This is a genomic window from Methylocaldum szegediense, assembly GCF_949769195.1.
GTDB lineage: Bacteria > Pseudomonadota > Gammaproteobacteria > Methylococcales > Methylococcaceae > Methylocaldum > Methylocaldum szegediense.
In genome coordinates, this window is sequence record NZ_OX458333.1 from 4,489,741 (window position 1) to 4,543,384 (window position 53,644).

At 59.3% G+C, this 53,644-nt stretch carries 61 protein-coding genes and 1 pseudogene (2 of these 62 running past the window's edge); 43 read left to right on the forward strand and 19 right to left on the reverse strand.

Annotated features, from left to right (window positions below; genetic code table 11):
- On the reverse strand, window positions 1–869 hold the beginning of the coding sequence (locus QEN43_RS19680; protein ID WP_026609945.1) for a serine/threonine protein kinase. The gene continues 1,093 nt to the left of window position 1, outside the view; only the first 869 of its 1,962 coding nucleotides appear in the window; the start codon lies at window positions 867–869; the stop codon falls past the left edge of the window.
- A 311-nt stretch (window positions 870–1,180) separates the two neighbouring features.
- Here QEN43_RS19680 and QEN43_RS19685 point away from each other — a divergent pair, with 311 nt between their 5' ends.
- On the forward strand, window positions 1,181–1,795 hold the full coding sequence (locus tag QEN43_RS19685) for a DUF4124 domain-containing protein (RefSeq protein ID WP_026609946.1): 615 nt from the start codon (window positions 1,181–1,183) through the stop codon (window positions 1,793–1,795).
- Between the two features lie 195 nt (window positions 1,796–1,990).
- On the opposite strand, the gene QEN43_RS19690 is transcribed toward QEN43_RS19685, so the two are convergent.
- Both QEN43_RS19690 and QEN43_RS19695 read right to left on the reverse strand, forming a co-directional pair.
- Window positions 1,991–2,317, reverse strand: coding sequence for a BON domain-containing protein (locus tag QEN43_RS19690; RefSeq protein ID WP_026609947.1), 327 nt, complete (start codon window positions 2,315–2,317; stop codon window positions 1,991–1,993).
- A gap of 205 nt (window positions 2,318–2,522) precedes the next feature.
- Window positions 2,523–2,849: a hypothetical protein gene (locus QEN43_RS19695; RefSeq protein WP_026609948.1), complete on the reverse strand. Its 327-nt coding sequence runs from the start codon at window positions 2,847–2,849 to the stop codon at window positions 2,523–2,525.
- Window positions 2,850–3,345: 496 nt separating this feature from the next.
- Here QEN43_RS19695 and QEN43_RS19700 point away from each other — a divergent pair, with 496 nt between their 5' ends.
- The gene (locus QEN43_RS19700; protein WP_026609949.1) at window positions 3,346–4,353 is read left to right on the forward strand and encodes a sodium:calcium antiporter; all 1,008 of its coding nucleotides are present in this window, start codon (window positions 3,346–3,348) and stop codon (window positions 4,351–4,353) included.
- A 34-nt stretch (window positions 4,354–4,387) separates the two neighbouring features.
- Here QEN43_RS19700 and QEN43_RS19705 read toward each other — a convergent pair whose 3' ends face one another.
- Both QEN43_RS19705 and QEN43_RS19710 read right to left on the reverse strand, forming a co-directional pair.
- Entirely contained in the window at window positions 4,388–5,752 is a 1,365-nt protein-coding gene (locus QEN43_RS19705) for a sensor histidine kinase (protein ID WP_026609950.1), read from the reverse strand.
- Window positions 5,745–6,416 carry a response regulator gene (locus QEN43_RS19710; protein ID WP_317963532.1) on the reverse strand — a complete coding sequence of 224 codons (672 nt, stop codon included), beginning with the start codon at window positions 6,414–6,416 and terminating at the stop codon, window positions 5,745–5,747. The genes QEN43_RS19705 and QEN43_RS19710 overlap by 8 nt, the downstream gene beginning before the upstream one ends.
- Window positions 6,417–6,561: 145 nt before the next feature.
- Between QEN43_RS19710 and QEN43_RS19715 the strand changes: the two genes are divergently transcribed.
- From QEN43_RS19715 to QEN43_RS19735, 5 genes are all read left to right on the forward strand, one after another.
- Window positions 6,562–7,926 (forward strand): OpgC family protein, encoded by a 1,365-nt coding sequence (locus tag QEN43_RS19715; protein ID WP_317963533.1) that lies wholly within the window; start codon window positions 6,562–6,564, stop codon window positions 7,924–7,926.
- 120 nt (window positions 7,927–8,046) lie between these two features.
- Window positions 8,047–8,694: a carbonic anhydrase gene (locus tag QEN43_RS19720; protein ID WP_026609952.1), complete on the forward strand. Its 648-nt coding sequence runs from the start codon at window positions 8,047–8,049 to the stop codon at window positions 8,692–8,694.
- A 448-nt stretch (window positions 8,695–9,142) separates the two neighbouring features.
- The gene (locus QEN43_RS19725; protein WP_026609953.1) at window positions 9,143–10,534 is read left to right on the forward strand and encodes an NfeD family protein; all 1,392 of its coding nucleotides are present in this window, start codon (window positions 9,143–9,145) and stop codon (window positions 10,532–10,534) included.
- Window positions 10,531–11,292, forward strand: a complete 762-nt coding sequence (locus QEN43_RS19730; protein ID WP_026609954.1) for a slipin family protein — start codon at window positions 10,531–10,533, stop codon at window positions 11,290–11,292. Before QEN43_RS19725 ends, QEN43_RS19730 begins: the two co-directional genes overlap by 4 nt.
- A 176-nt stretch (window positions 11,293–11,468) precedes the next feature.
- Window positions 11,469–11,783, forward strand: coding sequence for a hypothetical protein (locus QEN43_RS19735; protein ID WP_036268112.1), 315 nt, complete (start codon window positions 11,469–11,471; stop codon window positions 11,781–11,783).
- An 89-nt stretch (window positions 11,784–11,872) separates the two neighbouring features.
- On the opposite strand, the gene QEN43_RS19740 is transcribed toward QEN43_RS19735, so the two are convergent.
- From QEN43_RS19740 to QEN43_RS19780, 9 genes are all read right to left on the reverse strand, one after another.
- A complete protein-coding gene (locus tag QEN43_RS19740) occupies window positions 11,873–12,313 on the reverse strand; it encodes a urate hydroxylase PuuD (RefSeq protein WP_084161822.1) in 441 nt (146 codons plus the stop codon).
- Between the two features lie 48 nt (window positions 12,314–12,361).
- Window positions 12,362–12,496, reverse strand: coding sequence for a hypothetical protein (locus QEN43_RS19745; protein ID WP_268870464.1), 135 nt, complete (start codon window positions 12,494–12,496; stop codon window positions 12,362–12,364).
- A 443-nt stretch (window positions 12,497–12,939) separates the two neighbouring features.
- Entirely contained in the window at window positions 12,940–13,284 is a 345-nt protein-coding gene (locus QEN43_RS19750; RefSeq protein WP_026609956.1) for a hypothetical protein, read from the reverse strand.
- A 219-nt stretch (window positions 13,285–13,503) separates the two neighbouring features.
- Entirely contained in the window at window positions 13,504–13,914 is a 411-nt protein-coding gene (locus QEN43_RS19755; protein WP_026609957.1) for a type II toxin-antitoxin system VapC family toxin, read from the reverse strand.
- A complete protein-coding gene (locus QEN43_RS19760) occupies window positions 13,901–14,059 on the reverse strand; it encodes a hypothetical protein (protein ID WP_156912694.1) in 159 nt (52 codons plus the stop codon). Before QEN43_RS19760 ends, QEN43_RS19755 begins: the two co-directional genes overlap by 14 nt.
- 62 nt (window positions 14,060–14,121) lie before the next feature.
- The gene (locus QEN43_RS19765) at window positions 14,122–14,808 is read right to left on the reverse strand and encodes a TonB-dependent siderophore receptor (protein ID WP_026609958.1); all 687 of its coding nucleotides are present in this window, start codon (window positions 14,806–14,808) and stop codon (window positions 14,122–14,124) included.
- 177 nt (window positions 14,809–14,985) lie between these two features.
- Window positions 14,986–16,242: a DUF3526 domain-containing protein gene (locus QEN43_RS19770; RefSeq protein ID WP_396662819.1), complete on the reverse strand. Its 1,257-nt coding sequence runs from the start codon at window positions 16,240–16,242 to the stop codon at window positions 14,986–14,988.
- A gap of 148 nt (window positions 16,243–16,390) precedes the next feature.
- Window positions 16,391–17,839: an ABC transporter permease gene (locus tag QEN43_RS19775; protein ID WP_051331560.1), complete on the reverse strand. Its 1,449-nt coding sequence runs from the start codon at window positions 17,837–17,839 to the stop codon at window positions 16,391–16,393.
- Window positions 17,836–18,534: an ABC transporter ATP-binding protein gene (locus QEN43_RS19780; protein ID WP_026609960.1), complete on the reverse strand. Its 699-nt coding sequence runs from the start codon at window positions 18,532–18,534 to the stop codon at window positions 17,836–17,838. Before QEN43_RS19780 ends, QEN43_RS19775 begins: the two co-directional genes overlap by 4 nt.
- Before the next feature lie 613 nt (window positions 18,535–19,147).
- Between QEN43_RS19780 and QEN43_RS19785 the strand changes: the two are divergent.
- Window positions 19,148–19,680: pseudogene (locus tag QEN43_RS19785) on the forward strand (REP-associated tyrosine transposase).
- A gap of 342 nt (window positions 19,681–20,022) precedes the next feature.
- On the opposite strand, the gene QEN43_RS19790 reads toward QEN43_RS19785, so the two are convergent.
- The 3 genes from QEN43_RS19790 to QEN43_RS19800 all read right to left on the reverse strand — a co-directional run bounded on the left by QEN43_RS19790 (window position 20,023) and on the right by QEN43_RS19800 (window position 24,471).
- On the reverse strand, window positions 20,023–22,614 hold the full coding sequence (locus tag QEN43_RS19790) for a TonB-dependent siderophore receptor (RefSeq protein ID WP_317963536.1): 2,592 nt from the start codon (window positions 22,612–22,614) through the stop codon (window positions 20,023–20,025).
- Window positions 22,615–22,793: 179 nt separating this feature from the next.
- A complete protein-coding gene (locus QEN43_RS19795) occupies window positions 22,794–23,876 on the reverse strand; it encodes a FecR family protein (protein ID WP_317963537.1) in 1,083 nt (360 codons plus the stop codon).
- A gap of 76 nt (window positions 23,877–23,952) precedes the next feature.
- Window positions 23,953–24,471, reverse strand: coding sequence for an RNA polymerase sigma factor (locus QEN43_RS19800; RefSeq protein WP_317963538.1), 519 nt, complete (start codon window positions 24,469–24,471; stop codon window positions 23,953–23,955).
- Window positions 24,472–24,930: 459 nt separating this feature from the next.
- On the opposite strand from QEN43_RS19800, the gene QEN43_RS19805 reads away from it, so the two are divergent.
- From QEN43_RS19805 to cysE, 3 genes are all read left to right on the forward strand, one after another.
- Window positions 24,931–25,623, forward strand: coding sequence for a hypothetical protein (locus QEN43_RS19805; protein ID WP_317963539.1), 693 nt, complete (start codon window positions 24,931–24,933; stop codon window positions 25,621–25,623).
- Between the two features lie 107 nt (window positions 25,624–25,730).
- Window positions 25,731–26,846 (forward strand): patatin-like phospholipase family protein, encoded by a 1,116-nt coding sequence (locus QEN43_RS19810; protein ID WP_317963540.1) that lies wholly within the window; start codon window positions 25,731–25,733, stop codon window positions 26,844–26,846.
- A gap of 995 nt (window positions 26,847–27,841) precedes the next feature.
- Window positions 27,842–28,570, forward strand: a complete 729-nt coding sequence (gene cysE / locus QEN43_RS19815; RefSeq protein WP_396662821.1) for a serine O-acetyltransferase — start codon at window positions 27,842–27,844, stop codon at window positions 28,568–28,570.
- Window positions 28,571–28,696: 126 nt separating this feature from the next.
- Here cysE and QEN43_RS19820 read toward each other — a convergent pair whose 3' ends face one another.
- Window positions 28,697–29,263 carry a hypothetical protein gene (locus QEN43_RS19820; protein WP_026609967.1) on the reverse strand — a complete coding sequence of 189 codons (567 nt, stop codon included), beginning with the start codon at window positions 29,261–29,263 and terminating at the stop codon, window positions 28,697–28,699.
- An 896-nt stretch (window positions 29,264–30,159) separates the two neighbouring features.
- Here QEN43_RS19820 and QEN43_RS19825 point away from each other — a divergent pair.
- The 29 genes from QEN43_RS19825 (at window position 30,160) to QEN43_RS19965 (ending at window position 50,427) form a co-directional block, all read left to right on the forward strand.
- The gene (locus QEN43_RS19825) at window positions 30,160–31,503 is read left to right on the forward strand and encodes a (Fe-S)-binding protein (RefSeq protein WP_026609968.1); all 1,344 of its coding nucleotides are present in this window, start codon (window positions 30,160–30,162) and stop codon (window positions 31,501–31,503) included.
- Window positions 31,504–31,521: 18 nt separating this feature from the next.
- Window positions 31,522–31,746 (forward strand): hypothetical protein, encoded by a 225-nt coding sequence (locus QEN43_RS19830; RefSeq protein ID WP_026609969.1) that lies wholly within the window; start codon window positions 31,522–31,524, stop codon window positions 31,744–31,746.
- Between the two features lie 9 nt (window positions 31,747–31,755).
- The gene (locus QEN43_RS19835) at window positions 31,756–32,079 is read left to right on the forward strand and encodes a Rieske 2Fe-2S domain-containing protein (RefSeq protein WP_026609970.1); all 324 of its coding nucleotides are present in this window, start codon (window positions 31,756–31,758) and stop codon (window positions 32,077–32,079) included.
- A gap of 61 nt (window positions 32,080–32,140) precedes the next feature.
- Window positions 32,141–32,422, forward strand: a complete 282-nt coding sequence (locus QEN43_RS19840) for a hypothetical protein (protein ID WP_051331563.1) — start codon at window positions 32,141–32,143, stop codon at window positions 32,420–32,422.
- 31 nt (window positions 32,423–32,453) lie between these two features.
- The gene (gene rsxA / locus QEN43_RS19845) at window positions 32,454–33,035 is read left to right on the forward strand and encodes an electron transport complex subunit RsxA (protein ID WP_026609971.1); all 582 of its coding nucleotides are present in this window, start codon (window positions 32,454–32,456) and stop codon (window positions 33,033–33,035) included.
- An 8-nt stretch (window positions 33,036–33,043) separates the two neighbouring features.
- Window positions 33,044–33,589 (forward strand): electron transport complex subunit RsxB, encoded by a 546-nt coding sequence (gene rsxB, locus QEN43_RS19850; RefSeq protein WP_026609972.1) that lies wholly within the window; start codon window positions 33,044–33,046, stop codon window positions 33,587–33,589.
- A 2-nt stretch (window positions 33,590–33,591) separates the two neighbouring features.
- The gene (gene rsxC / locus QEN43_RS19855) at window positions 33,592–35,064 is read left to right on the forward strand and encodes an electron transport complex subunit RsxC (RefSeq protein ID WP_317963541.1); all 1,473 of its coding nucleotides are present in this window, start codon (window positions 33,592–33,594) and stop codon (window positions 35,062–35,064) included.
- Window positions 35,061–36,140: an RnfABCDGE type electron transport complex subunit D gene (locus QEN43_RS19860; protein WP_026609974.1), complete on the forward strand. Its 1,080-nt coding sequence runs from the start codon at window positions 35,061–35,063 to the stop codon at window positions 36,138–36,140. The genes rsxC and QEN43_RS19860 overlap by 4 nt, the downstream gene beginning before the upstream one ends.
- Complete coding sequence (gene rsxG, locus QEN43_RS19865; protein ID WP_026609975.1) at window positions 36,137–36,841, forward strand: electron transport complex subunit RsxG; 705 nt, start codon at window positions 36,137–36,139, stop codon at window positions 36,839–36,841. The genes QEN43_RS19860 and rsxG overlap by 4 nt, the downstream gene beginning before the upstream one ends.
- A gap of 15 nt (window positions 36,842–36,856) precedes the next feature.
- Entirely contained in the window at window positions 36,857–37,546 is a 690-nt protein-coding gene (locus QEN43_RS19870) for an electron transport complex subunit E (RefSeq protein WP_026609976.1), read from the forward strand.
- A gap of 14 nt (window positions 37,547–37,560) precedes the next feature.
- A complete protein-coding gene (locus QEN43_RS19875) occupies window positions 37,561–37,836 on the forward strand; it encodes an RnfH family protein (RefSeq protein ID WP_026609977.1) in 276 nt (91 codons plus the stop codon).
- Between the two features lie 48 nt (window positions 37,837–37,884).
- The gene (gene bfr / locus QEN43_RS19880; protein WP_026609978.1) at window positions 37,885–38,349 is read left to right on the forward strand and encodes a bacterioferritin; all 465 of its coding nucleotides are present in this window, start codon (window positions 37,885–37,887) and stop codon (window positions 38,347–38,349) included.
- Window positions 38,350–38,648: 299 nt separating this feature from the next.
- The gene (gene nifB / locus QEN43_RS19885) at window positions 38,649–40,226 is read left to right on the forward strand and encodes a nitrogenase cofactor biosynthesis protein NifB (RefSeq protein WP_026609979.1); all 1,578 of its coding nucleotides are present in this window, start codon (window positions 38,649–38,651) and stop codon (window positions 40,224–40,226) included.
- An 89-nt stretch (window positions 40,227–40,315) separates the two neighbouring features.
- Window positions 40,316–40,540 (forward strand): 4Fe-4S binding protein, encoded by a 225-nt coding sequence (locus QEN43_RS19890; protein ID WP_026609980.1) that lies wholly within the window; start codon window positions 40,316–40,318, stop codon window positions 40,538–40,540.
- Between the two features lie 9 nt (window positions 40,541–40,549).
- Window positions 40,550–40,924, forward strand: coding sequence for a HesB/IscA family protein (locus tag QEN43_RS19895; protein WP_026609981.1), 375 nt, complete (start codon window positions 40,550–40,552; stop codon window positions 40,922–40,924).
- Window positions 40,855–41,514, forward strand: a complete 660-nt coding sequence (locus QEN43_RS19900; RefSeq protein WP_317963542.1) for a tetratricopeptide repeat protein — start codon at window positions 40,855–40,857, stop codon at window positions 41,512–41,514. Before QEN43_RS19895 ends, QEN43_RS19900 begins: the two co-directional genes overlap by 70 nt.
- Window positions 41,498–42,286 (forward strand): 4Fe4S-binding leucine-rich repeat protein, encoded by a 789-nt coding sequence (locus QEN43_RS19905; RefSeq protein WP_026609983.1) that lies wholly within the window; start codon window positions 41,498–41,500, stop codon window positions 42,284–42,286. The genes QEN43_RS19900 and QEN43_RS19905 overlap by 17 nt, the downstream gene beginning before the upstream one ends.
- 28 nt (window positions 42,287–42,314) lie before the next feature.
- Entirely contained in the window at window positions 42,315–42,644 is a 330-nt protein-coding gene (locus QEN43_RS19910) for a nitrogen fixation protein NifZ (protein WP_036268118.1), read from the forward strand.
- Window positions 42,641–42,910 (forward strand): nitrogen fixation protein NifZ, encoded by a 270-nt coding sequence (locus QEN43_RS19915; protein WP_026609984.1) that lies wholly within the window; start codon window positions 42,641–42,643, stop codon window positions 42,908–42,910. Before QEN43_RS19910 ends, QEN43_RS19915 begins: the two co-directional genes overlap by 4 nt.
- Before the next feature lie 254 nt (window positions 42,911–43,164).
- Window positions 43,165–43,524 carry a DUF3024 domain-containing protein gene (locus QEN43_RS19920; protein ID WP_036268120.1) on the forward strand — a complete coding sequence of 120 codons (360 nt, stop codon included), beginning with the start codon at window positions 43,165–43,167 and terminating at the stop codon, window positions 43,522–43,524.
- Window positions 43,521–44,669, forward strand: coding sequence for a cysteine desulfurase family protein (locus QEN43_RS19925; protein WP_026609987.1), 1,149 nt, complete (start codon window positions 43,521–43,523; stop codon window positions 44,667–44,669). Before QEN43_RS19920 ends, QEN43_RS19925 begins: the two co-directional genes overlap by 4 nt.
- A gap of 241 nt (window positions 44,670–44,910) precedes the next feature.
- Window positions 44,911–45,123, forward strand: coding sequence for a putative nitrogen fixation protein NifT (gene nifT, locus QEN43_RS19930; protein WP_026609989.1), 213 nt, complete (start codon window positions 44,911–44,913; stop codon window positions 45,121–45,123).
- A 2-nt stretch (window positions 45,124–45,125) separates the two neighbouring features.
- Complete coding sequence (locus QEN43_RS19935; protein WP_026609990.1) at window positions 45,126–45,389, forward strand: hypothetical protein; 264 nt, start codon at window positions 45,126–45,128, stop codon at window positions 45,387–45,389.
- A gap of 9 nt (window positions 45,390–45,398) precedes the next feature.
- Entirely contained in the window at window positions 45,399–46,553 is a 1,155-nt protein-coding gene (locus QEN43_RS19940) for a DegT/DnrJ/EryC1/StrS family aminotransferase (protein WP_026609991.1), read from the forward strand.
- Window positions 46,554–46,616: 63 nt separating this feature from the next.
- Window positions 46,617–46,904, forward strand: a complete 288-nt coding sequence (locus QEN43_RS19945) for a 2Fe-2S iron-sulfur cluster-binding protein (protein WP_026609992.1) — start codon at window positions 46,617–46,619, stop codon at window positions 46,902–46,904.
- Between the two features lie 16 nt (window positions 46,905–46,920).
- Window positions 46,921–47,214, forward strand: coding sequence for a hypothetical protein (locus QEN43_RS19950; protein ID WP_235726557.1), 294 nt, complete (start codon window positions 46,921–46,923; stop codon window positions 47,212–47,214).
- Window positions 47,211–48,065: an SIR2 family NAD-dependent protein deacylase gene (locus tag QEN43_RS19955; protein WP_026609994.1), complete on the forward strand. Its 855-nt coding sequence runs from the start codon at window positions 47,211–47,213 to the stop codon at window positions 48,063–48,065. The genes QEN43_RS19950 and QEN43_RS19955 overlap by 4 nt, the downstream gene beginning before the upstream one ends.
- Window positions 48,066–48,415: 350 nt before the next feature.
- A complete protein-coding gene (locus tag QEN43_RS19960; protein ID WP_026609995.1) occupies window positions 48,416–48,691 on the forward strand; it encodes a BolA family protein in 276 nt (91 codons plus the stop codon).
- A 38-nt stretch (window positions 48,692–48,729) separates the two neighbouring features.
- Window positions 48,730–50,427, forward strand: a complete 1,698-nt coding sequence (locus QEN43_RS19965) for an AAA family ATPase (RefSeq protein WP_026609996.1) — start codon at window positions 48,730–48,732, stop codon at window positions 50,425–50,427.
- A gap of 83 nt (window positions 50,428–50,510) precedes the next feature.
- Here the strand turns inward: QEN43_RS19965 and QEN43_RS19970 are convergent, their stop codons facing one another.
- Window positions 50,511–50,723 (reverse strand): hypothetical protein, encoded by a 213-nt coding sequence (locus QEN43_RS19970; protein WP_317963543.1) that lies wholly within the window; start codon window positions 50,721–50,723, stop codon window positions 50,511–50,513.
- A gap of 104 nt (window positions 50,724–50,827) precedes the next feature.
- On the opposite strand from QEN43_RS19970, the gene QEN43_RS19975 reads away from it, so the two are divergent.
- The 3 genes in view from QEN43_RS19975 to QEN43_RS19985 are tightly spaced (each overlapping or abutting the next) and all read left to right on the forward strand, a layout consistent with a single transcriptional unit that may run on beyond the window.
- Window positions 50,828–51,721 carry an NRDE family protein gene (locus tag QEN43_RS19975; RefSeq protein ID WP_051331566.1) on the forward strand — a complete coding sequence of 298 codons (894 nt, stop codon included), beginning with the start codon at window positions 50,828–50,830 and terminating at the stop codon, window positions 51,719–51,721.
- The gene (locus QEN43_RS19980; RefSeq protein WP_317963544.1) at window positions 51,714–53,321 is read left to right on the forward strand and encodes a protein adenylyltransferase SelO; all 1,608 of its coding nucleotides are present in this window, start codon (window positions 51,714–51,716) and stop codon (window positions 53,319–53,321) included. Before QEN43_RS19975 ends, QEN43_RS19980 begins: the two co-directional genes overlap by 8 nt.
- On the forward strand, window positions 53,318–53,644 hold the beginning of the coding sequence (locus QEN43_RS19985; RefSeq protein WP_026609998.1) for a tRNA nucleotidyltransferase. 525 nt of this gene lie beyond the right edge of the window; 327 of the gene's 852 nt are visible here — the first part of the coding sequence; the start codon lies at window positions 53,318–53,320; its stop codon lies off the right edge, out of view. The genes QEN43_RS19980 and QEN43_RS19985 overlap by 4 nt, the downstream gene beginning before the upstream one ends.

The following is a 53,644-nucleotide window of genomic DNA, read 5'->3' on the forward strand; positions in this document are numbered from 1 at the left end:
CCTTTGCGTGCCGAAGGTAGAGGCGTTTTGGATTTGAGTTGTTCGACGATGGACGAAAGGCTGCCTCTTAGCGGCGGTCTTCCGACCAAAATGTGGTAGAGAATGCAGCCTAGCGCAAAGACGTCAGTCCGCGCATCCACTTCGCCGAAATGATGATCCACTTGCTCGGGCGCCATGTAGGCGGGTGTTCCGAGAATTTCTCCCACTTGAGTGAGCTCCTCCTCACTGGCGTCCAGCGTTGCGGTCGGCGCGGCTCGACGGATGACGTCGGCTTCGATGCCGATCTTGGCGAGACCCCAGTCCAGGATAATGGTCTCTCCGAATTGCCCCAGTACGATATTGCTCGGCTTGAGGTCTCGGTGCACCACGCCCTTGGAATGAGCGTAGGCCATGGCCTCGCAGACGTCGATGAGACGATCGAGCAATTGCAGACGTTTGGCGAGCGCCTGCTCCGGCTGTTCCGAATGGCATGCGGCGAGTGCTTCGGCCAAGGTCTGCCCGCGCACTAGGCGCATGACGTAATATGGCGTGCCCTGTGAAGTGGTCCCCATTTCGTAGACCGGCACGATGCCGGGGTGCTCCAATCGTCCCGTGATCTGAGCCTCGCGAAGAAACCGGCGCCGGATTTCGGGATCGGCGGTTTCGTCCGATGTGAGCATTTCCTTGATGGCTACTTGGCGTCCGATGCGTTCGTCGAAGCCAAGCAGAACCCGGCCAACTCCGCCCTGGCCCACTGTGCCGCACAGCGAGTAATAGTCGGTGAATCTGTAATCGGCTTCGGATCGCTGTGCGTTTTTACTTTTTCCGGCGGCGAAACGGGGGGACAGCACCGTGTAGTCGTCGAGGTCGGCGTTATCGATCGCGCTCATTTTCCAGTCGTATTGAGTTCTGAAACCCTAAAGGAGGCTCTCTGAGTGGATTGATTTCGCTCATGCAAGTCGGCAGGCTCGGGACATGCCGGTCGAAGGGTTCACGGCGAGCAGCCTACTGAGATAGATCTTGATCCGAGCTTCCTAAAATGTAGTCGGTCATCGGCTATGGGACAAACCGGCCTCGAGAGGATGGGGCGGGCACAGCGGTCGTGCCGAGTCGTCGAGGGCGGGCGCGGAAGAATCGAACGGAACAGGGGCGACTTGGGTCTAAGGTCGGGTATTTTGCCGAATCGAATGGAAGTCGCGATATGGATACCAAACATGTTTCCGGCAGCTCAACGGCCTGGCTGGAGAAAAAAGAGATGGGGAAGGACGTTGTGGTAGGCCCAGCGAAAGGGTCGAGCCTGACCGGCCGTATTTTGTTCTGCCTACTTGTGGGCGCTGCCGTGTCGTGGGATGGGTCGCTGCAGGCGGCAGAAGTTTACAAGTGCCGAACCGACACCGGGCTGGTCTATACCGACGAGCCGACGTCTGATAGTTGTCGCCGGCTCCGGCTCAAGGTCGGCAAACCGAATCCCGAAGCCATCGCGCGACTGGAGAAATGGAAGGAGCAGCGGGCTGCGGAGATCGCCCGGAAAGCCTCAGAAACACGTGAAGAACGCTTAGTGCGTGTCCGCGAGCTGGAAGCCTTGGCGGCATGGCAGTCGGCGCGGGCTGCGGTAATGGAGGCTCAAGCCGCTCGATACTGCCAGTACCCGCAACCGATCTATTTTCCGGCGTGGACCTTTCCGGTCACGGGTCCCTTCTTCCATGATTATTCGAGTTTCAACGCATATCCGTACTGGTATGGGCGTGACGAAAGCCACCACTTGCGACACGGTATGCCGCCCGTTCGACTGCATTTCTCCCGAAAGTGGCGGTGAAGGGAACCTCTCGGGTCTTCCGAATTCGGCGGCGTGTTTTGGACTTCAAGGTAGCTCTGAACAAGCCGATTCGGTTCATGCCCTTCGACGAGCCTGTCTTGAGCGAAGTCGAAGGGCCTGTCCTGAGCTGAGTCGAAGGATTCAGGCCAGTCCTGTCGAAAGACCTAATCAGATCCTTTTCAAGGAAAGCTTTCCCTAAAACGGCAACTCTTCGCGTTTTTCCCTTACGCGAATGTTGTTTTCGACCGATTTGACGCCACGCACGCCGCGTGCGATCGCTTCGGCGTGGCGGCGCTGATCCTTGTCGGGCACGAAACCGTCGAGCTGTACACGCCCACCATGGCTTTGTACCTCGATGCCGAGACCGCCGACGTAAATGTCCTGCAAGAGCGCTGCTTTGACCCGGCTTGCGATGGTGATGTCGTCCGCATCAGCGCCGAACGCCGAAGTTTTGTTGGCAGAGTCCGCGCAGCCGGTCAGGAAAAGCGCCGTGAGAGCCAGCAAAAAATATCGCCGCTTCATTTTTTCGCTCTTGGTTCGGATGGGAAGCCGTCACCAAGCCCAAATGCCCTTCTGACTAACCAACGGACGGATCGGACGCTCATGTCCGGCCGTGTTTCAAGCCTCGCACCCGGTTACCTGAATGCTCGATTCTCAGACCAGGCCCGCCGTATCGCAAGATACCGTACCAGCGCCGGAGCAAGGCCGCAAATTCGGAGGTGGAAATCTACGGGTTTTCGTTGCCTTCCATGCCGGAATTTCCCCCCGTCCCTTGCTCGCCCTCAGGTTGTTGCGGCTCCTCTGTCTTCGGCGGCTCTGGCTCAGGCTGGCGTTCGCCTTCGGGCGGCTGGCTTATAGTCGGCTTCGCTTCGCCTTCCTTCGGCTTTCCCTGGTACGGTTGAAAGCCCTCCCAGCCAGGATAGGACTTATCACGTTCGGCTTCCGCGACGATGGTCCGCTCGGTCACGGAACTCCGAGCCGCCCAGGCCGGATAGTAAACCAATAACATGCTGGACACCGTTAGCCCGAGCGCGATAGAGAATGGGATGCGCATCGCTTTTCTCCTATTTCTTTTGCGGGAACCGGCTGAAACATTTGCCTGCGGTACTTACAAGGAACGCACAAATTCGCTCCTGCACGCGCCACGTGAGACTCCGGCCCGGAAAATGTTCGACGGCATTGAACAAATTTGAGTAATAACACGGACGTCGAAGTCGGTCTCTATGGAATATTACTTATGTGGGGAACGCCGGCCACTAGATAGAAGCAGAGAAGAGACGGATTGCGATGCTGTGGGGCAACCCGCTGTTTTCTGTCCGGCCGTGCGCCGCCAAGATTCGGAAGCTTCAGTATTGTGGCCGCTTTGGGTTGCGGCTCGAGTACAATCGATCGGAGCCTTCTCAAAAGACGCTATACTCGGGCGTCTATGGCAAGGACTTTGCCCCGTGGCTTCGAAGATGGCTTTGTGCGGCGTAAGCGTTGGGGCTTTCCGGAATGGCTCTCGTAAACTCGCGCGAAACATCAATCGGCGAAACATCAATCGATAGCCCATGATTCTCAATGTTTGGACGGAGTTCGCCGTCTGCTTTGTCTTGATCGCCTATGCCGGAACGAAGCTTTCGTTGTACGGCGATGTCATCGCGGACAAGACTGGACTTTCGGGGAACTGGATCGGACTGATCATGCTCGCCACGGCGACGTCCTTGCCCGAGTTGATCACTGGGTTAAGCTCGGTCGCTCTGGCGGAGGTTCCGAACGTCGCCGTGGGCAATATCCTTGGCGCTTGCGTGTTCAATCTGACGTTTCTGGTCATAATCGATTTTCTTCACCGCAAGGAATCGATTTATCGTCGCGCCAGCCAGGGTCATGTTCTTTCCGCGGGTTTCTGCGTGATCATGATCGGCCTGGTCGGCTTCAATGTTCTCCTGGGCCAGAGAAACGGTTGGGCAATTGGGCATGTCGGGATTTATTCGCCGGTCATTGTGTTGCTGTATGTGATCGCCATGCGTTCCATTTTTCTTTACGAGAAGCAGCAGATGATCGAATACGCTGAAGACGTAACCGATCGCTATGCTGACCTGTCGCTGCGCCGCGCCATCGTGGGTTATGGATTGGCGGTGGTGGTTGTCGTTATTGCCGGGGTTCGGATGCCGTTCATAGCGACCGAACTGTCGTCGACCATGGGATGGCACACATCCTTTGTCGGCACGCTGCTGGTCCCCGTCGTGACTTCGATGCCCGAACTCTCGGTCACTTTGGGGGCTTTGCGGATCGGGGCGCTCGATATGGCGATCGCCAATCTGTTGGGCAGCAATCTTTTCAATATCGTGATCGTCGCGATAGACGATCTGCTTTACCAACCAGGGCCCTTGTTATCTTATGTTTCGGTGATACATGGTGCGTCGGCCATGTCGGCAGTGATCATGACCGGTCTCACCATCGTGGGTATCCTGTATCGTCCGCAAACCCGCGTGCTCAAGACCGTGGGGTGGATCAGCCTGGGATTGTTCACGATCTATCTGCTCAACTCGACGGTGCTCTATTTGTATGAGGAGTGACCGGCCCGAGGCTGGCTCCGATATTCGAGCGGCATCAAAAAAGAATTTCGATCCGTGCTCCGCCCAGTTCGGAACGCGACAAGCGCACACGCGCGCCGTGCTGCTCGGCAATCTCTTTGACGATCGCGAGTCCTAGCCCGCAGCCGTCGCCGGGGCTGCCGGGAGGGCGGTAGAACCTTTCGAAAATCCGATCCGCCTCCGACTCCGGAATGCCCGGTCCGTCGTCTTCCACAACCAGAGTCGGCTTGGGACTGGCAGCGACTCGTACCACGATTTGCCCGTTATCGCGTCCGTAGCGGATGGCGTTGTCGAGAAGATTGTTGAGCGCCTCGCGAAGCAAGGTCTCGTCGCCCTGAACCAACACCGGCCGAGGACTACCTTCGAAACTCAGATCCATATTGCGTTGCAGCGCTTTGGGGGCCCAATCCATGCATGTGTCTCTCGCCACGGCGTGGAGGTCCACGCGCGAAGCGGGGTGCGAGCCGCCCAAGGCGGTTTCCGAGCGTGCCAACGCCAAGAGCTGAGTGCTCAATCGCGACGCTCGGTCGGCGCCGTTCCGGATCTGGGCGAGGGCAGGGCGCATGCTCGCGAGGTCGGTTTCCCGCAACGCGCGCTCCGCCTGGACTTTCAGTCCCGCCAGTGGGGTTCGGAGTTGATGCGCGGCGTTGGCGATGAAGCGCTGTTGGGCGGCCATGGCCGTGGACAGCCTCGCGAGCAAATCGTTGATGGTACGGGTCAGTGTAAGCACTTCCTGGGGCACGCGCGTGTCCGGGATGGGTGTGAGATCGCGCGGCGAACGTTGGGCGATTTCGCGAGCCAGGGTGTTCAAAGGCCGCAGTCCGCGGTTGATGCCCAGCCAGATGTACGATCCCGCTATGCAGACCAGCAGGAGTTGTGGTACCAGTTCGGCCAGGAGAATATCCGTCATCATGCTTCGCCTTTTCCTGACGGTCTCGGCCACTTGGACCAAAACCTCCTCGGAACTGTCCTTCGGCGCGGTGAGCATGGAAACCACGCGGACCCTCTGTCCCCGGATCGCGCTGTCGAAATACAGGGGCTGTTCGCGAACGGAGGCGAGGTCCGGCGGCGGCGGGATGCGATGGTCCCCGGCCAGGAATCCACGGTGGGGCGATTCTATTTTAAAAAACGTTTGATCCACCTCGTCCCATTGGAAAATCTCCAGTGCGGAGGGGGGCAGCTCGAAGGTCAGCTTCCCGTGCTGGGCTTTGACCTCCTGCGCCAGCGAGCGCGCCGAGTCGAGCAGCCAGCGATCATAAGCAGCGTTGGCGTAGTGTAGCGCGATGTAGTAGGAAGCCATGGCGTCGAGCACCACGAAGAGCGCGAGAGGCACCGCTAAGCGCAACAGAAACTGGGTCCGGAGACTTTGGACTCTAGCCATCGATGTCTTTTTCCAACAAGTAGCCGAGGCCGCGAACGGTCCGGATTTTCACGCCGAATGTTTCCATACGCTTGCGCAGCCTGTGGATGTAGACTTCGATCGCATTGTCGCCCAGTTCTTCGTTTCCTGCCGATAGGCGCTGGGCGATACGATCCTTGCTAACGACCCGTCCGGCGTGAATCAAGAGCGCTTCGAGCACGCCATATTCCCGGGCGGACAGGATGATCGGTTCGCCGTCCACCATCAATTGGCGATTCTGGGTGTCCAGAACCAATCTCCCAACCTTGAGTTCGCCGAATCCTCCGTAGCGGCGTCGGAGCAGGGCGTGGATGCGTGCTTCCAACTCACGGAGATCAAAAGGTTTGACCATGTAATCGTCCGCGCCCCATTCGAGGCCTTTGATGCGGTCCTCGAGGGCATCGCGCGCAGTTAAGACCAGTACAGGTATGGAATTTTTCCGGGCCCGCAATCGTCTCAATAGTTCACAGCCCTCCATGTCTGGAAGGCCCAGGTCGAGAATGGCCAAATCGAAATTTTGAGTAAGCAGCGCGGATTCGGCATAGGCGCCTGACGGCGCCGTGGTGACCGTGTAGCCGGATTGGCCGAGCACATGGGTCAGCCCATCGGCCAGAACGGTGTCATCTTCTACGAGCAGGATTCTCATATATTGAACAGGCGTGAAAGGTTTGTGAAAGGTTCGCACTATATAATGGTTGGTTATCGCGGCCGCGCCGAAGGAGCGCTAAGCGTTGAGTGTCGAGGTCAGCGTGGAGCCCGCGCATATATTTTGTTGACAGATTGAGGTTCCGATGGCCGGACAAAACCAACAACAACGAAACCTGACGCTCGATTTTTTTCGCGGTCTCGCCCTGCTGATCATTTTTATCAACCACATTCCCGCCAACGAACTTCTTTTCTTCACGCCTTCCCGTTACGGTCTGAGTGACGCTGCCGAGATCTTCGTGTTTCTTTCAGGTTATGCCGCGGCTATTGCCTACGGCCGCAGTTTCCGCACCGCCGGATTATGGCTTGGCAGCGTTCGGGTGTTTCACCGCTGTGCCCAAATCTACGGCGCCCACCTCTTCTTATTCATGCTTCTTGCGGTCATTTGCGTGTTGGGCAATACCGTTTTCGGGGAGCCAGATTATATCCACCGCCTGAATATCCGATATTTTTTCGATGACACCCAGGAGGCACTCCTCGGACTCGTTTCCTTACGTTATGTTCCGAATTATTTCGATATTCTGCCGATGTACCTGGTGGTTATGTTGTGGATACCGGTGGTGTGGGGCTTGTCCCGCATCCACCTCGCGCTCGCCCTGGCTTTCCCTGTCGGCGTTTATACCGCGATGTGGCAGTACGGGTTGGAACTCTCGGCGGATTTGCACAGCGATCGGCCTTGGTTTTTCAATCCTTTCGGATGGCAGCTGATGTTTTTTACCGGGTTCGCTTTCGGCTCCGGCTGGCTGAAACCGCCCCAGCACGGACCATGGCTGGCGGCGATGTGCGTTTCCTTCGTGATTCTGGTTTTGCCGCTAGGGCCCGAGCCGGCGTTGCGCCCCACCGAATTCCTGATTCAGCTTCATGCAACTTTACAGCCGTTGCTGGACAAGACTCATTTCGGACCATTACGGTTGGTCCATTTCCTCGCTTTGGCCTATCTGGTCACGATGTTCCTCCGGAATCGGGAGCATTGGCTGCAGTCTAGACTCGCGAAGGCCATTATCCAAATGGGGCAGCAGTCACTGCCGATTTTCATTGTGACCATGGCTCTTTCTTATGTTGGCGGCATGATGCTGGATCAATTCGGTCACGGGGTCGCAGTACTCGCGGCCGTGAATCTGGGCGGCTGTGTGTTTCTGCTGCTAACCGGGAGCGGAATGGCGTGGCTGAAGTCTGCCCCGTGGGAACGGTACGGCGCGCACGAAGCTTTATCGGCCACTTCGTCCGATCGGGAGAGCGGCTCATTTTCTTCGGCTCTTGCTGCATGGCCCGGACGCTTGAAGCATGCTCCCGCAATGGTCCTTGCGAATGTCGTCGCCGCCGTACCTTTATTGATGTCGGAAAAGACGGCAAGCGCCCATCATTCCTTGGTGGCCATGCGTGGGACGAACGGAATATCCGCGCAAGATCGGGTAGTCGACTCGAAGAATGAGCACCCGAACATCAAATGACGGTCTCAGGCGGTGAGACCATGACCTCTCGGCCGCGAACGCAATCGAAAACGCAGCATCGACGTTTCGACGGGTCGATTGCCCTGAAACGGCGAACAACAACCGTTTGAGGAGGAAAACATGAGACCTTTCGAGAAGTTATTGCTGGAAAACAAAGCTTGGGCCGAAGAACAGAGGATTCGGGACCCAGGGTATTTTTCACGTCTCGCTAAGGCCCAGACACCGGATATCCTCTGGATCGGCTGTTCCGACAGCCGGGTTCCGGCGGAGATCATCGTCAATGCCCAGCCCGGCGAGATTTTCGTGCATCGAAATATCGCTAATCAGATCATCACCACTGATTTCAATAGCCTGAGCGTGATTCAATACGCCGTCGACGTGCTCAAGGTCAGCCACGTGATCGTGTGCGGACATTACAATTGCGGCGGCGTCAAGGCAGCCTTGAGCCCGCAACGTTCGGAACTCTTGATCGTCAACAAATGGCTGATGCATATCAAGGACGTCTATCGGCTGCATCAAGGCGAAATCAACGCGCTTCAGAGCGACCAGGAGAGGGCGGACCGGCTGGTGGAGCTCAATGTCATAGAACAGATTCAGAATCTCGCCCACACCTCGGTGATTCAGCACTCCTGGAAGCGCCACCTACGCCCGGTTCTGCACGGATGCGTTTACGGCCTCACCGATGGCATCATCAAGGAACTCATTCGTCTTCCACCCGAGACGCTGATTCATCCGATTTATCAATATACGGACTTGCCCGAGACCTGAAGACTCGGCTCGGCCGTTTACTCAGGAACCCTACGGCCCGACGACTTTCGGGCTGTTCGCACGCTGTGCCTCGGGTACGGCGCATTTGCCGTGCGAGAACCGTTAGCGGTATAAGGGGGTCAGAGGAGGAGAAGCATCGGTCTTGGAGCCGGGCTCGGTAGGCCATTCGCCCTGAGCCTTTTTCCTCGGACCTGTCCTGAGCCACGTCGAAGGGCCTGTCCTGAGCTTAGCCCCGTAGCCCGGATGGAGCGAATGCGGAATTCGGGACAAACCGATCCTCGATCTCCCGCATTCCACTGCGCTGCATGCGGGCAACGAGCTGAGCTTAGTCGAAGGGTTGGAGATCTACCGGGATCGGCTTTCGCAGGCTCGCGTTGGCGCCGAACGCTTGCCCACGACCTCCGCCTCGGGAGGTTCGAACACATTTACCGGGAGTCGCGGAGAACAGATGTTGCGAACTATCATCGTCGCCTTCATCGGGTTATGGCTACTGGCGGGGATTGCCGGTGAAGCGCAGCAGGCGCCAGAACCTCCGACTTCGCAGCCGAAGGTGGTCGCGCAGTTGACGATCGACGGCCCTATAGGGCCCGCTACCAGCGATTACGTCGATCGCGCGCTGAAAGACGCCGAGGCCCGCAACGCGGTTCTGGCGATTATCCGAATGGATACGCCGGGCGGTCTCGACACAGCGATGCGCGAAATCATCCGAATGATCCTCGCTTCGCGCATACCGATCGCGACCTATGTCGCGCCGAGTGGAGCCCGAGCAGCCAGCGCCGGGACTTATATCTTGTATGCCAGCCACATCGCCGCCATGGCGCCCGCCACCAATCTCGGAGCGGCCACCCCGGTCGCCATCGGTGCGCCGGGACGAAACGATGACAGGCCGGGACCTGCGGAAAAAGACGAGCAGGAAACGCCGCGCGACTCCGGGGATGCCATGGCCAAAAAGATGGTCAACGACGCGGTGGCTTATCTGCGCGGCCTCGCTCACCTTCGGGGCCGAAACGCCGAATGGGCCGAGAAGTCCGTGCGTGAAGGGGCCAGTCTTACCGCTGAGGAAGCGCTGAAGATGCAGGTCATCGACCTCGTCGCCCCCGATGTTCCCGCATTGCTGTCCGAGTTGCAGGGGCGGCGCGTGGACGTGCTCGGCCGTACCGTGACACTCGATTTGACCGGGACGACCGTAGAAACGATTGATCCCGATTGGCGTAGCCGCCTCCTCGCCGTTATCACCAATCCCAATGTCGCCTACATTCTGATGATGATCGGGGTGTACGGGCTCATTCTGGAGTTGTACAACCCCGGATCGATCGTGCCGGGTACAGTGGGCGTCATCTCGCTGTTACTCGCGATGTATGCTTTTCAGGTTCTCCCAGTGAATTATGCCGGCCTCGCCCTGATCATCGTCGGAATCGGTCTGATGATTGCCGAGGCGTTCGCGCCAAGCTTTGGGGCCCTCGGATTGGGCGGCATCGCAGCCTTTATCGCCGGCAGCGTGATCCTGATCGACACCGAACGGATGCCCGGTGCCGGCCTCAGTTGGGCGGTGATCGCAGCATTCGTCCTGTCCAGCCTTATGTTCTTCGGTGTCGCTATCAATCTGATTCTGAGATCGCGGCATAAGCCTGTCGTCACCGGACGCGAAGAAATGATCGGTGCCGTCGGGACGGCTCTCGAAGACTTCCAGGATCTAGGCAGAATCCAGGTCCGAAGCGAAATCTGGACGGCGCGGACCACGATGCCGGTGCGCAAGGGCCAACGCGTCCGGGTACAAGGGCTGGATGGGCTGATCCTTAGCGTTACGCCGTTGGAAGAACGAAAGGAGCTAGAGTCATGATCACCACCTATTTCGTCGTTTTCCTCGCCGTCATCATGTTGATGTTCCTGCTAGCGGCGATCAAAGTGTTGCGTGAATACGAGCGGGGCGTCATCTTTCTGTTGGGCCGGTTCTACAAGGTCAAGGGCCCGGGTCTCTTCATCGTCATCCCAATCATTCAGCAAATGGTCAAAGTGGACCTTAGGACCATTGTGATGGATGTTCCGACGCAGGACGTGATTTCGCGCGACAACGTCTCGGTCCGGGTAAACGCGATTGTCTTTTTTCGTGTGATCGACCCGGCAAAGGCGATCATCCAGGTGGAGAACTATTTCGAGGCGACCAGCCAGCTCGCGCAGACGACCTTGCGGTCGGTGCTGGGCCAGCACGAGTTGGACGAGATGCTGGCGGAGCGTGAAAAGCTGAACATGGACATCCAGAGTGTGCTCGACCAGCAGACCGACGCTTGGGGCATCAAAGTGTCCAATGTCGAGATCAAGCACGTCGATTTGGACGAAAGCATGGTGCGGGCTATCGCGCGGCAGGCGGAGGCCGAGCGGGAGCGCCGTGCCAAAGTGATACACGCCGAGGGCGAGTTCCAGGCCGCACAGCGTTTGGTCGAAGCGGCTCGAACGCTGGCGCAGTCCCCGCGAGCCATCGAACTTCGCTATCTCCAAACCCTGACCGAGGTTGCGGGCGACAGATCCTCGACCATCGTGTTTCCGCTACCGATGGAAGTCCTCAGTGCCTTCAAGAGCGGGGAGCCGACGGCATCCTGATCCGGTGGCGTTCGCCCGAACTCGACGCAAGCGGCGCTACGCGAGAAAAGAACAATACCGCCACTCTTTTCGGTTGTACCCCTCGGTAGGATAATCCCATTTCGCACAAGCAGAGCTTGTGCGAGTCGCGGCTCCGTCGCGACCCTTTCCGACCATTCCAGCGAGGTGCTACTGATATGCCATTATTCATTTCGATCTTGCTTACCCTCGGCATCGTCTATTGGTACTACCGAACCGCAGAGCGGATGGGACTCAAGTCGCTACACTGGGGGGTTGCGGGAGCCATTGCCTACCAGGTGCCGGCCTGGGCATGGATGCTCTTGGTGTCCAAGCCGTATCTGTCTTCGCTTAGAGGAGTGGCAAAAACGGGGATGTCGTCCTTCCTGATCGGCCACTCCTGGATTCTCGTGGGGGCACTGTGTGCCCTTGCGGTTTACAAATTTTTTCTGCTGAAGGCCAACGTTCGGGCATCGTCGGGGGAACAATTTTAGGCCGAGATCGTACAGGCAGCGTCGGACTCGAGATTCGGGAAGAGGGATTCCGGGCGTTCGACCGGAATCCCTTTTCGTTTGATGGGCCTTTACGCCAGATTTTGTGCGGCGACCATGAAATAGAGCATGGGGATCGAGAACATGGTGTTGAAACGGCTGGTCAGCATTGCTGTCCGCGCTGCCGTCTTCTTTTCGTCATCCGTGGCTTCCACCAGACCCAGGGCCTTTTTCTGATTCGGCCAGATGATGTTCCACACGTTGTAAGCCATGATTAGGCCAAGCCACATTCCGATTCCGATGTAGGTCTCTGGTCCGCCTTTGAAATAACCGAAGAGCAGGGCTTGGAGGACATAGCCGTTCAAGGTTGCCAAGATGAGTCCGGTCACCACCGTGGACAGGGCAGCCCAGCGGAACCAGAACAAAGCTGCCGGGGCGATGACTTTGCCGATTGCCGGTTTTTGTTCGTCAGGAATCTTCGGCATCGACGGAATCTGGACGAAATTGAAATACCAGAGCAGCCCGATCCACATGACCCCCGAAATAACGTGCAGCCAGCGAAACAAAAACGCAAACCAGGCTTACGACAGCTGGACCGTGCCGGTAGCCAGTGCCAGCGCCACAACCAGTACGAGCCCGAAGATCAACGCCCGTTCCAGTTTGTCTAAGCCGAATTTCGCGAGCGCGTCGATCACTTTAAGCATGACATTCTGCATCGTGGTTCTCCCCTCTTGTTGTTAGTATTGACTTCGCCGCGCAAAATGTGCACGGGGTGAAAAGAGTATTCCTCTCCGACGTGACGATCAAATGAAATTCGGGGTTGGCGCGGGAGTGGCTTTCTGGGCGATGGGAAACGGACCAACCCACGGCACGGATGTTTGGTTGGCGGGTGGAAAGGGCCTTATTACGTCGCGCGGACGAGCGCGAAAACCCATCCGGGACACGAAAGAAGAACGGTTTTCGGGTAGAACCAGGACTGGAAATGAGCTTGGCCGATGTTGACGGCATCGAATTTCGGGATTTAAAGCGGGCGCGACTTGGGGCAGAACGCCGGACCGATTCCGGTGAGTCCCGCGAAGAGCAAGACCCGGTCTCGGTAAGCTAGACTCGCCTGCGAATCGGCACCCAGGCATGACGGGTCATGCCCGGGTATTCCGGATTATTGGCGCTCCAGTTTGGCTTTGATGGCCGCCGCTTCGGCGCTGATGCGTTCGACCGCGGCTCGGAAACGAGCCTGCTCGGCGTTCGCCGCCTCCGCGATGGCGGCATTGTCGGCATTTGCTTCCTTGACGACGCAGTCGTTATAAGCTTGGGTTTTCTGTTGCCATTCCCGCACCGCTTTGAGACTCCGGTTATAGCCTTCGACGCTACGGGAATCGATCTCCGGCGGGGCGGTTTGAGTTCCGCAATTCGAGGGGGTCCACTTACCGTCGGTCAGGGTTCCGGCCTGGGCACCGATCGCCGTCAGCGCGGTCAGTAAAACAATGGTCCGGTATGAAGGCATAGAGCACTCCCGTTTTCAGTAGATCAGACAAAAGAACACCGATGCGCGAAGCTCGTCATCGCGTTACCCATATAGACGAACCAAGCGCCAAACAACGCCGCTCCCGCGACAACTTCTTCCGGCTCGTCGAACCGAACCTGCAGCCCGCATGCAGCGCAGCGGAATGCGGGGGAGCTCATCTCGCCGATCGAGCCCGGATTTCCTTGCGTTTCGATCGGCTTACACTTTTATCCTCGACGCGGCATCACCCCGAATCTCGAATTCCGGATCGCTGCTTAGTAGAACCGCCTTCTCCCGCAACGCAAGGGCTGCTGCGAAACAATCGGCATAGGATATGGGATAGGTCGCCTTGAGTTTTACGGCCTTCCAAAACAGATCATCGTCAAAGGGAATGATCTCTATGGGCAGTAAGGCTATTTCACCATACTTGCGTTCCGCGACGGACCAGCTGAATTGCTTGGCGATGCGATACACGGCTTCGCCCAGGTTGATCTGATGCAAAAGAACCCGATGGCTGCCGGATTGGGCCTCGCTCAAAATGTCGGCGACTCGCTCTGCGCCCGGTTCATCTTGGGCCAGACGCAGTAGAGCGCAGGCATCCAGCACGTAGGTGGCCTTAGCCGGTTTCATCGCGCGAGACTTCCGGCCGATGCTCGCGGATCAGGCCATCCGCCAGTGAAGTTTCGCTCTTCAGCGATCCACGAAAGGCGGCGACCGGATCGGCCGGCAGCGGGTAAATTTCCAGATGGTCCCCGGCATCGCGTATCTCGACCACGCAGCCCGGTTTAATCCCGCTGTTTCCCAATCGCGGGAAGACACGGGAAGACAGGAATCCGCTCAGTAATCCTGGTTGAATCCCTCGACGTTGAGCGTCAATTCGGTTCTGTCGTTAATCCGCCAGGTTACGCTCGGATTGACGATCACGCGGTCCAGCGAAACGAAGTCCCAGAACGAATTATTGCTTTGGTACGCTCCGGAGAAGCGGTAAAGCAGGGAACGGTCCTGTGTGACGGGACCGCCTGCGTCCCATAGGGTGCGGTAATAATCATACGAGCCGAACTGTTGTTCCAGCGCGTAATAGGGTTCGTCCAATGGGCGCTTGGTGGTGACGTTGATCAGGCCGCCCGGCTCGATCCGGCCGAACAGCATGGCCTCCGGGCCTTTGAGGACCACGATGCTTTCCAGATTGGCAGTGTCGAGATCGGTTGACAGTCCGCCAAAGCCGTTTATTAGCCCCAACCCATTGCGATAGATACGGGAACCGGTGGGAAAGCCACGGATGATATAGGCATTTCCGAATCCCGGGCTCCGCTGCGGTCGTACGCCGCTGACATTCTCTAGCGCATCCTTGATCCTTAGCGTTTTCTGGTCGTTCATGACTACCCACGGTACGACTTGTGTCGATACCGGCGTTTCCATCACGCGCGTATCGGTCTTGGTGGCAGCGGTGGCGCGGCGGACAGGGTAGTCCTCACTGTACGGATCGCTGGGATCAGACTCCTCAGCTTCGGCGCTGATGGTCATTTTTTCGAGTGCGATCGATCGCCCACAGTATGGGCTCGACCAGCCGCTCTTCGGTTCGCATGAGGCGATTCAGGCATGCTTTGGCCGCGTTTTGCGCCGGGAAAGGTTTCCGACCTACCGAATCGGAACATGCTCTAATCCGGGCAACAATCGGAGCCGATGAGAAGACCTTCGGTTTCAGGAACCGGCCACCCGGTAGCGCCGAACCGCAATCGATGCCAGCCACCCCATGAGCAGCGCCGGAGCGGCCAGTCCGAGCAGATCCGTCCCGACCCGTCCCGCGAGATCGCCGGCGGACTCCTCCCGGTATTCGAAGCGGGGAATGTCGTCGAACGCATCGAAAGCGAAATCCCCGCGGATCAGCTTGGGATTGAAGAAATCCCGCAGTTCGGCGTGGTAGGCATCGATCTGGGCGAGGAATTGGCGGTGTCGGGCCAGGCCGGTACCGGTCAGCTCCAAAAATGCACTCTGCGTCAGCAGAGCCGGCGAGAAAAACTTGAGGCGCTCGGCGAGATCCTGCTGGTGCTGCAGCGCATCGGTGAATTCGGCGACCGCCGCCTGCATGCGCCGATCCAGTTCGAGCTGGCCTAGAACCCATTTCGATTCATCGTCCGCGCTTTCCGCGTCCGGTCGCAGCTCCGGGTGGTCGGCGAAAAAGCCCTCGGCGATTTCGTCCGTGGCTTTGCGAATGTCGTCGGCCGCATCCCGCAAGCGCACGATGTAGTCCATTCGGTTCGGCATCGGGTATGCTGCGGCGAGGAACATGTTCACGCCCGCCGGCACGAGAATCACCACCGTCAACCACGAAGCGGCGAGGACCGCGGCATTGGTGGCGGAGCGCCAGCCAAGGCTGACGACGAGCATCGCCAGCGCGAACCAGAATCCGCAATAGGCGAACACGATCCCGAACCAGCTGACGAGGCGCCAGCCGACTCCGGGTTGGCGGGGGTCGATTCCGGCGACTGCTACGGCGATGAGCAGCAGACCCGCCGTCAGGAGCAGAAGCAATCCCAGACGAAAGCCGATCTTGAACGACAGGAGCCGCCTCAGGGAAACCGGCTGGGCGGCGAGCAGGCCGAGAATGCCCGCCTCCTTCTCGGAGGCCAGCAGATCGTGGCTGAGCGCCAGAACAAACAGGGGCAGCAGATAGACGATCACGAAGGCGGGATCGAACGGCCCCAGCAGCAGCTTGCGCGGATTCACGGTTTCGTAGGCGTCGGCGAAACCGGCCTTGGCGTTGATGTTTAGCTTCACCAAATACGGGTAGAGATCGCTCTGGCCCACGGCGAGCGGCGCCAGCGGAGCCGGCGGTTTGGCCGCGTAGCGTACCAGGTGCGCCCAGGTGAAGCCGCGTACGTCGATCGGGCTGTTCCAGTACGAAACCTGCTCCTCGCCTTTGCGGACGCGCTCGGCCTGGCGTTTCGACGCGACGATGGCTTCGTTTTCCTCGGCGCGGGCGGAGGCGATGGCCCGTTCCTGGAAACGGGCCCAGGACATGCCGTTGTAAAGGCCGTAGGCGATCAGTCCGGCCAATACCGCCGCCAGGCCGAAAACCAGGCGGTCCGCCGCCAGAAGTTTCAGTTCATGCTTCCACTGGACGATCCACATCGGACTCTTCCTTTTTCCATATGAAATCGGTTATCGAAGGCACGAGCCGGCGAACGACGCGGGCTCCCCAGACCACGCAGGCGACCGACCAGGCCAGCAGCAAGAACGCGGCGGTTCGATAACGGCCGGCCAGATCGCGGAACGGAGGCGATTCGTAGCGAAATTCCGGAATCCGCCCCCAGAGCTCCGGGCCGGCCTTGTATTCGCCCCAATCCTTTTCGAGATGCCGGCTCAAATCCTCGTTGAGGATCCACTGCATGCGGCGCCGGTGGTCTTCGGCGGCGCGCAGAAAATGGCGGTGATGCTCGAAGTCGGTGCCGGCCAGAGCCATGGACAGGGTTTGCAAGGCGAGCAGAGGAGAAATCAGGGCGCCCCATTGATAGATTTCGTCCTGCCGCCGAATCTGATCGAAGATCCGGCCGAAATGGCGGTCGAATACCTCGTTGCTTGCTTCTTCGTTCCTCTGGATCAGGACTCCGCGCCAGTTCACCGGCAAATTCTCGACCTTGTCGACCCCGTAGTGCCGCATCAACTCGGCCTTTATCTTTTGTTCGCTCAGATGTCCGGCTTTTAGGTCCGCCTTGAGCGCTGCCCTCCATTCGTTCGCGGCGGGCAGCGGGTAAAGCGACTCGGCGATACTCGCTACGGCTCGGGGCGCCAGAATGCACGAGAAGGCCCACAGGCTTAGAAGGATGGCGAGGGATGTCCGCGCCGATTCGGCTCGGGCCGAGACCGCCAGAGTGAGGCCGGCGAATATGGCGAGATACAGAAAATAAGCCGCCGCGTACGGCAGCGCACGGCTCCAAAGGAGGGGTAGGTCGTCTCCTGCGAAGACCGACGCGATTCCGGCCGGCATCAAAACGAACAACGCCACGCCCAGCAACAGAGCGGACTTGCCCAGAATCCAGCCGCGCAAGTCGGCGCCCTGGCTCAATACCTGGCGCAGCGTTCCTTGTTCGCGCTCTCCGGCGACAGCGTTGAATCCGAGCAGGATGATCAGCAGCGGTCCGAAAAGCTGTAGGGCCATGGCCGCCGTCAGCGGCGCGAAACGCTGCGCGGCGGTAGCGTCCTGGGCCGGGCGGTAGACCGATTCGTTCTGACGATGGGCTTCCAGCCACACGCTCTGTCCGACGAAATTGACGATGCCGGGGTCCAGTGTCGACAACGCGTTCTGCGGGCGGAATACATAGACTCCGTAATGGGCGGCGTTGTGCGGGTTGTTTTCGCCCTGGTCCAGCCAGCGCGCGCGTTCCGCCTGCGCCGCCGCGAGCCGCTGCCGCTCCAGGTCCCGGCCGTGCTGCCAGCCGGCCGCGCCGGCGGCGGCGACCAGGGAGAACACGATCAGCACGCAGGCCAGGAGGCGCCCGTCGCGCCGGACTTCCTTGAACTCCTTAACCAGGGTCGCACGGAATGCGGTGTTCATTGCACGTGCTCCAGGTAAAGGCTTTCGAGATCGGCATGGCTGAGTTCGCCGGAAGCCTGGACGGTCAGCAGTCGACCCTGTTTCATGATGCCCACCCGCGACGCCACGTCCTTGGCGCGGTAGAGATCGTGCGTGGTCATGAGAACGGCAACGCCGCGCTCGGCCAGTTTGCGCAGCGATTGCGAAAATTCGTGCGAGGCGGCGGGATCAAGGCCCGAGGTGGGTTCGTCCAGAAGCAGCGCCCGCGCGTCCTTGGCCAGTGCTGCGGCGATCCCGACCTTCTGGCGCATGCCCTTGGAATAAGCGCCGACCGGCAGGTTTGCGGCGGCCTTGGTCAGTCCGGCTTCGATCAGAAAATACAGGAGTTCGCTGCGAGAGTAGGCGTGTCCGGCGAGAGCGCTGAAATAAGCCAGGTTCTCGAGGCCGGACAGATTCCGGTAAAGATTGACCTGTTCCGGAATATAGGCGAGATACCGCTTGGTTTCGAGAGGATGTCGACTTACCTCGAGACCGTTGATTTCGGTTTTTCCGCCGTCCGGAGCGAGAAAACCGAGAAAAAGATTGATGGTGGTGGTCTTGCCGGCGCCGTTGGGGCCGAGAAGACAGAAAATTTCTCCGCGGCCGACGTGCAGGTCCAGGGCATGCAGCGCCGTCACGCCGTCGTACCGCTTGCTCAGTTGAGTGGCTTTGATCATTGGAAGACTCCCTTTCTTTCCGGTGGAGGAGCCGATTCGCGGCTCGAATACGGCAAAACATCGATGTCGTGGGCGAGGGGGCGGCACCGCCAAGTCAAGTCCAGTCTCGTCATTTCGGCGGAAAACGCCTTAATCCGGAAGCCATGGTTGGCGTTGGCTAGAATCACCTCAATGTGCGTAGGATGTCGGCAGTTCCAACAGCGATCCGTCGCTTTAGACGCAGATCCCCCGCCTGCCGACATGACGATTTGACTCGGAGAACGGACGAGGCCGTATCCCATGGCCTATGTCCGGTTTCGACACGGTCGCCTCCCCCTCTACCGAATAAGACGTATGAGGAACGAAAATCCCCCGTTGTCCGATGAAAAATTTTTCGATCGGTGACTAAGGCAGTGATTAAAAAGTGAAATTTTCTCTCGTTCCGGTCTGCCGAGTTCCTTTTCCCCGCATTCCGCTGCGCTTCATGCGGGTTACGAGCCCGTAGCCCGGATGGAGCGAACGCGGAATCCGGGATAACCGGGACCACGAACGTCCCGTATTTCGCTACGCTTCATACGGGCTACAGCTACTACAGCTACGGTTTGTCTTTCACTGGCATCAACGAGGTGACCCGATGGTTTTGTATCGGCGGAATCGCGTGGCGGGTGGGACGTATTTCTTTACGCTCACACTGAAACATCGACACCAGTCTCTCTTGGTAGACCACATCGAAGCCTTGCGCGATGCCGTTCGGGACGCCCGGAGCCGGAAACCATTTCGGATCGATGCCGGGTGGTGCTGCCCGAGCATCTGCACGCGATCTTGACCTTGCCGAGCGGCGATCACGATTATTCGGGACGTTGGCGGCTCATCAAGCGCACTTTTTCCCGCCGCCTCACCCAATTAGGCGTACCCGTCGAGAAAAACCGCCGCGGCGAGTACGATCTCTGTGCACGCCGGTTTTGGGAACATACGATCCGTGACGAATCCGACTTCGCCCATCATCTCGATTACATCCATTACAACCCCGTCAAACACGGATGGGTCAAACGGCCGCTGGAATGGCCATATTCCACATTTCACCGTTATGTCGCCGCGGGTCTTTATCCCGCCGACTGGGGAAGCCAGCCGCTTCTCTCGAAAGGTGAATACGGCGAATGGGAGTAGGCAGGATCGGGTTCCCACGACAAGCTCCCGTAGCCCGGATGAAGCGAATGCGGAATCCGGGGACGATCGAAGCCTTCTATTCCCCGCATTCCGCTGCGCTTCATGCGGGCTACTGCACTTCTTTCGAAAGGCGAATACGGGGAATGGGAGTAAGTGGGACCGGTTCCCCGTGACAAGTCCCCGTAGCCCGGATGGAGCGAATGCGGAATCCGGGAGCGCGGCGGTCCGGATCTTCCCGCATTCCGCTGCGCTGCATGCGGGCTACGAGCTACGAACCCACCGTCCGATAGGAAACCCTTCGGCGTTACCTGAACTTCACTACGGTGTTTTTAGGATCCCGCCTCAGTACTCCAGGCGCACCAAACCCATGAAGGTCAACGGTTCGCCCGGGAAATTTTTGTAGGCGGTCGCGCCGAACAGCTGCGTGTCACCATTGAAGAAATGACGTTTGTCGAGAATGTTGTTCACATTGAACTGTGTGGTGAGCCTGGTCGCGCCGATATTGAAGGTATAAGCGGCGTAGGCGTCCCATCGCACATATCCCGGCAGGGTCACAGTATTGCCGGTATCGGCCTGGCGAGCGGAAGCCAAATATACGCCCGTGCCCAAACTGAGTCCCTGCAGTTCGCTCTGCTGAAAAGTGTATTTTCCCCAAAAGCTCGCTGCATGCTCCGGCACGTTGGGGAGGCGATTGCCTTCGTTGCCGTCGTTGTTTTTGGTAATGCGGGCATCGGTGTAGGCGTAGGTCGCTATCAGGCTCAGGCCATCGTAAACCTCGCCCGCGATGTCCAGTTCGATGCCCTGGCTCCGGGCCTTCCCGATGGTGGAGAGAATGGGTACGTCTACGGCCTTTCGGGTCAGAATGTTTTCCTTCGTCAAATGGTAATAAGCGAAGTTCGACACCAGCTTTCCACCGAACCACTCGGTCTTGATCCCGGCCTCGAAATTCGTCGCGGTTTCGGGATCCAGCGGCTTGTTGTTTTCCGAGCGGCCGTTGTTGACGCCGAAAGACTCAACGAAGTTTCCGTAAATCGACAGCCAGGACCAGGGTTGATATACGATCCCGACGCGGGGACTGAAGAATTCAGTGTTCACGATATTGATGTCACTGTCCTGGATCGGCTGGCTGGAAAAGGCATTTTTGACCCTGGTCCAGTCATGACGTCCGCCACCGAGAATATGGAGTTTTTCCCACAAGGTGATCTGATCCTGGAAATAAAGGCCGTACCAGGATTCTTCCAAGAACCCAAAATCGTTAGGCGCTGTTTTTCGTAAGTTTTCGGCGGCGGCGAGGTCTATGGGCGGCTTAAGGGTAGAGCGGTCGAACACGTTGACGAAGGTGAAGAACCGCTCTCTTTGTTCGTCCGTCCCCGCAAAGGCGGCAAATCCTTTCGAGCTGGTTTCCTTGTCGTAATAGTCCCCTCCCAGCAAGACTTTATGGCGGATGCCCCAGGTTTCGAACTCTCCGGTGAGATTCAAATAAACCGTATGCATGTCGCGGCTGAAATCCTCGAAATAGAGTCCCCGGCGCAGAAATGGATCTTCGAGAGAAAAACGTGTCTGGAATTCGGCAGTCGGCAGTTCGCGGAACTCATAGTCCACCAACTGCGCGACCACGCCGTTCTGGATTTTCCAGTGCTCGCCGAATCTGTGCGACCAATTGAAATCGACGAGTTTGCTTTCGATATGATCCTGCCGCATCGGCTGGTTTAGGTTCCGGCTGATCGGCACGTCGATCACACGCCCGTTGAGAGCGGGCAAACCGGAATCATAGGGTACGTTTTCCGAGCGATATTCGAAGCTCAGATTGAACTCGGTGTCCTCGGCCGGTCGCCAGCTCAGGCTAGGAGCGAGAAAAATGCGATCGCGGTTGACGGCATCTCGGAAGGAGCCCGCGTCGAGATATGACAAATTGAACCGGTAGGCCAGCTCTCCGTTGTCCGTGAGCGGTCCCGTGGCATCGACGGTAGTCCGGTACAGATCATAGGAGCCGAATTGTTGCTGGATCGAGTAATAAGGGGTCGCCAGCGGGCGCTTGGTTACGACGCTGATCATGCCACCCGGATCGATACGGCCATAGAGCATGGCGGAAGGTCCCTTAAGCACCTCGACACGCTCCACATTCGCCAAATCAATGGCATGTTCGGGCAGACGGACGCCGTTGCGGAAGTGTTGGAGGGTGGGGAAGCCTCTGAGGATGAATGAATCGTAAAAGTTTCCGCCACCCCAGAGCTGTTGCACGCCGCTGACGTTTTTTACAACGTTCTCCAGACCTATCGCTTGCTGATCCTTCAAGACTTGCTGCGGCACCACCTGAATCGATGCCGGGGTCTCCATGATCGGCGTGTCGGTCTTGGTGGCTGTAGTAGCATTGGGAACCGCATAGTCTTCGTTGTACGGATCGTCTTGATCGTATTCCGCTGTTGCACTCACGGTCATCTTGTCGAGGGCGATGGTATCCCCTGAGCTGCTGCCCGACGAGATGGGCACCGCCTCGCGCTCCAGCGTAATCGTATTCGAACGGCTGAAGCGGTAGCCGAGACCGGAGCCTTCCAAAATTCGCTTCAGCGCTTCCTCAATGGTGAATTGCCCGTTTACGCCGGGCGAGGTGAGTCGCTTGACCATTTCGGCGGTGTATACGAACTGAATGCCGCCCTGTTCGGCCAGGGCGGCGAGCGCCGAATACAGCGGTTGCTTGCCGATGTCGAAGCGGTGCAGCCCCGCCTTCGCCTGGGTTGCCGTGATGGACTCCTGAGCCTGAACCGTAGCCGGGAGGCTCAGGGCCAGCAATGCCGAGGCCATGGCGATGCGAGCCTTGTGTGTCGCGCTCTGCGCGGTCTTGTCCAGCATGAAGAGGGGATCGAGCGAGGTTCCGTCTTGTGGGTTTGATTCCCGGGTGCCGGTCGCCGGAGTGGATGTGTTGTTTTTTTTCATCGGTCGTTCTCGTTTTTCGGATGCGTGCATTCACAAGAACGCCTGGAATCATGGCGATCCTCAAAGAAGATCTGCGGCAGATTGTCGCAGGGGCTCGCCGTTTTCCGTTTCGGATGGTCCGGGAGGGCAGAGGTAGGCCGGGAATCTTTTCGCGGCGCAAAGAGCCGCTTTGATCGGAATCAGGATTCCAGTAGGACGATGGGGCCTACGCGGCGGATGCGGACGGGTAGCGTCTCACCCAGGGCGTCCAGCCAGGCATCGATATTCCGGATGTCGATGGAGACGTTGATTTCGCGCCGAGCGAGGCCGTCGTTGAACAGAATGACCTGTCCCCGGCGGTAGCGGTTGATTTCCGCTATCACGTCTTTCAGCGCCACGAAATGCATGATCAGACGTCCGCGGCGCCAGGCATCGGCGGATGCCGGGTCGACGGACTGAATCTCGCCCAAGGTCTGTTCATCGAATACCAATCGCTCGCCGGGTTTGAGATCGACGGCGGCGATAGCTTCGCCGCGCGGCGAAACGTGGTCGGTGCGGACTTTCCCGTCCAGCAGCGTGACCGTTCCTACCGAGCCGTCGTAACGAACGACGAAGCGGGTGCCCAGAGCTTCCATGACGGTGTTGCCGGCCTTCACCCGAAAAGGGCGAAGACCGTCATGCGCGACTTCGAATTCGGCTTCCCCCCGAAGCAGGGCGACGGACCTTTCCTCAAGGTCGAGACGGACGTTCAGGGCGGTATCGGTGTTGAGATAGACGGTGCTGCCATCGGCCAAATGGACGGCGGTTTGTTCGCCGATGCGGGTGCGGTAATCGGCCAGCGGATACTGAAGATAATCCGGAAAAAAAGCGATTCCCACCGCGAGTAACAACGAGGCCGCAGCAGCGAGCCCAAAGCGCCGACGGAGCGAGCTTGCCCGACGAGGGGCGCCCGTAGCACGATCGCGCGCCGTTTTCCCGGGTGCCGGGCCGATTGCGGGTACGGCAGCTACCTCGTCGTGGTCGGCCGCCGAGGGTTCGGCGGCTTTTTTCGCCGCGTGGCGGCGTGCGCGGTCGGCGATGAGCGGCGCCTCGAGCATGCGCCAGAGCTCCTCGATTTTGCGGTAAGCGCTGTCATGGGCCGGACTCTGAGCACGCCATTGCTCGAACCGGTCGCGTTCGCCGACATTCATGTTTCCCGACATTCGGCGGGCGTACCAGGCGACGGCCTCTTGCTCCAGGCGGTCGCGCGCTTTTGCGTCGGATTCATTCATCGGCGTGTTCATACGATTTTCCGGCGGGCTCTATAACGATAACGAACGGACCGGCATTCGACCACACGGGCGCGGACGGAGCGAGGCGTCAACTGTGGTCTTCTTTGTCCGTTGCGCGCCGGCAGTGGTTGAGTGCGCGCGCGACTTCCTTTTCCACCAGACTGGTGGAGATACCGAGGCGCGCGGCGATTTCAGTGTGGGTTAAACCTTCGATCCGGCTCAGATACAGGATTTCGGCGCAACGGTCGGGAAGCTCGGAGAGCGCCGTTTGGAGTGCCCGGAGTTGTTCGAAAGCCGAGGCGGCTTGCTCCGGGGTTGCCGCTTCGTCGATATCGCTTTTCCCACTGTAGTGTTCTTCGAGTAAGCCGGCGTGACGTTGTTCCGCGCGCAGGTAATCGAGCGACAGGTTGGCGGCGACGCGAAACAGCCAGTTACGGACTTCTTGGCCGGTGCAGGGTGCCGGTTGAAGCTTGGGAAGGCGGAAATAAAGGTCCTGAACCAGGTCGGCCGCGGTGTCGGGACATTGCAGTCGCCTGCTGAAAAACGCATGGAGCCGAGTTCGGGTGTGCAGGTAGATGCGCTGGATTTCGTCGTCCGTTAGCGGCATGGCGGAAAGCGTGCGGAGAAGGCGGGATAATCAAAAACGAGACTGAATCGAACCAGGACGTTGGTACGAAGCGATGGTCGTGCCAATCGCGGTTTGTAAGCGCATCGCGCTACTTAGGTCGATGTGACGCGATGTTGACTGCGGCAGATCGCTCAGAATCGAGTCATATGACACAGCCGGGCTTTCCGCCGAGGAAGCGATCCCGGAACGGCGCTTGCGCATGATCAAGCGTGTGCCGGGAGGGAGGATCCGCTTTCCCCGTAATTCTCTGTATTGATCGCGTAACGTCTCGAGTGCATTCTTTCGCATGATGTGACCGGCGAAATGTATCGAAAGCGCGTATGCCGCGTTTCGCGAGCAATCCGGTCTTGCCGAATTCGCCGGTCGAAAAGATATCGAATGCCGAACCGGCATCTGAATGGATATGAAGGATCATGGAGTCTTCGTAAGGGAGAATGCATGGCACAGGACGACAGCCCGAGATCCGACAAGGCGTCCGCATCCCCGGAGGAGACCAATGGACCAGGCCGGGCGCCGATGTCGTCCGAATATTGGCTGGATATCGCCAGCGCCATTCTGCTGTCGGTAGCGGCTCTGGCTTCATCGTGGGCCGGATATCAGTCCAAACGCTGGAGCGGCGTGCAATCGTCCAGCTACAACGAGTCCGCTACGCTGTGGGTTCAGTCGTTCCGCTCCGCAACCTTTGCCTATCTTTATCGTTCCGTCGATCTGCAGCTTTTCATCGAGTGGCTCAATGCCTACGAGGACGGCGACAAAGAACGGGCGATATTTTTCGAGCAGCGGTTTCGGTCCGAATTCAGGCCGGCCTTCGAAGCCTGGCTGGCTACCCGGCCATGGGAAAATCCGGCAGCACCGAGTTCGCCCTTCGTCCTGCCGGAGTACCGGTCGGAACTTTCGGATCAGGCCAGCGAACTGGAGCAGGAAGCGGAAGCAGCCTCCAATCGCGCCCGGGCCGCCAACGAGCAAGGCGACGAATACGTGTTGACGACCGTTATCTTCTCCGCCGCCCTGTTCTTCACGGGCATCGCCGCGCATTTCAGCAAGTTCCGTGTCCGTGTCGCTTTGTTGAGCATCGCCGGATTGATGGTTCTAGTGGGACTGGTCCAGTTGGCGACCTATCCAGTCAGATAACACGAGGCAGCGACACAGCCGATTCCCTGCAAAACGGAGAGCACGACGTAAGGAGTCGATCGTCTCGCTCACTAACGGCTCGACGCTATGTCGGAGGAGTTTTCGCGATGAAACCCAAAGTCGCTATTGCCTGCCAGGGAGGCGGCAGCCAAACGGCGTTTACCGCCGGCGTCTTCAAAGCCCTTGCGGAAAACAATGTACGAGATCATTTCGATATCGTCAGCATCAGCGGAACGTCGGGCGGCGCCATCTGCGGCTTCCTGCTGTGGTACGCCATGAAACGCGACGAAAAACCCCTTTGCCAACGCGTACTGGATTTCTGGGACGACAATATCGCCAAAACCCCCCGGGAGCGGCTTTTCAACGACGCCGTGATTCATTCTCTTTATTTAGCCGGAAAAGGGCTGATCCCCCAATATCATCTGAGCCCCTCATCTCCGCTGGTACGAGGTTCCCTTAAGGCCGCCACGTTCGGTATCCGAAGCGAATTCTCGGATCTTAAGGCCTTGCTGGAAGCCCATGTCGACGCTCACGAACTCGCCGCCTTAGGTCGGCAGCCGGAACCGCCGATCCTGATCATAGGCGCCTGCAATGTGTTAACCGGAAGACTCCACAAGTTCAGCTCGTACCTCGAGCCGATCAAGATCGACCATCTTCTGGCATCGGCCTGCGTCCCCAGCATCTTCCCGGCCGTACAGATCGACGGAATGGCTTATTGGGACGGGCTGTTCTCCGATAATCCGCCGATCGCCACATTGATCGATCCCCGGTTCGTCGGGTCTAGGAATATCCCCAACGAGATCTGGGTGATCAAGATCAATCCGACTGCAGCAGACGAAATCCCGGTCGCTCCGGACGACATCCTCGACCGGCACAACGAGCTGACCGGCAACATCTCCTTGTTCCACAGTCTGCGCCAGATCGAGCGGATCAACGACTTCATTATCGAAGGCGCGTTCAAGGACGAGTTTCTGGCGAAGTTCGATATCAAGGAGCCGATCAAGATCCCGCGCTCCTTCCCCGATGATCCGGAAGCGCCGTATCACATCCCCAGAATCGAGATGTCGGTCGAATTGGCAAAAAGCCTTACCTACGAAAGCAAGCTCGACCGCTCTCCCGAACATATCGCACGCCTCATCCGGGATGGTGAAGAGCAAGGTGCATGGTTTCTGGCATCGAGGTTAAAACAAGCCGATGCGAGACCTCAGGGACGCTCTGAATAAGTGCTTCCCTCGGGAACGAATTAAGTCCGCGAATGATGCCTGCCCTAAACCTGTCGAACGGCCTGTCCTAAGCTTGGCCGAAGGACGGTTCGCTTCGCTCACCACGTCCTACGATCGATAGCTTGTCGGATCGGTGAAGGATCAACCGCGCCGATAACGATTTGGTTTATCGAATTAGGGCTGGATGTGGAATATTGAACGTAGATCGAAACCGACAAAAGGCAATGGTAGGCGATACGTATGAATACGCATTTCCACATCACCAGTGTCCGAACAAAATATCCCCGCCAACCAGGTTCACGGATGAACCGCCCCCGTCACAGGGGGCTTTTTATTTCCCAATAAAAAACCCGGCCGAAGCCGGGTCAGCTCAAGATTCGCTTGAGGTGGAGGATAAGATATGCCGTGAGTATTCAAGCAATCTTGGTGCCAGCTCTTAAGCTTGGGCTATGTGCCTGAATGATCGTCAAGTCCTCAACGTTCCACTACGCGTTAGAAGAAACGGCTCTGATAGCCTTGCGCCAATCCAGTGCCGCTCCGTCCAAAATGGTTCGGCGCGAACTCTGAAGCCTACCGTGACTGCACCATAAGAGGTAGACCTGTGCCCTATTCGCTAGCACTCATGGCGTCCCAGGGCGACCCGAGGAGTGAAAGCGGATCCCTCAGCCCGATGTGTAGGAAGTCTTACAAAAGAATGCCGATTGTCGTGTTCGCCACGAGTCACTTCGATCGGCATAAGCTTATTAGTCTTTGATCTGAAAGAGCTTTTATCGTGTCTTGCCATGGCACGGCACATGCTTTTGGAGAAGAAAGCATGCGCCGAGCGGCAGGGTCTCCAAGCCTTCAAGCCATTATCGGCATTTTTCACGAATCGGTTTCCAGTCGTTGAACGCCGCAGGGGCGAGACCAGAGGTAGCGGGACCATGAAAGACCAAGTACCCCATGTGACTTCAGGCCGCAACGCCGACTCTCCCCAGAAATCGGGAGGCGGAAAGATGACACGCCGGTTGCCGAGTTTGTTCGCGGAATGGCGGGAGGACGTGAACTGCGTTTTCGACCGCGATCCCGCGGCACGCACCCGCTTCGAAGTGCTGACGACTTACCCCGGTCTGCATGCCATTCTCATACATCGCATCAGTCATCGCCTGTGGCGGCGCGGTTTTTTCTATGCCGCGCGTTTTCTGGCCTTTCTAGTGCGGCTTTGGACCAATATCGACATTCATCCCGGAGCGACCATAGGTCGCCGCTTTTTCATAGATCACGGCGCGGGAGTCGTCATCGGCGAGACGGCCGAGATCGGCGATGATGTCACGCTTTACCACGGCGTCACGTTGGGAGGAACGAGCTGGAACAAGGGCAAGCGCCATCCGACTCTAGGCGATGGTGTTCTGGTCGGTGCCGGCGCCAAAATACTCGGGCCCATAACTCTGGGCGACAATGTGCGGGTCGGGGCCAATTCGGTCGTGGTCAAAGACGTGCCGGCGAATCGTACCGTGGTCGGGATTCCCGGCCGGATCGTGCAGTCGAGGGATCGCGCCACTGTGAATCCGAAACGGCCCGATCTCGACCACAACAATATCCCGGATGTCGTAAATCAGACCATATCCGAGATGATGACCCGCATCGAGTCGCTGGAGAAGCTCGTTGCCGCGATGAGACGACCTGAAAACGATAGCCGATATATTGTTCGGACCGTCGGGAACATGCGCGGCCAGCGGATTTGAGCCGGCCCGCTCGGCGCGATTTCGTATCCGTATGGAAGACGTGTGTCGTTCTCGGACGGAACGAAGTGAGATTCGAGAGCGCAGCGACCTTCGGCTTTCCTGCCTTCCGCTGCGCTGTGTGAAGGCTTACTCGCGCGTCTTTTTTCTAATTGGCGCGGGTATATTGGCCAAGATGGCGTGAAATAAGGTCGGATCGTAACCGACGGCGAACCCCAGCAAGGATAAGAGTCCCGCGATTCTTAGATACTGGGCGGGGTTCGTATCGCTCAGAGCGTCCGTTCCACCGGGAATTCCGATTGCCAAGCCGGCGATGTACAGCAGATAGACCAAGAAGCTCCGGCACATGCTGGCGAGGGGAGACTCGACCCGATAGGCTATGCTGATCGAAACCGACTGGCCATCGGGTAGAGTAGATTCGCTTTGGGTCTCCGAAATCGGTTCGAACTTCCTGAACGTCAACCGGCTTGACACACCGCCAATCACACCGGCAAGACAGGTCAAAAGGGCAACATTGGTATAGGTGTAAAGAGAAACGGCAGCGGCAAGATCGGTCCAACTGAATGAGGTCGCGAGCTTGCTACGGTAAGGACCGGACGAAATCAGCAGTCCTGAGCCAAACAGTGTGATCCAAGCGGCAAGACTGAAAAATCCCGCGACATAATCGATCCATTTTCGATACGAAATCGTTCTCATCTCAGAGTCTCCTAGGCATAGCGCCCTGATTTCAACCTTATAAACCGCAGTTGAATGTCCGAAATGGCGGCATGCCCCATCAGCGGTTGCCTTCCCTCACCCCAACCTCTCTCGCAATGGGCAAAGGGCTAAACTCCCTTCTCTGTCTGGGATAAGCGCTGGCGATGAAGGTCTAGCGCTTTTCAGCTCGTATCCAACTGCCGGATCTAGGTTCAAAGATCGGAGCACCGATCGCCTCGGGTTTCGCTGCTTCATCCGGGCTACGCCGGTTTTCCCCTAGTATTCGATCTCTGTCTCCTCGGCCAGATCCGGCTCTTGCGTGACGAAGCGTTCCCGGTGGACGCTGACCTTGCTCGGGTATTCTTCCGCGTTCGAGCGGCTTTCGGTCAGCGCAAATTCGTGCCGATGAAAGCAGCGTTCTCCGACGTCACCGAATTCGGATTCCTTCTTGGCGTGCGCAAAGACGTCCTGTCCCTATGACGTTCGAAACGCACGGACCTGATAGCTTGGGGATGATACTCCTGCGGCAGACCAACCCTCCACTGGATTGTCATTCCGAATCCCTTTGATTGAGCACCGAAGAGTGCCGGCTCGGACTCTTGTCGACCTCGATTCGCGCCAAGCCGGGCTAGGTATGTCCGATTTTGCCTTGATTCTCTATATATTTAAGGATTGAAATAACGAAGTCCCCATAAACGCCGTCCAAGACGTTCTCCGACCATGACAAAGGACATGCAGAAGCGGCCTTTTGTCATGAACCTGACAAGACGGAAGCGCGAATCGAATCCGGATGACATCCGACTTACCCTGTTAAAACAAAGGGATACATTGTTTTTGAGAATGGGCATCATTATTGCTTGAAGCCTGACGACAGGCTTTTGTTCTCATGCAGCGTAATGGATACCCAACTCGATTGGTCGGCCTATGACAGCTACGGTGCGGGCGATGCTTACGCGGCGCTACCGGCGACGGGCGGCGCCTTCGGCAAGGCGGCGGCGGTCTGCATAGGCAACCGGCAGTGTCAACGCACCGAAAAGGGTGTCATGTGCCCGAGCTTTCGAGCTACCTTGGATGCTGCCCATTCGACCCAGCACAGGGCTGCGACGCTCAAGGCCGCTCTGAATGGGGAATACGGCCCGGAACCTTTTGCCGGGCCCGAGCTCGCCGCGGCGATGGATCTTTGCGTCGGCTGCAAGGGGTGCAAGCGCGAGTGCCCGAACGGGGTGGACATGGCGCTGCTTCGTGTCGAGACTCTCGCCCAACGTTGGGCGGCGCTCGGCGGGGCGCCTCTACGCGAACGGCTCTTCGCCCATCTGCCGCGCTTCGCGCGCTGGCTTGGGCTGCTGAATCCGCTTCTTTCTCTGCGTGAACGCTGGCCGGCTTTGGCTCGCTGGATGGAGCGCCGCTTGGGGATAGCCGCCCGGCGTTCGTTGCCGCGGGGTGCCGCCCGCAGCTTTCTTTCCTCGGTGCCGACCGAGGCCGTCGGGGCTGCTGACGGACGTGAAATCGTCCTGCTGGTGGATACCTTTTCCAACCATTTCGATACCGAAACCGCGAAGGCTGCACTGGAGCTGTTGGCGGCCGGCGGCTACCGGATCTACATCGCGCGCGCGGCGGCAGGCGAACGGCCCTTGTGCTGCGGGCGCACGTTTCTTTCTCATGGTTTGATCGCGGAAGCGCGGGCCGAAGCTCGGCGCATGGTCGATGCGCTCTGGCCTTTCGTGGAGCGCGGGTTGCCCGTGGTCGGGCTGGAACCGTCCTGCCTGCTCATGCTGCGCGACGAGTATCACAGCCTTGGATTAGGCGAGAAAGTCGACAAGATCGCCAAGGCGGCCGTGTTGCTCGAAGAATTTCTGGCCCGTGAGCATGACGCCAAGCGCCTCGGGCTGGCGTTCAAGACCATGCCCGGCGCACGGGCGTTAGTGTACGGACATTGTCATCAAAAGGCCTTCGGCGCTCTGAAAGCGATGCGGAAAGTCTTGGGGTTGGTGCCGGAACTCCAGGTCGAGTTCATCGAGTCGAGCTGCTGCGGCATGGCTGGTGCCTTCGGCCTCGAAGCCGAGCACTACGATGTGTCGATGCGGATGGCGGAGCTCGCCCTACTGCCGAAGGTGCGCGAGGCCGATTCCGACACGCTGCTGATCGCCAACGGCATCAGCTGTCGTCACCAGATCCGCGACGGTGCCGGACGCGACAGTATGCATTTCGCGCGGGTGCTGCGCATGGCGCTCGCTGCGTGAATTCAGGGAGAACGAAGCATGACGGTTGCATCAGGTTTTTTCGTGGACTGGGCCGGTAACGCCCGCCGGACCGAGGAGCGGGGCGGCGGTTACCGTTGCGAGGTCGATACCGTGGCGCGTTACGTCGCCGTGCTCTCGCAGAAGGGCACGCTTATTCATGAGGCCACCTTTTACAAAACCCTAGCGGACATGGAAGCGGCCGGCATCAAAGCCAAGCTGGTGGACGTTTCGGTGCCCTGGTAGGTAGCGGCAATGAGCTACACCACCGTATGCAAATACCGGAATCTCGGCGAAGGGGAGATGGTTCCCTTCACCGTGGACGGCCGTAAGATCCTGCTGGTATGGCCGGACGGCGGCGAGCTCAAGGCGTTTCAAGGCACCTGCCCGCACCAGAACGCGGCTTTGAAATACGGCGGATTCAACGGTCGGATCATCACCTGCCCCCTCCACAACTGGGCGTTCGATGCCCGCACCGGAAGGGGCGTGAGTCCTCCGGGGTGTGCTCTGGAAGAGTATCCGCTACGTATCGAAGACGGCATGGTCCAGGTGGATCTTTCGGGAACCGATCCGACTTGAGCTGGACAGCGGTCGGACGAAGTTTGATTTTTCTTACGCGCATTACTTCGGGAAGTTTGTTATGGCGAGTTACGAAAAATTGAAGAGCGATATGTCGGTCTGCGACGGCGAAAGAGTGGGCGGATATCCCTTTCCCTGTCACGGGCAGTTATACCGCTGTTTGGCCTGCGGAGCCGTTGGCTGCCGGCAAACCAAGGACCATGCGTGCAGCAAGCAGGGCTTCGATGTTTCGTTCAAGTGTTATGGCTGTGGCGTAGCCGGACAGTACGAAGCGGTGGCGTCCGGCCACGTCCAAAGCAAGAGCGCCGCCTGCTCGCCGGAGCGGATCGCGAACGCCGATTGAGAGACCGAATACCGGCGGAGGCGACACGACGATGGGCGATTACCTGATGCTGTTGCTGGGCACCGCGTTGGTCAACAACGTGGTACTGGTCAAGTTCCTGGGACTGTGCCCCTTCATGGGCGTGTCGAAAAAGCTGGATTCGGCGCTGGGCATGGGTATGGCGACCACCTTCGTGCTGACCCTGACGGCCGTCGCCAGTTGGCTTCTAGAGCACTACCTGCTGGCCCCGCTCGGCATCGGTTTCCTTCGGATTCTGTCGTTCATTCTGGTAATCGCCGCCGTGGTCCAGTTCACCGAGATGGTGGTGCGCAAGACCAGTCCGGTGCTCTATCAGGTGCTCGGCATTTTTCTGCCGCTCATCACGACCAACTGCGCCGTGCTGGGGGTCGCCCTTTTGAACATCCAGCAGGAATACGATTTTCTCCATAGCGCCTTGTTCGGATTCGGCTCCGCGCTGGGGTTCACCCTGGTCATGGTCATTTTCGCCGGAATTCGGGAGCGGCTAGCCCTCATGAGCGTTCCGGAAGCCTTTGCCGGCGGGCCTATCGCTTTCATTTCCGCCGGGATTCTGTCCCTGGCGTTCATGGGATTCGCGGGACTCAACACGCATTAGGCCAGCTTATGTACATCTTATTCGCCGTTGTCAGCCTCGCCGCCTTGGGACTTGCTCTCGGTTTCATGCTGGGCGCCGCCGCCCGCTACTTCAAGGTCGAAGACAATCCGCTGGTCGACGAGATCGAAAAGATGATGCCGGGCTCGCAATGCGGCCAATGCGGCTATCCCGGCTGCCGGCCGGCGGCGGAAGCGCTGGTGGCGGGAAAGGCGCCGGCCACGCTGTGTCCGCCCGGCGGCAGAGCTTTGGCCGAACAGTTGGCGAACAAGCTCTCGCTCGAGATCGACCTGGCCAGCGTGCAAGACCAGGTGCCCATGGTGGCGAGAGTGAGCGAAGCGACCTGTATCGGCTGCACCCGTTGTTTGAAGGTATGTCCCACCGACGCCATCGTCGGCGCGCCCAAGCAGATCCATGCCGTCATTGCCGATGCCTGCATCGCCTGCGGGAAATGCGTGGAAGTCTGTCCGACCGAATGCCTAGGGATGCAGCCGGTCAAGACCACCTTGCGTAACTGGCGCTGGAGCAAGCCGGAGCCGGCACCGGCGGGAGCCTGAACATGGTGGTACTGGACATCGGCGCACTATGGCGTAGGCGGAGGAGGATCCGGGGCGGCGTCCACCCGGAGCCGCGCAAGGAATCGACCGCGGACAAACCCATCGTCACGGATTTTCCTCTGCCGGAACGGCTTTACCTGCCGTTGCAGCAACACCTGGGGCAGCCGGCGGAGCCCGTGGTCCGGGTCGGCGATAAGGTTTTGAAAGGGCAGTTGCTCGCGGCCGGCCGGGGCGCGGTCTCGGCCCCGGTGCACGCCTCGACCTCGGGAACCGTGGCCGCCATTGAAGATTATCCGGCACCGCATCCTTCGGGACTCCCGACTCCGACCATCGTGCTCGAACCGGATGGGGAGGATCGCTGGATCGAGGAAAGCGAGGAAATCGACCCGTTCGGCCTGACGCCAGACGAGATCTGCGCCCGCGTCGACCGCGCCGGTATCGTCGGCCTGGGCGGAGCCGCGTTCCCGTCTGCAGTGAAACTGAACCTCGGGTGGCGGACCCGCATTCGTACCCTCATCCTCAACGGCGGCGAGTGCGAACCGTATCTGACCTGCGACGACCGCCTGATGCGAGAGCGCGCCGCGGAGATCGTCGAAGGCGTCCGAATCATGTTGCACGGGCTGCAATGCCCGACCGCCCTGATCGCGATCGAGGACAACAAGCCGGAAGCCTACGCCGCCATGCAGGACGCGGCTATGAAACACGGCCGCATCGAGGTCGTGAAGGTGCCATCCCTCTATCCCATGGGCTGGGAAAAGAATCTCATCACCCATCTGACCGGGAAAGAAGTGCCGGCGGGCGGCCGCCCCACCGATGTCGGCGTGCTGCTGCACAACGTGGCGACCGCCTATGCCGTGCAGCAGGCGGTTCGATACGGACGGCCGCTGATCAGCCGTGTGGTCACGGTCAGCGGCGAAGCGGTGGAGTCGCCGCGCAACGTGGAGGCTCCGTTCGGCACGCTGTTGTCGGAACTTCTCGCCTTTTGTAGGCATCGGCCCGAACGGACCGCCCGTTACGTGATGGGCGGCCCCATGATGGGCGACGTTCTGCCCCATGTTCAGGTCCCGATTGTCAAGCGCACCAGCGGCATACTGGCGCTCACGCCGGAGGAAATCCAAGCCACGGACGCCCGGCCCTGCATCCGCTGCGGACGTTGTGTTTCAGCCTGCCCGGTCGGGTTGTTGCCGTTGGAAATGATGAGCCGGATACGGGCGGGGCAGTTCGATGCGGCGGTAAGTTTCGGTCTTCGCGACTGCATCAATTGCAGTTCCTGTTCCTATGTTTGCCCCTCGCGGATTCCCCTGGTGCATTACTTCAAGTACGCGAGCGGAGAGCTGATGGCGCGCCAGGAGGCGCAGCAGAAAACCGAGCGGACCAATCGTCTGGCCGAAGAGAAGCGACGCCGGCTGGAGCGTGCCAAGCAGGCGGCAGCGGCGCGTAAGGCGCAGGCTTCCGCTAAGGAGGATGCGTCATGAGTAAGGTTTACCTGCCCGTTGCGCCGTTAACGCGTGCCGATCATCCGGTGCAAGCCATCATGGCGCGGGTCGTTCTGGCTTTGGTGCCGGCCACCGCTTTTGGACTGTTTTTGTTCGGATGGCCGGCAGTCTATCTGTTCTCGATTACAGTTTTAGCAGCGGTGCTATTCGAAGCCGTTTGCCTGAAGCTCGCAGGCAAACCGGCTTCGCTTTTTCTGTGGGACGGCTCCGCATTGCTGACCGGTTGGCTTCTCGCCTTGAGTCTTCCACCCTGGGCACCCTGGTGGATCGGCGTGACCGGGGCAGGTCTCGCCATCGCCGTCGGCAAGCAGGTTTATGGCGGCATCGGCCAAAACCTGTTCAACCCCGCGATGCTCGCGCGCGTCGCTCTGCTGGTGTCGTATCCGCTGGAAATGACCACCTGGGTCAAGCCGGTGCCTTTGTTTTCCGAACACGCTCCTGATCCCCTCGCGGCCTTGGGGATCACCTTCGGCGGTAGCAGCATCGATGGCTTCACTGGTGCGACTTTCATAGGCCATGTCAAAACCGAGCTGTCGCAGGGACGAACGCTGGAGCAGGCTTTCGAGAACGGCCAGTTCGGTCTGGCCGAAGCCTGGCTGGGATGGACGCCGGGAAGCCTAGGCGAAACATCGGCTCCGCTAGTAGCAGCTGGTGGTTTATGGCTGCTCCGGAAAAGGATCATCACCTGGCATATTCCGGTTTCCTTGCTGGCAACTGTCACCGTTCTGGCTAGCCTGTTCCATCTTGTCGACGGCGACCGTTATTTCGGTCCTCTGTGGCATCTCGGGTCCGGCGGTGTGATGCTAGCCGCCTTTTTCATCGCCACCGATTACGTCACTTCGCCGGCCAGTCCCAAGGGGCAACTCATTTTCGGAGCCGGCTGCGGGCTCCTGATCTTCGTCATTCGTACCTGGGGCGGATTCCCTGAGGGTGTGGGTTTCGCCGTGCTGCTGATGAATGCGCTGACTCCGGTGATCGACTATTACGTCCGGCCCCGGATCTACGGACGCGATTACAAGGGCAGGCCCTTGAAATTGCCGGAGAGCAAAGAATGATCACCATGAATCGAGAAACGCTTTCGCAGTTTGCACTCGCCCAGTGGCAAAAACTGCGGCGGCAGTTCGACGATCTCGACGCGCTTCGGCAACGCTTGGACTATCAGACCTTTTTGCTGGCCGCCTGCGCTATGGTCGCCAGTTTGGCACTCGGTGTGGGCGATCTGGTCACGAAGGGCGCGATCGCGGAACGTCAGGCCGAGGATCTTCGAGCGACCCTGGGGCAGGTGCTACCGGAAGGGCTTTACGATAATGACGTGCTCGCAAACCCCCGGGTTATTCCGTCGGCGGGCGAGGAGACCGGCCTCGACCAAACCGAGGTTTTCATCGCCAAGAAGGGCGGGGAAGTCACTGCCGTCGCATTCAAAATGCTGGCCAAGGGCGGCTACGCCGGCGACCTCTCGCTGATGCTGGGCGTAGACCGCGAGGGACGGATACTGGGCGTTCGGGTGATCGCCCATGCTGAGACACCGGGGTTGGGCGATAAGGTCGAAACCTCCAAGTCCGACTGGATCTTGGGCTTCGACGGCCGTTCCTTGTCCAACACTCCCCCGCAGGGCTGGCGGGTCAAGAAGGACGGCGGCGATTTCGATCAGTTCGCTGGGGCCACGATTACGCCGCGGGCGGTAGTCAAGGGCGTCGAAGGGGGGCTTCGATTCTTCGAGCGCCACCGGCAGGCACTTTTAACGGCAACCGAATAGCGGAGGAGATCCGTCATGTCCGAATCCTTGAGCCGAATCGCCAAAGAGGGTTTGTGGAGCAACAACATCGTGTTCAGTCAGAGCATCGCTCTGTGCCCGCTTTTGGCGGTGACCGGAACGACGACCAACGGGCTGGGCATGGGGCTCGCTACGACCGCGGTCCTGGTGGTCTGCAACGTGCTGATTTCTTACGGCCGCTTGCTCATACCTTCGGAAATCCGAATTCCCGTCTTCGTCGCCCTGATCGCCATGGTCGTCACCCTGGTGGACATGGTGATGAACGCCTGGTTGCACGAGCTGCACAAGGTGCTGGGGTTGTTTATTCCGCTGATCGTGACCAACTGCGCCATATTGGGCCGCGCGGAAGCCTATGCGTCGCGCAAACCTCCGGCCTATGCCGCGTTCGACGGGCTCATGATGGGCTTGGGGTTCACTCTAGCCCTGGTTGTCTTGGGCGCGGTTCGGGAAGTTAGCGGCTCCGGCACCCTGTTCGCCAACGCTTCCCTGCTGTTGGGGCAGGGCTTCGCCTGGCTGGAAACCACGCTGATTCCTGAATACCGCGGTTTTCTGCTCATGGCGCTGCCGCCGGGCGGCTTTCTGATGCTGGGTTTTCTGCTCGCCGGCAAAAGGATTCTGGATAAGCGCCTGGCCCGCCGGCCGGCACGAAATGCGGCCATCGAACAGCGTTTGGCCGAAAACGTCTAAACGGGTGAAGAAATATGCACGTCGGTGTATGTTACGCAGAAGCGGATCGGCAGGTATGGATGCGGCTGGAAGTTCCGGAGAACACCGTGGTGGAAGAAGCAATTCGGCGTTCGGGAATCCTGGAGTGCTTCCCCGAAATCGATCTCACCAAGCAAAAGGTCGGCATCTTCGGAAAGCTCGTGAAGCTTGACAGTCCCGTCAGCGACGGCGATCGCATCGAGATTTACCGGCCCATAACGGCTGACCCGAAAACGGTCAAGCGTCGCCGTATCGCAAACGATGACGATTGAGCGTACAGTGTTCGAAGTTCTTAACGAAACAAATGGAGAACCTTCCCGGTGAAAGGCGACACGAAAGTTATCGAATATCTCAATAAGATCCTCACCAACGAACTGACGGCGATCAACCAATATTTCCTGCACGCTCGGATGTTCAAGAACCGGGGCCTGAACAAGCTCAACGAGAAGGAGTACCACGAGTCCATCGATGAGATGAAGCACGCCGATCGCTTGATCGAACGGATTCTTTTCCTTGAAGGACTGCCGAACCTCCAGGACCTCGGCAGGCTCAAGATTGGGGAGCACACGGTAGAAATGCTGGAATGCGATTTGGCACTGGAAAGGGAAGCCTTGCCGCTGCTCCGCGAAGCCATCGCGTATTGCGAGCAGGCCAACGACTACATAAGCCGCGAGCTTCTCGAACACATCCTCGAAAGCGAGGAAGAACATCTCGACTGGCTGGAAACCCAGTTGGATCTGATTGCCAAGATCGGCATCCAGAATTACGAGCAGTCGATGATGTAAACCCTATCGTATGCGAAAGGCAAACTCGGGCGGTCCTCGGACCGCCTTTTTTTGTCCGCTTTTAAACAAATCCCCTTCGATGTCGGTTGCTTTGTATTGCTCCGAACATTCCCGACTTCCCTAAGTTTATTTATCTAATTGATTATAAAAGAAGATTTAAGTGGTACGCGGATTGCACTGTAAACATCGGTACTAGGTTGAACGGATGTTTCGTCACCGATGGCCGAGCCGCACGACGAGGAGGCGCTCACGCAGCCGGCGGGACGGAGCAGAGCGAATAGACAGATCAGGAGCGAGCCATGCAGACAGTGCAGCACCAAGCGCGTGCCGACGGCATAGAACCGCGCGCCGGAGCGAACATAGACGAAATCATGCAAAAGGTTGCCGAGCATAAAGGCTGCGGCACCTCGGGAGGTTCAGGAAAAGCGAGTTGCGGTTCCGGGGCGGGGCAAAACGATCTTCCCCCGGAAATCTGGGAAAAGGTCAAGAATCATCCTTGTTACAGCGAGGAAGCCCATCACCATTATGCCCGCATGCACGTGGCGGTGGCTCCGGCCTGTAACATCCAGTGCAATTACTGCAACCGCAAATACGACTGCGCCAACGAAAGCCGCCCTGGCGTAGTGAGCGAAAAGCTCACGCCGGAACAGGCGGCGAAGAAGGTTTTGGCGGTAGCCTCCGCGATTCCGCAGATGACCGTGCTCGGTATCGCAGGTCCAGGCGATCCTCTCGCCAACCCGGAAAAAACCTTCAAGACCTTCGAATTGGTCGCCAAGCACGCGCCCGACATCAAGCTGTGTGTTTCCACCAACGGCCTAGCGCTGCCTGACTACGTAGACCGGCTGGCTCAGTACAACATCGATCACGTCACCATCACGATCAACATGATCGATCCGGAGGTCGGGGCCAAGATCTATCCCTGGATCTACTTCAACAAGAAACGTTACAAAGGCGTGGAAGCGGCCAAGATCCTCAGCGAGCGCCAGCTTCAGGGCCTCGAGATGCTGACCGAGCGCGGCATCCTGTCCAAGATCAACTCGGTGATGATTCCGGGGATCAACGACGAGCACCTGGTCGAGGTCAACAAGGCCGTCAAGCAGCGTGGCGCTTTCCTGCACAACATCATGCCGCTCATCTCGGCGCCCGAACACGGCACGTATTTCGGCCTGAACGGCCAGCGCGGTCCCACGGCGCAAGAGCTCAAGGCTTTGCAGGACAAGTGCGAAGGCGAGATGAATATGATGCGCCATTGCCGCCAGTGCCGGGCCGACGCCGTCGGGCTTCTGGGCGAGGACCGCAGCGCCGAGTTCACCACCGACAAGATCATGGAGATGGAAGTCAACTATGACCTCGAATCCCGCAAGGCCTATCAGGCCGCGGTTGAGAAGGAGCGCCAGGCGGTGGTCGAGGCGAAGAAGGCCGAGCTTGAGGGACTCGCGGGCGAGCACTCCGACATCAGGATGCTCGTCGCCGTGGCCACCAAGGGCGGCGGCAAGATCAACGAGCACTTCGGACATGCCAAGGAGTTCCAGGTTTACGAACTTTCGACCGCGGGCGCCAAATTCATCGGCCACCGCCGCGTCGACCTCTACTGCCAGGGCGGCTACGGCGAGGAAGATTCGCTCGCGACCATCATCCGCGCCATCAACGACTGCCACGCGGTATTCGTCGCCAAGATCGGCGGCTGTCCGAAAAACGACCTGAAGGCGGCCGGTATCGATCCGGTGGATCAATACGCCGGTCAATTCATCGAGCAATCCGCGATCGCTTATTTCAAGAACTACTTGGAAAAAGTGAAAAGCGGCGAAATCCAGCACGTGGAGCGCGGCGACGCGCACATCCGTCAGGGTGCGCTGACCGCTGCGGAAGCGGCTTAAAACCCATACCGTTACTCGGTATCCGCCCGTCTTCCGGGACGACGAGCTGACCCGGAAGACGGCCCAACCACTGACAGAGGAGTAAACAAATGGCCTACAAGATCGTGAAGGACAATTGCACCGGCTGTTCCGCTTGTGAGCCCGAGTGTCCGAACCAGGCGATTTCCGAGACGAAGGACGGTCTTTTCACCATCGACCCCGCGAAATGCACGGAGTGCATCGGGTTTTACGACGAACCCCAGTGTGTTGCCGTCTGCCCGATCGACGACACCTGCGTCATCGACGAGAACTATCCCCGTTACCAAGCGGCCTAGGTGGAAACCATGGAGTTCACGATTACCCCGAGTGCGGAAAAATTCATTCGGCGTATGGTGCGCTTCGGCGGTGCCGGCGAGGACGCTGGTTTTCGCCTGTCGGTAAGACCGGGCGGTTGTTCGGGCCTCGCATCGGAATTCAGCGTTGAAGCGGAACCTCGACCGGGAGACGCCGTGGTCGTCATCAACGGCATCAAGCTGTTCCTGCCGGCCGAAAGCCGCCTACTGCTGCAAGGCGTCACCATCGATTTTTCGGAAACGCCGACCTCCAGCGGGTTCGTGTTCCACAATCCCAATTCGACGGGCTGCAGCTCATGCAGCAGCGCGTCGGCGGGGCCGGCGACCGTTGCGGTCTCCTCGATTCAAGTCAAGAGCAGCCATTGACGGCAGGTCAGGCCGATATGCAAGACGCCCGGTTGTACGCGGATTTAGCTTTAGCCTCGCCTCCTCCGGCGGACGTTCCGGACTTCGCGGCCGGCATAGACGATGCCGCAGCGGCCTGCCTGGGCTTGGGGCTTCCGGAGGCGGCGGAGCGGCATCTGCGTCTGGCGGGGCTTTGTTATCACCGCGAGGAGGAGTCTCTGGCGCACCTGCAAGCGGCTTGGGAAGCTGCTCCGGGTCATGCCGCGGTGTATATCGGCCTGTACCGGTTCTATTTCTACAAGAACCGGCTGCGTGAAGCCCTCGATGTGGCGCGGGATTGTCTCAAGAAGGCCGCCCGGGACAACGGATTCTCCGAGAACTGGCGGAACGTGAAAGCGGCAGATGCGGATTTCGGCAGCTTCGATGCGGTACTTCCCCGTTTTTTCCTGTTCACGCTCAAAGCCTACGGCTATCTGCATCTGCGCTTGGGACAGCTCGACGAGGGACGGGCGGCTATCGAAAAACTGCTGGAACTCGATCCCAGCGACAAGCTCGGTGGCAAGGTGCTGCTGAACGTCCTCGAGAGGCAGGGCGATGAGTACGAGGACTGACATCGACGAAGCCCCAGACTGGCACGGCAATCTGCTCGATTGCTCGACATGCGAGCGTCGCGCAGAACTGGCTCACGGTCGCTGTCGACTGGGGCACGCTTGCGTGCATGACCGCTATGCACGACGCATCGATCGGTTTTTCCGCTGGAATCCGCATCTCGCTAAGGACTATCTCGATCATCCTTACTTCGAGACGCGAGCGGTGGCCGCGAAATACGTCGAGGTATTTCTGTTGCCGCGCTTGATCGAGGATCCCGACGAGACCGTGCGGCAAAGCGTGGCGCAGCGTCTGCCGGTTAGCTCTCGGCACCTCAAGGCGCTGGTCCGGGACCCGCACCGCGAGGTGCGCATTCGAGTGGCGGAACGCTTGGAAATCGGAGATCTCGTCTCGATGATCGATGATCCCGACTACTACGTCAGACAGATCGTGGCCCGGCGGCTTCCGCCGAGCATGCTGGTTCGCATGCTGCACGATCCGGACCGGGAAGTGCGCAAGGTCGTAGCCCGGCGCGTGGGTCCCGAATGGTTGCACACCATGGCGGGAGACCCGGAATTGGGCGTTCGCCTCGAAGCGATACGGCGCATGGACGATAAGCAATTAAAGCGTTATCGCGACGACCCGGATTGGCGCGTGCGCTACGAGGTTGCCAGCCGCTTGGACCCGAGCGAGCTCGGGCCTATGCGCAACGATACCGACGCCGCGGTGCGGGAACTGGTCGAGCAGCGCCTCGCTGGGCCGCACGGCTCCGACGTTCTGCCGAAAGCGAGTTAATCCGCAACTACGTAAGAAGAGGTGCGATATGGCTACCAACATCGTTCGCGACAGCGATGTCAACGAGCTGAACGGCCCGCCGAAGTTCAAGTTCGGCGAAAAGGTGAGATCGAAAAAGATGATTCGCAACGACGGCACCTTTGTCGGCCGCGAAATCGGCGAGGTCCTGGTCAAGAAGGGCGAGGTGGGATACATCAAGAGTATCAACACCTTCCTTCAACAGTTTTACATCTACGCGGTGGATTTTCCCGAAAGAGGTTACGCGGTGGGCATGAAGGGCCGCGAAATCGAATCCCTGGACAATCCGCCGCCCCCGAAATCCACCAAGATTCCAGACGAAGAAGGGGAGGCCGAATGATCGAACCACGCATGCCGATCTTTCAGTGGGGCCAAAAGGTCTGGGCGGAGACCGATCTTTACAACGATGGCAGCTATCCCGACCGCGAGCCTGATGCTTTGCTGGTCGCGGCGGGCACCGAGGGTGAGATCGTGCAGGTCGGGTATCACGAGGAGGCCAACATCCCGGTCTATCTGGTCGAGTTTCCGAACGGCTGTGTCGTGGGCTGTTTCGAAGAGGAACTGCGCGCCGAGCACGGCAAAGGGCAGGTCGCCGGCCTCATTTAAAAGGCCGGTGTATCGGTCGCAAGCGATTGCCTACCGACAAGGCGTCGCGGCATTGGACCGGAGGCATTCCGAGATTGCGAAGCTTTTCTCGGCTTTTGGTCAGGTTGGGAACGGAAACGCAGGCGTCGGCAAGGGATTGCCAACCTACAAAGTCCTTGGATGAGGCGTTCCCGAGCCGCTGCTTAGGAACGAACAGGCGGGGAGCGAGAACGGGCGGAACGAGCATGGAGTAGTTGTGTGGAGGTCTTGATCCGATGAACGGCCATCTGGCGGTGTCCCATTCGATGTCCGTGTGTCCACATCCCAACGAGGTGGATCGAAAGCGCATCATCCGCGCACTCGCGAAACGCAGGCGCTACCGCTACGTAACGCCGGAGGTCCTGCTGGTCGAGGCGGGGTACCACATCGTGAGCCCTTGTTGTTCGCGCAATATCGATCCGGAAGGTGGGGTCATCGATATCGCCCGGCTGGAGTTCCAGGACCGCTCGCGGTGTTGGAAGCTCTACCGCAAGGATCATAAGGCGGGATGCTGGATCGAGCACGGCGAGTTTCACGCCCTGGCCCAGATTCTCGAACTCTTGAACGAAGACCCGGATAGGCAGTTCTGGCAATGAGCGACGCGATCGTTTATCTCGACAACAACGCTACCACGGTGGTGGCGCCCGAGTGCATCGAGGCCATGGTGCACTGTCTGCGGGAAACCTACGGCAATCCCTCGAGCAAGCACGGGATAGGCGAATCGGCTAAGGTCGAGACCATCGCCGCGCGCAGCAAGGTAGCGGCGCTCCTCGGTGCCACGCCGCCGGAAATCGTATTCACCAGCGGCGGCACCGAATCCAATCACCAGGCGATTCTCGGGGGGCTCGCCTTGTCGCCGGGCAAGCGCCATATCGTGACCAGCCAAGTCGAACATCCATCTACCCTGGCGCTCATGCGTCATCTCGAATCCCAGGGCGTGCAGGTGAGCTATCTGCCCGTAGACAGCCATGGCCGCCTCGATCTTGAGGACCTCGAACGGGCGATTACCGAGGATACCGCCCTGGTTTCCCTGATGTGGGCCAACAACGAAACCGGTGTTTTGTTTCCGATCGAGGACGCAGTCGCGATCGCCCGAACCAAGGGCGTCTTGTTTCATACCGACGCAGTGCAGGCAGTAGGCAAGACGCCTATCGATCTAGCCCGAGTTCCGGTGGACTTCCTGTCTTTTTCGAGCCACAAGATTCACGGACCCAAAGGCATCGGCGTCCTGTTCGTGCGTAAGGGCCGGAAGTTGCCGCCGCTCTTGTTCGGACATCAGGAGCGGGGCCGCCGCGGCAGTACTGAGAATGTGCCGGGGATGGTTGCGCTCGGCGTGGCGGCCGAATTGGCCGCAGCCGGGCTGGCAAGCTCTGGACCCCGGATCGGAGCCTTGCGTGACCGTCTGGAGAACGAATTGCTGGCCCTCATCCCAGGTGCTTTCGTCAATGGTGCCGGCGCCGAACGGGTCGCGAATACGACCAGCCTCTGCCTTGGAACTATTGAAGCGGAGCCGATTCTCGACAAACTCGATCGGGCCGGCATCTGTGCCTCGGCCGGTGCGGCCTGCACCGCTTCGGGCACCGAGCCTTCGCACGTGTTGACCGCTATGGGGCGGTCCGCGGAAGCCGCCCTGGCCACGATCCGATTCTCCTTGAGCCGCTACACCACCGAGGAAGAAATCGACCGGGTCATAGAGGTTCTGCCGGGAATCGTTCGAACGTTCAGGGCGGAGGCAGCATGAATCCGAAGAGCGACGATTTTTGTTTCCTCTCACACTGCGAGAAAGGACAAAACGTAGGATGCGGTGACGAAGGAACCGCATCGATCGCGAACGACGCAGTGTGCGCAGAACCGACCTCTGCCGGAAACGCTTCCTCCTTCGACGTTGCTCAGGACAGGCCCTCCGACTTCGCTCGGGACAAGCTTATTCCGGTCTATCAAACGACAAGACATCGTTTTTTGAAAACCAACTGGAGTACCGCATGAAGGTGATGATTAGAAGAAATGCCGCTGGCGAGCTATCCGTCTATGTTCCGAAGAAAGACCTAGAGGAACCTATCGTTTCCCAGGAAAAGCCGGAACTGTGGGGTGGGGTGGTGACGCTGGCGAACGGCTGGGAGCTGTCGCTGCCGGCCATGGCCGCGGATACCGCGCTGCCGGTTACGGTCGAGGCACGCCGCTTGAGCGGGGACTGACTATGGCGCTCAGTTACGAGGCGCTCGAAGAAATTCGAAAGCTTCTGGAAAGCGAGGCACCCGCCGAGGAGCGCTGTGCGAATGTGCGCAAGAACTTCCCGGGTCTGTCGCTGACCCGTTGCGAGGCCAGCGACATGAGTTTCGAAACGCCGATTTTCGAAACCCCCGAGTTCTGCGTTTATCTGATCGACACCTCGGAACACTGCGTACGCATTACCGGCGATCCGGCTGCGGCAAGCGGCCTGGTCGTTGCCCAGAAACGGTAGTCATCGATCATGAAAACCTCTCCTACCATACTGCTTTCGGACCCCGACATCAGCATGACCGAGCTTGAGGCGGTGGAAGAAGTCCTGAAATCGCCTCGCCTGAGCGCTGGTCTTACGGTCGAAGCCTTCGAACAAGCCTTCGCGGACTATCTTGGCCGCAAGCACGCTGTGGCGGTGAGTAGCGCGACCATCGGCCTGATGCTGGTGCTCAAGGCTTCCGGCATCGGTCCGGGCGATGAGGTCATCGCTTCCGCCTTCGGTTTCCGCGAGACCGCTCACGGCATCGCCCTGGCCGGGGCGATGCCGATCTTCGCCGATGTCGATTACTGGTCCGGAACCCTGGTCCCAGAAAAGGCCGCGGCGGCGATCACGCCGAAAACGCGAGCCATCGTGGCCGCCAACACCAACGGCCATCCGGCGATGTGGCCGGCATTCCGCGAGCTGGCCGGAAAACACGGCCTGCTGCTGATCGAGGATTCCAGCGAAGCGATCGGTTCGCGTTACCAGGGGAAGCTGGTGGGGAGTTTCGGCGATTGTTCGGTGTTCGATCTGTCCCAGCCTTCGCCGCTTACCTGTGGCGAGGGCGGCATGGTGGTGACGGACGATAGCGATTTGGCCGCAAAACTACGTGGTTTTCGAAGCCGCCGCCTCGACGAACGCCATTCGGTGGTGTTGGGCGAGATGCCGCCGTACCGGGCGGAACTCAGCGAAATCGCCGCTGCGCTGGGTCTGGTTCAGTTACGGCGGCTTCCGGGAATCCTGGAGCGCCGCAAGCTGATCGAAGCTTATTACAACGCACACATGATGTCGTTCGAGGGTATCAAACCACCTTATCTCGCTCCGGACGTGGACGAGGCGCACTGGCTTCTCTACCTGGTCCATCTCGGCACCCGTTTCTCCCGTTCCAGCCGGGATGCCATCATCAACGATTTGGAGACCGAGCAGATCGAAGCCGTGGCCTATTGCCGGCCGCTGCATCAGCAGCGCTTTTACGCGAATCTCGGCTACCGTAAGGGCGATTTCTTCGTCACCGAAAAGCTGGCGGACCGCGCGATTGCGCTGCCTTTTCACAACCATCTTACGGAGGATCAGGTGGGCTTCATCGTCAAGACCGCCAAGGATGCCTCGATCAACGTCGGGGCGGGATCGGCCATATATCTCTGACGCCGCTCCGAAACCATGTCGGGCTTTTTGCGGACCGAAAAGAGGAGGAATGCAAAAGCCTGGGTGACCGTGCTTCCTTCGGGCAAGACGGTGCAGGTGGCGAGAGGCGCCAAATTGCTCGAGGCCATCGCGGCGGCGGGCGAGACCATCGCCCAGCGCTGCGGCGGACGGGCCCGTTGCGGCGAGTGCCATGTGCTCGTGCGACAGGGCTGGCGCGGCTTATCCAAGGTGCGCCAGGCAGAACGCGATCGGCTCACGCAGCTTTGCGGAGCAGAATCGCTGTCCAGGCTGGCTTGTCAGGCCGCCCTGGGCGTTCATAACAAAGTCGTCATCGAACTGATAAACCATTGACCAGAGGATCGTTGTTATGGATACCAAAGAAGCTGTCGCTACTGTTTCCGAACCGGAAGCGCCCAGCCCAACACCCAGTGTGCAGGTGCCGGACGAATGCATGATCCACGTCCGTTTCTTTCCGAACGGGACGGTGGCCGAAATCAGCGAACGCCCTCCCGAGGTGGAGCCGCACGACTGGTACAAATTCCTGTGCAAGAACACCCAGAATCGCTTTCAGGCCTTGTCCGGCGGACGCGGGCTGTTTCGCATTCCGCGCGCCGATATAGAGACTTTGAAAGCGGCCTGTGTCGCGGGGACCACATCATGAGCGCAGTGTTTTCGAATCAACTGGCAGAAGACCTGGCAGCGGGACGGATCATTCCGTATCTCGGCCCGGGCGTTCTGGGGCTGGGCCCGAACAGCGCGGTTCCGAGCTCGCCGGAAGCCTTGGTGGAATTGATTACCGCCAAGGTTACGGTGCCTCACAAGATTCGCAAGAATCTGACCGCGGCCAGCCAATACGTGGAGAACTTCAAGCACCGGAAGACCTTGGTGAGCCTTTTGCAGGAAGCTTTTCGGAGTCCTCCCGAACCGAACGTTCTGCACGTGTTTCTGGCGAATCTGCCGAACCCGCTGCCCTTGATCGTCGATGTCTGGTACGACGCCAGCATGGCCGCCGCCCTGGCTTCGCGCACGGATTTCGGGCAAGTGCAGGGCGTGAGCCGCGCGGAACACTTGGGCGAGTGGGTCCATTATTTCCGCGCCGACGGGACCAAGGCGGAGCCGGAGGAAGCAGCGGGATGGGCGACCTTACTGTACAAGCCGCTGGGCTCCATCTCGCCCGCGTCCAATTTCATCATCTCGGATTCCGACTACGTGGAAGTGCTGACCGAAATCGACATTCAGACGCCGATTCCCGATCGGGTGAAAGAGATTCGAACGGGGCGCGGCTTCCTGTTCCTGGGCTGCCATTTCCGAAACCAATTGGAGCGCAATTATGCGCGGCAGATCATGAAGCGTTCCGGCGGTCAGCATTTCGCGGTTCTGGAAGGAGAACTCACCCGCAACGAGGCGCGGTTCCTCAAGGAACAGGGCATCGAACGGATCGACATGCCTTTGGCCGAGTTCGTCGCTGAGCTTACCGGAACGCCTTTGGAGTCCCGCAGAGCTGTGGCTTAATCCGAATTCGGTAGGCAGCGGCTTACAGGAGCTAAATAACCCGGCTTATATAGAGGCCGGGTTGAACCGGCGCAGCGACAAGCTGCGTGACGCTACGCCGTGCGTGTACCGGTCCGGGACGAAATACCAGGAGGGAGTTTACGGGCCTGATGAGCAGTGGGCCTTGGGCGGTTCCGTTGGTCAGGATGCCTTTCCAGTCGCAAACGAGGTCTCCGGGGAGTGCCGGGCGCGCTCTTCCCGACGCAAAGTGCGGCGAGACCGCTCGTCGGCGAGGGATTGCCGGCCCAGGAACCGCATGGCTCAAGCCAGATCATTTACACCTTTGAGGTGAATCGTGGAGGCGAGGCCTCATGACTACGGATCGCAGTGCGCGTCTTCGGACGCTCTTGGAACAGGCCTTCGAGCCCGTTTACCTGGAAATCGTCGACGACAGCCGCTCCCATGCCGGTCATGCCCACGCGGGCGGCGGCCACTTTTTTGTGACCGTGTGTTCCCACCGCTTCGAAGGCCGTTCGATGCTGGAGCGCCATCGGCTGGTTTATTCGGCGGTTAGCGAGATGATGCCGGGCGATATCCATGCTCTGAGTATCACTGCCCTGACGCCCGCGGAGCGGCAGGCGGCTTAGAGCGAATTTTTTAACGGCTTTTTGGCAATCAGCAGAGAATGAAGCTTCAAATCGAGCGCCCCTATTTCGAAGCGATGGTCGAGGAATTCCCGGATTTGGGTTACCTCAAGTACCAATTGCGCTTCGGCAATCGTGTCGAGGTGTCGTTCCGGCAGCTATCGAGCCCGGCGCTCGCTTTCCTGGGAAAGCTTTACCGGCAAGCGGGACCGGAGATGCAGGCCAAGGCCGCACAGATTGCTACGCTGCAGCAGGTCATGAACGACGACGGGAGACGCTTCGGGGCGGAGGACCTAGAGATGGTGTTGCCGGCCATCGCCCGCTACTTGGCGACAGATGCGATTCGAGGCTGGCTGTTTACTGCGAGCGTCGCCGGCCGGCTCCTGCCTTATGTCATCACTCGGCTCGACTATACCCCGGCCTCGAGCGATGAGATCGGAAAAATCTTCATCGAGCTGAAGGCCAATGCGAAAGGTGCGATCGCCACCCAAACCATGCGTATCATGCCGAGCGACATCGCCGGCAAGACGGTACCAGAGATTTTCGCCGCCAAGGGTTACTTCAAGGAGACGCCGGAGCTCATCCGCAATTACGATGAGACCGCGGAGCGCTACGTTGATTGGCGTGCCCGCTACGGCGCTCAGTTTTCCGGACAAGGCATCGGTTTCTACGCGGAGGACCCGACGGCTACGCACCGGGATACCGATTGGTCCCGCAAGGACGTGGTGGTGCTCTCGTCCGGGGGCGGCAGCGCGCGCCTGGTCAACGACGAGGGCATCCTGAGCTCACGCGCGATGACCCTGGATGCGCCCGGAGACATTCTGGGACCTTATCTGCGTAAAGCGGCCAAGAGCAATCACTATGAGGCCGAGGATGAAGTCCGGGAATCGCAGGATGCCATGCCCAAGGGCTTGTTCACCCAACTGCCGGTGCATTTCTACATCCTCATGTTCCACCTGGAGCTGCACCATTATGTCTGGGTGCACGTGGACGACATCACGCCCTACCAGTATCAGCCGGCCCTGAAGCAAAAGCTGATTCTGCCGGAGGAGCAGACCGAACTCATCGATATCCTGACCGCCGAGATGGACGTGCTGATGGACGATATCGTCGCCGGCAAGTCCGGCGGGACGACCGTGCTGTGCGCCGGCCCTCCCGGTGTCGGCAAGACGTTGACCGCCGAGGTCTATTCCGAAATCATCCAGCGGCCGCTGTACCGGGTGCATTCGGGGCAATTAGGGCTGAACGTCGCGGCCATGGAGACAGCGCTTAAGGAGGTTCTAACCCGCGCCCAGCGCTGGGGCGCGGTGATGCTGATCGACGAAGCGGATGTCTACATCAAGCGGCGCGACGACAACATCACCATGAACGCTGTGGTCGGAGTGTTTTTGCGGGTGCTCGAATATTTCAACGGGCTGCTGTTTCTCACCACGAACCGGGTGGACGATATCGACGAGGCCAACGTGTCGCGCTGTATCGCGCTGATCAAGTTCTATCCGCCGGACCGGGAGAATCGGATCAAGATCTGGAAAGTGATGACCGAACAGTTCGCGCTGGACGTGGCCCCGCCGCTGATCGACGAACTGGCGGATCTGTTTCCGACGGCGACGGGGCGCGACATCAAAGGACTGGCCAAGCTGGTGGCGAAATATTGCCAGCAGAAACGTGTTCCGCCATCTCTGGAGGTTTTCAAGCGCTGCTCGATATTCCGGGGGATGGATTTAAGGTTGGCTGCCTAGCCGTTCGGCGGAATACGCTCTGCTATTCCGCCCTACGGAAGAGCCTTAATCGCGTCGAAAGTGAAGTAGGGCGGGTTAAGCCGCTAGGCTGTAACCCGCCGCATGCCGCGAAATGGCGGAACATGCGGACTGATCGGCCCTATAGACAGCCTTTGTGGAGGCGTGCCATTGAAGGTTCGACCCTCGACATTCGGACACCGTGTGATGGCTAGGGCTTTTCCGATCATTCTGAGGCTATCCACTACGGGAAAACGATTTCCGACATAGGTGATGTTGTCATGTGTAAGAGTGCGCATATTGCGATCTCGAGGTATCCGGAGCAATGTGCTCGTTCCGCGTGGAGGATTTTCTGCGGCTCAGGATACGGGAGCGGGTATTCGACTAAGGATCGGGCTTTTTCATGAGCACGGTAGCACTGGCCTGGGGCGCCCATCCCGATTTTCCCCTCATTCTGTTCGGCAACCGAGACGAAAGGCATGCACGTGCTACCGCACCGGCGGCATGGTGGTCGGAGGAACCCGCGTGTCTGGCCGGCCGCGACTTGGAGCGGGGCGGAACCTGGTTCGCCGTGACCCGCGACGGACGCTTCGCGCTGGTCACACCATGTCGCGACGGCGCACCCTCCGACCCGGACGCGCCAACGCGCGGCCAGCTACCGCTCGACTATCTTGCTTCCGGAGAGGATCCGGTCGTCCATGCCCGCCGTTTCTCCCGCAGCCGCGGCGGACATTCGCCTTTCAATTTGCTGATCGGCTCGCCGCGCCAGATTTACTACGCCGCCACCCGCGCACGTTTGCCCTTGGCGCTCACTCCCGGCATTCACACCTTGTCTGACGGACTGCTGGACGAACCCTGGCCCAAGTGCGTCCGCCTGGACACGCTGCTCGGTTCCTATTTGAGAACGCACGGCGGCTTCGCCATGCTGCTGGGTGCCTATTCGGATCTCTCCAAGGCTGGCGTTAGGGGCGCCAATGATCCGATCTGCACTGCCAAGCCGGTTTCCCCTGCCGACTTCGCGAAAGCGGGTTTCGCCATGCTGGCGGATCGCGAAACCACGAGCGAGGGTTTGCCCGATACCGGCATCGGCCGCGAGGAAGAAGAACGCCTGTCCGCCTGCTTCGTCGTGGGGGCCGAGTCTGGAACCCGATCCAGCACCGCTCTGGTCATGGCTCGGGACGGCCGGGTTTATTTCGAGGAACGCAGTTTCGATGCGGAAGGCGTCGAATGCGGGCGTGTGGTCGAAGAATGGAGCATTGACCCTCGAGTCTTTTCCGGGAGTGCCGGCGATGACTGAGACTCGTAAGGCCCGCTCCGACACTGTGCGCTCGCGCCGGAAAGCTTCAGCGAGGCTGGGGCAGGCGGGCCGTGCGCCTTTGAGATCCGAAATCATGCACGGGTTCTTGCCGCGCCATTCTCATCGGGAACTGCCTTTGGCACCGCGCTACAAGGCGTTGGGCGAGCCATATCATGTGCCGGTATCGGCAACGCCCTTGCCGGAACCGAGGATGATCCATTTCAACAAGTCTCTGGCGCTGGAACTGGGGCTCGACGTCAGCGAAGCTGATTCCCCGAAGCTCCTGGAGATTCTCGCCGGCAACCGGCCCTGGCCGAAATATGAGCCTTTGGCATCGGTTTATGCCGGGCATCAATTCGGGGTTTGGGTTCCTCAGCTCGGCGACGGACGCGCCCTCATGATCGCGGAGGTTCGAACGCCCGCCGGGGCGCGCATGGAACTCCAGCTCAAGGGCTCGGGACCGACGCCGTATTCGCGCGGACTGGATGGTCGCGCGGTGCTGCGTTCTTCGATACGGGAATATCTCTGCTCGGAAGCGATGCACGCCCTCGGCGTCCCCACCGCGCGCTGCCTGAGCCTGGTGGCGTCGCCGGAACCGGTGTACCGGGAAACGGTGGAAACCGCGGCCGTGGTTTGCCGGGTGTCTCCGAGTTTCGTCCGTTTCGGACACTTCGAGTTTTACTATCACAACGGACAGTGGCAGCACCTAGCTCCCTTGGCCGACCATGTGATCGACGAGCATTTTCCACATCTGAAAGATCGTCCCGACCGCTATGCCGCCTGGCTCGGGGAGGTAGTCGAGCGCACCGCCCGGCTGATCGCGCAGTGGCAAACCTTCGGGTTCTGCCACGGCGTCATGAACACCGACAATTTTTCGGTACTGGGCCTGACCCTGGATTACGGCCCTTTCGGCTTCATGGATGCTTTCCGGCAATACCATGTCTGCAACCATTCCGATTTCGAGGGGCGCTACGCGTTTTACGCCCAGCCCGAGATCGGACAGTGGAATTGCTCACGGCTGTTGCGGGCGACCTTGCCTCTGCTTTCGGACAGCGAGGAGGAAGCCCTGGACATCGCGACCGGCATTTTCGAGCGCTACGCTCCGGTGTATTCCCAGGCGGTTATGCGCCGCTGGGCCGACAAGCTGGGGTTTTACGAGGTGCGCGAAGGCGATGCCGACCTGGTCAACCGATTCCTCGCTATCCTGCAGCGCGGCAAGAGCGATTTCACCCGGAGTTTCCGTCATCTTTCCAAGGTGCGTACCGACAGTGACGAGCCGGCGACGGGCGCTCGCGAAGAGATCGTGGATCTGGAAGCGTACGACGCCTGGATCGCCGATTACCGCACGCGATTGCGCGCCGAGGGCAATACCAACGACGAAGCGCGAGCTAGGCGCATGAACCGCGTCAATCCCAAATATGTGCTGCGCAATCACCTGGCCCAGGCCGCCATCGAGAAGGCGCAGGCTGGGGACGATTCGGAGGTCGCTAAGCTCATGCGTCTGCTCGCCCGGCCTTTTGACGAACAGCCGGAGATGGAGGCTTATGCCGCCCCGCCTCCGGAAGAACTGCGGCACATTGAAGTCAGCTGCTCGTCATGAAGACCGATTTCATTCCATCCGTTCTAGGCGACGATCCGCTGGACGTCCTGCGACTCGCGGCGTGTGCCGCGCACATCCCGGATTTCGTGGTGCCACCCGAAGCCATGGTCAGGCTCGTCGCCCTGGTGGCGGACGGCGTTCTCGACACGCTGAACCCCGAGGTGGCCTGGCCGGAATTGTCGAACGGCCTGATGGGCGGGCGTCCGTCGCGAATGTTGGAAGTCCTGCGCAGTTGCGGCGCTCTGGCTCGATTGCTGCCGGAACTGGACGCGCTGTTCGGAATTCCGCAGAGCGCGGACGATCCGCCGGAAGTCGACGTGGGC

What these genes read in the sequence shown, in the direction of transcription:
- QEN43_RS19715 (WP_317963533.1), top strand. Translation starts at nt 6,562, where the DNA reads ATGGCCGGACAAAACCAACAACAACGAAACCTGACGCTCGATTTTTTT.
- QEN43_RS19830 (WP_026609969.1), top strand. Translation starts at nt 31,522, where the DNA reads ATGACGGTTGCATCAGGTTTTTTCGTGGACTGGGCCGGTAACGCCCGC.
- QEN43_RS19745 (WP_268870464.1), bottom strand. Translation starts at nt 12,496, where the DNA reads ATGCAGAATGTCATGCTTAAAGTGATCGACGCGCTCGCGAAATTCGGC.
- QEN43_RS19710 (WP_317963532.1), bottom strand. Translation starts at nt 6,416, where the DNA reads ATGAGAATCCTGCTCGTAGAAGATGACACCGTTCTGGCCGATGGGCTG.
- QEN43_RS19685 (WP_026609946.1), top strand. Translation starts at nt 1,181, where the DNA reads ATGGATACCAAACATGTTTCCGGCAGCTCAACGGCCTGGCTGGAGAAA.
- nifB (WP_026609979.1), top strand. Translation starts at nt 38,649, where the DNA reads ATGCAGACAGTGCAGCACCAAGCGCGTGCCGACGGCATAGAACCGCGC.
- QEN43_RS19730 (WP_026609954.1), top strand. Translation starts at nt 10,531, where the DNA reads ATGATCACCACCTATTTCGTCGTTTTCCTCGCCGTCATCATGTTGATG.
- rsxA (WP_026609971.1), top strand. Translation starts at nt 32,454, where the DNA reads ATGGGCGATTACCTGATGCTGTTGCTGGGCACCGCGTTGGTCAACAAC.
- QEN43_RS19920 (WP_036268120.1), top strand. Translation starts at nt 43,165, where the DNA reads ATGAACGGCCATCTGGCGGTGTCCCATTCGATGTCCGTGTGTCCACAT.
- QEN43_RS19870 (WP_026609976.1), top strand. Translation starts at nt 36,857, where the DNA reads ATGTCCGAATCCTTGAGCCGAATCGCCAAAGAGGGTTTGTGGAGCAAC.
- QEN43_RS19840 (WP_051331563.1), top strand. Translation starts at nt 32,141, where the DNA reads ATGGCGAGTTACGAAAAATTGAAGAGCGATATGTCGGTCTGCGACGGC.
- QEN43_RS19750 (WP_026609956.1), bottom strand. Translation starts at nt 13,284, where the DNA reads ATGCCTTCATACCGGACCATTGTTTTACTGACCGCGCTGACGGCGATC.
- QEN43_RS19890 (WP_026609980.1), top strand. Translation starts at nt 40,316, where the DNA reads ATGGCCTACAAGATCGTGAAGGACAATTGCACCGGCTGTTCCGCTTGT.
- QEN43_RS19940 (WP_026609991.1), top strand. Translation starts at nt 45,399, where the DNA reads ATGAAAACCTCTCCTACCATACTGCTTTCGGACCCCGACATCAGCATG.
- QEN43_RS19955 (WP_026609994.1), top strand. Translation starts at nt 47,211, where the DNA reads ATGAGCGCAGTGTTTTCGAATCAACTGGCAGAAGACCTGGCAGCGGGA.
- QEN43_RS19765 (WP_026609958.1), bottom strand. Translation starts at nt 14,808, where the DNA reads ATGACCATCAGCGCCGAAGCTGAGGAGTCTGATCCCAGCGATCCGTAC.
- QEN43_RS19705 (WP_026609950.1), bottom strand. Translation starts at nt 5,752, where the DNA reads ATGGCTAGAGTCCAAAGTCTCCGGACCCAGTTTCTGTTGCGCTTAGCG.
- QEN43_RS19775 (WP_051331560.1), bottom strand. Translation starts at nt 17,839, where the DNA reads ATGAACACCGCATTCCGTGCGACCCTGGTTAAGGAGTTCAAGGAAGTC.
- QEN43_RS19820 (WP_026609967.1), bottom strand. Translation starts at nt 29,263, where the DNA reads ATGAGAACGATTTCGTATCGAAAATGGATCGATTATGTCGCGGGATTT.
- QEN43_RS19690 (WP_026609947.1), bottom strand. Translation starts at nt 2,317, where the DNA reads ATGAAGCGGCGATATTTTTTGCTGGCTCTCACGGCGCTTTTCCTGACC.
- QEN43_RS19695 (WP_026609948.1), bottom strand. Translation starts at nt 2,849, where the DNA reads ATGCGCATCCCATTCTCTATCGCGCTCGGGCTAACGGTGTCCAGCATG.
- QEN43_RS19960 (WP_026609995.1), top strand. Translation starts at nt 48,416, where the DNA reads ATGACTACGGATCGCAGTGCGCGTCTTCGGACGCTCTTGGAACAGGCC.
- QEN43_RS19970 (WP_317963543.1), bottom strand. Translation starts at nt 50,723, where the DNA reads ATGCGCACTCTTACACATGACAACATCACCTATGTCGGAAATCGTTTT.
- QEN43_RS19805 (WP_317963539.1), top strand. Translation starts at nt 24,931, where the DNA reads ATGGCACAGGACGACAGCCCGAGATCCGACAAGGCGTCCGCATCCCCG.
- QEN43_RS19825 (WP_026609968.1), top strand. Translation starts at nt 30,160, where the DNA reads ATGGATACCCAACTCGATTGGTCGGCCTATGACAGCTACGGTGCGGGC.
- rsxG (WP_026609975.1), top strand. Translation starts at nt 36,137, where the DNA reads ATGATCACCATGAATCGAGAAACGCTTTCGCAGTTTGCACTCGCCCAG.
- QEN43_RS19800 (WP_317963538.1), bottom strand. Translation starts at nt 24,471, where the DNA reads ATGCCGCTAACGGACGACGAAATCCAGCGCATCTACCTGCACACCCGA.
- QEN43_RS19975 (WP_051331566.1), top strand. Translation starts at nt 50,828, where the DNA reads ATGAGCACGGTAGCACTGGCCTGGGGCGCCCATCCCGATTTTCCCCTC.
- QEN43_RS19950 (WP_235726557.1), top strand. Translation starts at nt 46,921, where the DNA reads ATGGATACCAAAGAAGCTGTCGCTACTGTTTCCGAACCGGAAGCGCCC.
- QEN43_RS19720 (WP_026609952.1), top strand. Translation starts at nt 8,047, where the DNA reads ATGAGACCTTTCGAGAAGTTATTGCTGGAAAACAAAGCTTGGGCCGAA.
- QEN43_RS19980 (WP_317963544.1), top strand. Translation starts at nt 51,714, where the DNA reads ATGACTGAGACTCGTAAGGCCCGCTCCGACACTGTGCGCTCGCGCCGG.
- QEN43_RS19790 (WP_317963536.1), bottom strand. Translation starts at nt 22,614, where the DNA reads ATGAAAAAAAACAACACATCCACTCCGGCGACCGGCACCCGGGAATCA.
- QEN43_RS19725 (WP_026609953.1), top strand. Translation starts at nt 9,143, where the DNA reads ATGTTGCGAACTATCATCGTCGCCTTCATCGGGTTATGGCTACTGGCG.
- QEN43_RS19740 (WP_084161822.1), bottom strand. Translation starts at nt 12,313, where the DNA reads ATGTGGATCGGGCTGCTCTGGTATTTCAATTTCGTCCAGATTCCGTCG.
- QEN43_RS19925 (WP_026609987.1), top strand. Translation starts at nt 43,521, where the DNA reads ATGAGCGACGCGATCGTTTATCTCGACAACAACGCTACCACGGTGGTG.
- QEN43_RS19755 (WP_026609957.1), bottom strand. Translation starts at nt 13,914, where the DNA reads ATGAAACCGGCTAAGGCCACCTACGTGCTGGATGCCTGCGCTCTACTG.
- rsxB (WP_026609972.1), top strand. Translation starts at nt 33,044, where the DNA reads ATGTACATCTTATTCGCCGTTGTCAGCCTCGCCGCCTTGGGACTTGCT.
- QEN43_RS19895 (WP_026609981.1), top strand. Translation starts at nt 40,550, where the DNA reads ATGGAGTTCACGATTACCCCGAGTGCGGAAAAATTCATTCGGCGTATG.
- rsxC (WP_317963541.1), top strand. Translation starts at nt 33,592, where the DNA reads ATGGTGGTACTGGACATCGGCGCACTATGGCGTAGGCGGAGGAGGATC.
- cysE (WP_396662821.1), top strand. Translation starts at nt 27,842, where the DNA reads ATGACACGCCGGTTGCCGAGTTTGTTCGCGGAATGGCGGGAGGACGTG.
- QEN43_RS19700 (WP_026609949.1), top strand. Translation starts at nt 3,346, where the DNA reads ATGATTCTCAATGTTTGGACGGAGTTCGCCGTCTGCTTTGTCTTGATC.
- QEN43_RS19875 (WP_026609977.1), top strand. Translation starts at nt 37,561, where the DNA reads ATGCACGTCGGTGTATGTTACGCAGAAGCGGATCGGCAGGTATGGATG.
- QEN43_RS19860 (WP_026609974.1), top strand. Translation starts at nt 35,061, where the DNA reads ATGAGTAAGGTTTACCTGCCCGTTGCGCCGTTAACGCGTGCCGATCAT.
- QEN43_RS19735 (WP_036268112.1), top strand. Translation starts at nt 11,469, where the DNA reads ATGCCATTATTCATTTCGATCTTGCTTACCCTCGGCATCGTCTATTGG.
- QEN43_RS19780 (WP_026609960.1), bottom strand. Translation starts at nt 18,534, where the DNA reads ATGATCAAAGCCACTCAACTGAGCAAGCGGTACGACGGCGTGACGGCG.
- QEN43_RS19915 (WP_026609984.1), top strand. Translation starts at nt 42,641, where the DNA reads ATGATCGAACCACGCATGCCGATCTTTCAGTGGGGCCAAAAGGTCTGG.
- QEN43_RS19905 (WP_026609983.1), top strand. Translation starts at nt 41,498, where the DNA reads ATGAGTACGAGGACTGACATCGACGAAGCCCCAGACTGGCACGGCAAT.
- QEN43_RS19900 (WP_317963542.1), top strand. Translation starts at nt 40,855, where the DNA reads ATGCAGCAGCGCGTCGGCGGGGCCGGCGACCGTTGCGGTCTCCTCGAT.
- QEN43_RS19835 (WP_026609970.1), top strand. Translation starts at nt 31,756, where the DNA reads ATGAGCTACACCACCGTATGCAAATACCGGAATCTCGGCGAAGGGGAG.
- QEN43_RS19965 (WP_026609996.1), top strand. Translation starts at nt 48,730, where the DNA reads ATGAAGCTTCAAATCGAGCGCCCCTATTTCGAAGCGATGGTCGAGGAA.
- QEN43_RS19910 (WP_036268118.1), top strand. Translation starts at nt 42,315, where the DNA reads ATGGCTACCAACATCGTTCGCGACAGCGATGTCAACGAGCTGAACGGC.
- QEN43_RS19810 (WP_317963540.1), top strand. Translation starts at nt 25,731, where the DNA reads ATGAAACCCAAAGTCGCTATTGCCTGCCAGGGAGGCGGCAGCCAAACG.
- QEN43_RS19795 (WP_317963537.1), bottom strand. Translation starts at nt 23,876, where the DNA reads ATGAACACGCCGATGAATGAATCCGACGCAAAAGCGCGCGACCGCCTG.
- nifT (WP_026609989.1), top strand. Translation starts at nt 44,911, where the DNA reads ATGAAGGTGATGATTAGAAGAAATGCCGCTGGCGAGCTATCCGTCTAT.
- QEN43_RS19935 (WP_026609990.1), top strand. Translation starts at nt 45,126, where the DNA reads ATGGCGCTCAGTTACGAGGCGCTCGAAGAAATTCGAAAGCTTCTGGAA.